The sequence below is a fragment of the Streptococcus sp. A22 genome (genome assembly GCF_043674215.1).
GTDB lineage: Bacteria > Bacillota > Bacilli > Lactobacillales > Streptococcaceae > Streptococcus > Streptococcus suis_V.
In genome coordinates this window covers 1-57,671 of the sequence record NZ_JBIMJQ010000010.1, presented here as the reverse complement: position 1 = coordinate 57,671, position 57,671 = coordinate 1, and the positions used below count along the sequence as shown (strand labels likewise).

56 protein-coding genes, 3 tRNA genes and 1 other annotated feature (1 of these 60 running past the window's edge) are annotated in these 57,671 nt (G+C 41.3%); of the genes, 35 read left to right on the top strand and 24 right to left on the bottom strand.

All coding sequences use genetic code 11. The features are described 5' to 3' along the window. The 4 genes from ACHBHN_RS05885 to ACHBHN_RS05870 all read right to left on the bottom strand — a co-directional run. Positions 1-983 carry the 5' portion of a DHH family phosphoesterase gene (locus ACHBHN_RS05885; RefSeq protein WP_105160727.1) on the bottom strand. 979 nt of this gene lie to the left of the window's left edge, so only the first 983 of its 1,962 coding nucleotides appear in the window; it begins with the start codon at positions 981-983; its stop codon lies off the left edge, out of view. Positions 984-1,071: 88 nt separating this feature from the next. After that, positions 1,072-2,982 (bottom strand): tRNA uridine-5-carboxymethylaminomethyl(34) synthesis enzyme MnmG, encoded by a 1,911-nt coding sequence (mnmG, locus tag ACHBHN_RS05880; RefSeq protein WP_394733784.1) that lies wholly within the window; start codon positions 2,980-2,982, stop codon positions 1,072-1,074. After that, positions 2,979-3,437 carry an NUDIX hydrolase gene (locus ACHBHN_RS05875; protein WP_105122461.1) on the bottom strand — a complete coding sequence of 153 codons (459 nt, stop codon included), beginning with the start codon at positions 3,435-3,437 and terminating at the stop codon, positions 2,979-2,981. Before ACHBHN_RS05875 ends, mnmG begins: the two co-directional genes overlap by 4 nt. 141 nt (positions 3,438-3,578) lie before the next feature. Then, positions 3,579-3,905, bottom strand: coding sequence for a helix-turn-helix domain-containing protein (locus tag ACHBHN_RS05870; RefSeq protein ID WP_105122432.1), 327 nt, complete (start codon positions 3,903-3,905; stop codon positions 3,579-3,581). Between the two features lie 125 nt (positions 3,906-4,030). Between ACHBHN_RS05870 and ACHBHN_RS05865 the strand changes: the two genes are divergently transcribed. Continuing rightward, positions 4,031-4,420 (top strand): nuclear transport factor 2 family protein, encoded by a 390-nt coding sequence (locus tag ACHBHN_RS05865; protein WP_172059394.1) that lies wholly within the window; start codon positions 4,031-4,033, stop codon positions 4,418-4,420. Between the two features lie 42 nt (positions 4,421-4,462). Here ACHBHN_RS05865 and mnmA read toward each other — a convergent pair whose 3' ends face one another. Then, positions 4,463-5,587, bottom strand: a complete 1,125-nt coding sequence (gene mnmA, locus ACHBHN_RS05860; RefSeq protein ID WP_394733308.1) for a tRNA 2-thiouridine(34) synthase MnmA — start codon at positions 5,585-5,587, stop codon at positions 4,463-4,465. A gap of 216 nt (positions 5,588-5,803) precedes the next feature. Here mnmA and sdaAB point away from each other — a divergent pair, with 216 nt between their 5' ends. Both sdaAB and sdaAA read left to right on the top strand, forming a co-directional pair. Continuing rightward, positions 5,804-6,478, top strand: coding sequence for an L-serine ammonia-lyase, iron-sulfur-dependent subunit beta (sdaAB, locus tag ACHBHN_RS05855; RefSeq protein WP_105122434.1), 675 nt, complete (start codon positions 5,804-5,806; stop codon positions 6,476-6,478). 12 nt (positions 6,479-6,490) lie between these two features. After that, positions 6,491-7,363, top strand: coding sequence for an L-serine ammonia-lyase, iron-sulfur-dependent, subunit alpha (gene sdaAA, locus ACHBHN_RS05850; RefSeq protein ID WP_394733307.1), 873 nt, complete (start codon positions 6,491-6,493; stop codon positions 7,361-7,363). Between the two features lie 39 nt (positions 7,364-7,402). On the opposite strand, the gene ACHBHN_RS05845 is transcribed toward sdaAA, so the two are convergent. From ACHBHN_RS05845 to yfmF, 11 genes are all read right to left on the bottom strand, one after another. Then, the gene (locus ACHBHN_RS05845) at positions 7,403-8,014 is read right to left on the bottom strand and encodes a DUF3642 domain-containing protein (protein WP_105111323.1); all 612 of its coding nucleotides are present in this window, start codon (positions 8,012-8,014) and stop codon (positions 7,403-7,405) included. A gap of 114 nt (positions 8,015-8,128) precedes the next feature. Next, positions 8,129-8,797: a response regulator transcription factor gene (locus ACHBHN_RS05840; RefSeq protein ID WP_105111324.1), complete on the bottom strand. Its 669-nt coding sequence runs from the start codon at positions 8,795-8,797 to the stop codon at positions 8,129-8,131. Further along, positions 8,790-10,175, bottom strand: coding sequence for a HAMP domain-containing sensor histidine kinase (locus tag ACHBHN_RS05835; protein WP_105122436.1), 1,386 nt, complete (start codon positions 10,173-10,175; stop codon positions 8,790-8,792). The genes ACHBHN_RS05840 and ACHBHN_RS05835 overlap by 8 nt, the downstream gene beginning before the upstream one ends. Positions 10,176-10,290: 115 nt before the next feature. Beyond that, positions 10,291-10,986 carry a peptidoglycan-binding protein LysM gene (locus ACHBHN_RS05830; protein ID WP_238140701.1) on the bottom strand — a complete coding sequence of 232 codons (696 nt, stop codon included), beginning with the start codon at positions 10,984-10,986 and terminating at the stop codon, positions 10,291-10,293. A 130-nt stretch (positions 10,987-11,116) separates the two neighbouring features. Then, positions 11,117-11,914, bottom strand: coding sequence for an energy-coupling factor transporter transmembrane protein EcfT (locus ACHBHN_RS05825; protein ID WP_105111326.1), 798 nt, complete (start codon positions 11,912-11,914; stop codon positions 11,117-11,119). Then, positions 11,907-12,749 carry an energy-coupling factor transporter ATPase gene (locus ACHBHN_RS05820; RefSeq protein ID WP_105122437.1) on the bottom strand — a complete coding sequence of 281 codons (843 nt, stop codon included), beginning with the start codon at positions 12,747-12,749 and terminating at the stop codon, positions 11,907-11,909. The genes ACHBHN_RS05825 and ACHBHN_RS05820 overlap by 8 nt, the downstream gene beginning before the upstream one ends. Further along, on the bottom strand, positions 12,725-13,561 hold the full coding sequence (locus ACHBHN_RS05815) for an energy-coupling factor transporter ATPase (RefSeq protein ID WP_394733783.1): 837 nt from the start codon (positions 13,559-13,561) through the stop codon (positions 12,725-12,727). The genes ACHBHN_RS05820 and ACHBHN_RS05815 overlap by 25 nt, the downstream gene beginning before the upstream one ends. After that, complete coding sequence (gene pgsA / locus ACHBHN_RS05810; protein ID WP_105122462.1) at positions 13,558-14,097, bottom strand: CDP-diacylglycerol--glycerol-3-phosphate 3-phosphatidyltransferase; 540 nt, start codon at positions 14,095-14,097, stop codon at positions 13,558-13,560. The genes ACHBHN_RS05815 and pgsA overlap by 4 nt, the downstream gene beginning before the upstream one ends. 10 nt (positions 14,098-14,107) lie before the next feature. Then, positions 14,108-14,938: a helix-turn-helix domain-containing protein gene (locus ACHBHN_RS05805; RefSeq protein ID WP_394733782.1), complete on the bottom strand. Its 831-nt coding sequence runs from the start codon at positions 14,936-14,938 to the stop codon at positions 14,108-14,110. A gap of 105 nt (positions 14,939-15,043) precedes the next feature. Then, complete coding sequence (gene yfmH / locus ACHBHN_RS05800; protein ID WP_394733781.1) at positions 15,044-16,324, bottom strand: EF-P 5-aminopentanol modification-associated protein YfmH; 1,281 nt, start codon at positions 16,322-16,324, stop codon at positions 15,044-15,046. Beyond that, positions 16,321-17,574, bottom strand: coding sequence for an EF-P 5-aminopentanol modification-associated protein YfmF (gene yfmF, locus ACHBHN_RS05795; RefSeq protein WP_394731819.1), 1,254 nt, complete (start codon positions 17,572-17,574; stop codon positions 16,321-16,323). The genes yfmH and yfmF overlap by 4 nt, the downstream gene beginning before the upstream one ends. A 74-nt stretch (positions 17,575-17,648) precedes the next feature. Here yfmF and yaaA point away from each other — a divergent pair, with 74 nt between their 5' ends. Continuing rightward, entirely contained in the window at positions 17,649-18,032 is a 384-nt protein-coding gene (gene yaaA, locus ACHBHN_RS05790) for a S4 domain-containing protein YaaA (protein ID WP_105160711.1), read from the top strand. Between the two features lies 1 nt (position 18,033). Next, positions 18,034-19,128, top strand: a complete 1,095-nt coding sequence (gene recF / locus ACHBHN_RS05785; protein WP_105160710.1) for a DNA replication/repair protein RecF — start codon at positions 18,034-18,036, stop codon at positions 19,126-19,128. Between the two features lie 43 nt (positions 19,129-19,171). On the opposite strand, the gene guaB is transcribed toward recF, so the two are convergent. Both guaB and trpS read right to left on the bottom strand, forming a co-directional pair. Beyond that, a complete protein-coding gene (gene guaB / locus ACHBHN_RS05780) occupies positions 19,172-20,653 on the bottom strand; it encodes an IMP dehydrogenase (RefSeq protein WP_105111334.1) in 1,482 nt (493 codons plus the stop codon). 220 nt (positions 20,654-20,873) lie between these two features. Next, positions 20,874-21,899: a tryptophan--tRNA ligase gene (gene trpS, locus ACHBHN_RS05775; RefSeq protein WP_105160709.1), complete on the bottom strand. Its 1,026-nt coding sequence runs from the start codon at positions 21,897-21,899 to the stop codon at positions 20,874-20,876. Between the two features lie 74 nt (positions 21,900-21,973). After that, positions 21,974-22,184 (bottom strand) — a binding site (T-box leader). A gap of 108 nt (positions 22,185-22,292) precedes the next feature. Between trpS and ACHBHN_RS05770 the strand changes: the two genes are divergently transcribed. From ACHBHN_RS05770 to ACHBHN_RS05760, 3 genes are all read left to right on the top strand, one after another. After that, a complete protein-coding gene (locus tag ACHBHN_RS05770) occupies positions 22,293-23,165 on the top strand; it encodes a YitT family protein (protein ID WP_105111361.1) in 873 nt (290 codons plus the stop codon). 65 nt (positions 23,166-23,230) lie between these two features. Next, a complete protein-coding gene (locus ACHBHN_RS05765; RefSeq protein ID WP_105111336.1) occupies positions 23,231-24,853 on the top strand; it encodes an ATP-binding cassette domain-containing protein in 1,623 nt (540 codons plus the stop codon). Positions 24,854-24,891: 38 nt separating this feature from the next. Then, complete coding sequence (locus ACHBHN_RS05760; RefSeq protein ID WP_105160708.1) at positions 24,892-27,462, top strand: YfhO family protein; 2,571 nt, start codon at positions 24,892-24,894, stop codon at positions 27,460-27,462. A 392-nt stretch (positions 27,463-27,854) separates the two neighbouring features. Here the strand turns inward: ACHBHN_RS05760 and ACHBHN_RS05755 are convergent, their stop codons facing one another. Beyond that, a complete protein-coding gene (locus ACHBHN_RS05755; RefSeq protein WP_394733780.1) occupies positions 27,855-30,296 on the bottom strand; it encodes an SEC10/PgrA surface exclusion domain-containing protein in 2,442 nt (813 codons plus the stop codon). Between the two features lie 149 nt (positions 30,297-30,445). On the opposite strand from ACHBHN_RS05755, the gene ACHBHN_RS05750 reads away from it, so the two are divergent. After that, a complete protein-coding gene (locus ACHBHN_RS05750) occupies positions 30,446-30,778 on the top strand; it encodes a helix-turn-helix domain-containing protein (RefSeq protein WP_024378806.1) in 333 nt (110 codons plus the stop codon). 56 nt (positions 30,779-30,834) lie between these two features. Here the strand turns inward: ACHBHN_RS05750 and ACHBHN_RS05745 are convergent, their stop codons facing one another. Next, positions 30,835-31,542, bottom strand: coding sequence for a hypothetical protein (locus ACHBHN_RS05745; RefSeq protein ID WP_394733779.1), 708 nt, complete (start codon positions 31,540-31,542; stop codon positions 30,835-30,837). A 227-nt stretch (positions 31,543-31,769) separates the two neighbouring features. On the opposite strand from ACHBHN_RS05745, the gene ACHBHN_RS05740 reads away from it, so the two are divergent. From ACHBHN_RS05740 to ACHBHN_RS05715, 6 genes are all read left to right on the top strand, one after another. Then, positions 31,770-32,057: a hypothetical protein gene (locus ACHBHN_RS05740; protein WP_394733778.1), complete on the top strand. Its 288-nt coding sequence runs from the start codon at positions 31,770-31,772 to the stop codon at positions 32,055-32,057. 49 nt (positions 32,058-32,106) lie between these two features. Continuing rightward, complete coding sequence (locus ACHBHN_RS05735; RefSeq protein WP_394733777.1) at positions 32,107-32,601, top strand: hypothetical protein; 495 nt, start codon at positions 32,107-32,109, stop codon at positions 32,599-32,601. Next, positions 32,598-33,365: a type IV secretory system conjugative DNA transfer family protein gene (locus tag ACHBHN_RS05730; protein WP_394733776.1), complete on the top strand. Its 768-nt coding sequence runs from the start codon at positions 32,598-32,600 to the stop codon at positions 33,363-33,365. Before ACHBHN_RS05735 ends, ACHBHN_RS05730 begins: the two co-directional genes overlap by 4 nt. 93 nt (positions 33,366-33,458) lie before the next feature. Next, the gene (locus tag ACHBHN_RS05725) at positions 33,459-34,697 is read left to right on the top strand and encodes a replication initiation factor domain-containing protein (protein ID WP_394733775.1); all 1,239 of its coding nucleotides are present in this window, start codon (positions 33,459-33,461) and stop codon (positions 34,695-34,697) included. A 57-nt stretch (positions 34,698-34,754) separates the two neighbouring features. After that, positions 34,755-35,093, top strand: coding sequence for a DUF771 domain-containing protein (locus ACHBHN_RS05720; protein ID WP_044775403.1), 339 nt, complete (start codon positions 34,755-34,757; stop codon positions 35,091-35,093). Positions 35,094-35,155: 62 nt separating this feature from the next. Further along, complete coding sequence (locus tag ACHBHN_RS05715) at positions 35,156-36,277, top strand: site-specific integrase (RefSeq protein ID WP_024378343.1); 1,122 nt, start codon at positions 35,156-35,158, stop codon at positions 36,275-36,277. A gap of 172 nt (positions 36,278-36,449) precedes the next feature. Here the strand turns inward: ACHBHN_RS05715 and ACHBHN_RS05710 are convergent. Both ACHBHN_RS05710 and ACHBHN_RS05705 read right to left on the bottom strand, forming a co-directional pair. Beyond that, a tRNA-Asn gene (locus ACHBHN_RS05710) sits at positions 36,450-36,522 on the bottom strand. A gap of 5 nt (positions 36,523-36,527) precedes the next feature. Next, positions 36,528-36,599: transfer RNA gene (locus ACHBHN_RS05705), tRNA-Glu, on the bottom strand. A 124-nt stretch (positions 36,600-36,723) separates the two neighbouring features. Between ACHBHN_RS05705 and ACHBHN_RS05700 the strand changes: the two genes are divergently transcribed. Continuing rightward, a tRNA-Arg gene (locus tag ACHBHN_RS05700) sits at positions 36,724-36,797 on the top strand. Here ACHBHN_RS05700 and ACHBHN_RS05695 read toward each other — a convergent pair. Both ACHBHN_RS05695 and rlmH read right to left on the bottom strand, forming a co-directional pair. Beyond that, entirely contained in the window at positions 36,795-37,472 is a 678-nt protein-coding gene (locus ACHBHN_RS05695) for a YoaK family protein (protein WP_105160707.1), read from the bottom strand. The two genes, ACHBHN_RS05700 and ACHBHN_RS05695, sit on opposite strands and share 3 nt — an antisense overlap. A gap of 28 nt (positions 37,473-37,500) precedes the next feature. After that, positions 37,501-37,980 carry a 23S rRNA (pseudouridine(1915)-N(3))-methyltransferase RlmH gene (gene rlmH, locus ACHBHN_RS05690; RefSeq protein WP_105111339.1) on the bottom strand — a complete coding sequence of 160 codons (480 nt, stop codon included), beginning with the start codon at positions 37,978-37,980 and terminating at the stop codon, positions 37,501-37,503. A gap of 191 nt (positions 37,981-38,171) precedes the next feature. On the opposite strand from rlmH, the gene ACHBHN_RS05685 reads away from it, so the two are divergent. From ACHBHN_RS05685 to ACHBHN_RS05595, 19 genes are all read left to right on the top strand, one after another. Continuing rightward, positions 38,172-39,356: a trypsin-like peptidase domain-containing protein gene (locus ACHBHN_RS05685; protein WP_105160706.1), complete on the top strand. Its 1,185-nt coding sequence runs from the start codon at positions 38,172-38,174 to the stop codon at positions 39,354-39,356. Positions 39,357-39,423: 67 nt separating this feature from the next. Next, entirely contained in the window at positions 39,424-40,194 is a 771-nt protein-coding gene (locus tag ACHBHN_RS05680) for a ParB/RepB/Spo0J family partition protein (protein WP_105111341.1), read from the top strand. Positions 40,195-40,384: 190 nt separating this feature from the next. Then, positions 40,385-41,800 carry a chromosomal replication initiator protein DnaA gene (gene dnaA / locus ACHBHN_RS05675; RefSeq protein WP_105111342.1) on the top strand — a complete coding sequence of 472 codons (1,416 nt, stop codon included), beginning with the start codon at positions 40,385-40,387 and terminating at the stop codon, positions 41,798-41,800. Positions 41,801-41,941: 141 nt separating this feature from the next. Beyond that, on the top strand, positions 41,942-43,078 hold the full coding sequence (gene dnaN / locus ACHBHN_RS05670; RefSeq protein ID WP_394731817.1) for a DNA polymerase III subunit beta: 1,137 nt from the start codon (positions 41,942-41,944) through the stop codon (positions 43,076-43,078). Between the two features lie 51 nt (positions 43,079-43,129). Further along, positions 43,130-44,008 (top strand): diacylglycerol/lipid kinase family protein, encoded by an 879-nt coding sequence (locus ACHBHN_RS05665; RefSeq protein WP_394731816.1) that lies wholly within the window; start codon positions 43,130-43,132, stop codon positions 44,006-44,008. 9 nt (positions 44,009-44,017) lie between these two features. After that, a complete protein-coding gene (locus tag ACHBHN_RS05660) occupies positions 44,018-44,221 on the top strand; it encodes a DUF951 domain-containing protein (protein WP_105111345.1) in 204 nt (67 codons plus the stop codon). Positions 44,222-44,450: 229 nt separating this feature from the next. After that, positions 44,451-45,566: a redox-regulated ATPase YchF gene (ychF, locus tag ACHBHN_RS05655; protein WP_105111346.1), complete on the top strand. Its 1,116-nt coding sequence runs from the start codon at positions 44,451-44,453 to the stop codon at positions 45,564-45,566. A gap of 162 nt (positions 45,567-45,728) precedes the next feature. Beyond that, positions 45,729-46,298 (top strand): aminoacyl-tRNA hydrolase, encoded by a 570-nt coding sequence (gene pth / locus ACHBHN_RS05650; protein ID WP_105160704.1) that lies wholly within the window; start codon positions 45,729-45,731, stop codon positions 46,296-46,298. Further along, positions 46,298-49,789, top strand: coding sequence for a transcription-repair coupling factor (mfd, locus tag ACHBHN_RS05645; protein WP_105160703.1), 3,492 nt, complete (start codon positions 46,298-46,300; stop codon positions 49,787-49,789). Before pth ends, mfd begins: the two co-directional genes overlap by 1 nt. 184 nt (positions 49,790-49,973) lie before the next feature. Further along, a complete protein-coding gene (locus tag ACHBHN_RS05640; protein ID WP_105111349.1) occupies positions 49,974-50,246 on the top strand; it encodes an RNA-binding S4 domain-containing protein in 273 nt (90 codons plus the stop codon). Then, positions 50,233-50,604, top strand: a complete 372-nt coding sequence (locus ACHBHN_RS05635; protein WP_105111350.1) for a septum formation initiator family protein — start codon at positions 50,233-50,235, stop codon at positions 50,602-50,604. The genes ACHBHN_RS05640 and ACHBHN_RS05635 overlap by 14 nt, the downstream gene beginning before the upstream one ends. Then, positions 50,601-50,729 (top strand): SP_0009 family protein, encoded by a 129-nt coding sequence (locus tag ACHBHN_RS05630; RefSeq protein WP_254610581.1) that lies wholly within the window; start codon positions 50,601-50,603, stop codon positions 50,727-50,729. Before ACHBHN_RS05635 ends, ACHBHN_RS05630 begins: the two co-directional genes overlap by 4 nt. Before the next feature lie 12 nt (positions 50,730-50,741). Further along, positions 50,742-52,022, top strand: a complete 1,281-nt coding sequence (locus ACHBHN_RS05625; protein WP_394733774.1) for a serine hydrolase — start codon at positions 50,742-50,744, stop codon at positions 52,020-52,022. Beyond that, on the top strand, positions 52,022-53,290 hold the full coding sequence (tilS, locus tag ACHBHN_RS05620) for a tRNA lysidine(34) synthetase TilS (RefSeq protein WP_394733773.1): 1,269 nt from the start codon (positions 52,022-52,024) through the stop codon (positions 53,288-53,290). The genes ACHBHN_RS05625 and tilS overlap by 1 nt, the downstream gene beginning before the upstream one ends. A 6-nt stretch (positions 53,291-53,296) precedes the next feature. Then, a complete protein-coding gene (gene hpt, locus ACHBHN_RS05615; RefSeq protein WP_394733772.1) occupies positions 53,297-53,839 on the top strand; it encodes a hypoxanthine phosphoribosyltransferase in 543 nt (180 codons plus the stop codon). A 21-nt stretch (positions 53,840-53,860) separates the two neighbouring features. After that, positions 53,861-55,825, top strand: coding sequence for an ATP-dependent zinc metalloprotease FtsH (ftsH, locus tag ACHBHN_RS05610; protein ID WP_172010097.1), 1,965 nt, complete (start codon positions 53,861-53,863; stop codon positions 55,823-55,825). Positions 55,826-55,998: 173 nt separating this feature from the next. Then, on the top strand, positions 55,999-56,973 hold the full coding sequence (locus ACHBHN_RS05605; RefSeq protein WP_394733771.1) for an Rpn family recombination-promoting nuclease/putative transposase: 975 nt from the start codon (positions 55,999-56,001) through the stop codon (positions 56,971-56,973). Between the two features lie 10 nt (positions 56,974-56,983). After that, a complete protein-coding gene (locus tag ACHBHN_RS05600; RefSeq protein WP_394733770.1) occupies positions 56,984-57,223 on the top strand; it encodes a hypothetical protein in 240 nt (79 codons plus the stop codon). 10 nt (positions 57,224-57,233) lie between these two features. Continuing rightward, complete coding sequence (locus ACHBHN_RS05595) at positions 57,234-57,449, top strand: hypothetical protein (protein WP_394733769.1); 216 nt, start codon at positions 57,234-57,236, stop codon at positions 57,447-57,449. The last annotated feature ends 222 nt before the right edge of the window (positions 57,450-57,671 follow it).

The window sequence follows — 57,671 nt, the reverse complement described above, 5'->3', positions numbered from 1 at the left end:
GTCATCATGGCACGAGTACGGGTACGAGTACGTTTGACAGATGATGCTGAGCCACCACCAAAAAAGAGCGGTTGTTTACGGTCGTCATTCTCTTTGACAACAGCCTGGTCACCACCACGGACCTCTGCCATGTTCAGATTTTGCAGGGCAACTTGACCAATTTGATGATGGTTGGTTGTCCCGTAAGCCAACCCCATACTAAGCGTTAGGCTTAATTCTAACTTTTTAGCCTCTTCACGAAACTTGTCAATGACCGAAAATTTATCTTCAATCAAACTTTCCAAAACACCGTAGTCCGTGAAAAAATAAAAACGATCCATAGAACCACGGCGGTAGTAAATGCCATAACCATTACAAAAATCGGACACAAACTGAGCCAAGAAAGAATTGACCTGGCTAATCTGAGAATCCGTTATTGTATCCTCCAGCTCATCATAGTTATCCACCGAAATGATCCCGATAACTGGTCGACTGCCAATCAAACTATTGGTTGCAGAATATTCATTGGAGGCATCAAAAAAGTAAAATAAGCCCTGTTCAAAATCAACATTGACCGCATAGCGTTTTCCAGAAAAATTAGCATAAACCCTATCTTCATCTAGACCGACATCAATAATTTCACGTAGCTTTTTCTGGTCAAATTCACCATTTTCCTGAGCGAAAATCAACTCCGCAAAAGGATTAAACCACTCGACTTGATTGGTCTCTGCTTGAACCTTAATCACACCGATCGGCATCTGATCCAAAAGCTTCATGAGACCAGAATTTGCCTGACTATTTAAATATTCAATCTGCTCCAGTTCGCTAAATTCATAGGAATGTTTCTGATAAATAAAGAGCACAACTAAGACAATTAAGCTCAGTAAAAGCGCAAAAATTGTGAGGACGCTTGTCGGAAAAATGCGGTGAATAACAGCCACTAGTCCAAACAAAATCAGTCCAATCATGACAAAATGAATTGTCGAAAATCGAAATTTTTTCATCACTAACCTCTGACTGCCATTCTACCATAAATTACCGAAAAATTCTAGCTATGACCCTGAAATCCAAAGGAAAAAGCAGTCACAAGGACTACTTCTTATCCCTATTTTTGGCAATGGAACGGCTACGCCCTTCCAAATAGACCATGAGAATAGAGATATCTGCTGGATTGACACCAGATATCCGACTAGCCTGGCCAATAGTTTCTGGTGAAATCAGCTTAAATTTCTGACGAGCCTCGGTCGCAATGGAGTCAATGTCATCCCAGTCGATGTCGGCTGGAATGCGTTTCTCTTCCATCCGTTTCATCTTCTCTACTTGGTCCAAGGCCTTGGCAATGTAACCTTCATACTTGACCTCTGTTTCAATCAATTCAATGGTCTTGGCATCCAACTCCTCTGCCGCAGGGCCGATAAAGGCTACCGCATCTGCGTAAGTCACATCTGGACGACGCATGAATTCCTTGGCAGTCAAAGCGTCTGTCAAGGGCTTGAAGCCCATAGCAACGACTTTTTCATTGGTTTCCTTGATTGGCTTGAGTTTAATAGACTCCAAGCGTTTCATTTCATTGTCAAACTGGTTTTTATGGATTTGGAAAACCTGCCAGCGTTCATCATCCACCAAGCCCACCTGACGACCAATCTCCGTCAGTCGCATATCGGCATTGTCATGACGCAAAATCAAGCGGTATTCTGCCCGACTGGTCAAGAGGCGGTAAGGTTCCACCGTTCCCTTGGTCACCAAGTCGTCAATCATGACACCTATGTAGCCGTCACTTCGTTTCAAAATCAGCTCTGGCTTGCCCTGTACCTTGAGGGCGGCGTTGATACCAGCTACAATTCCCTGACCAGCTGCTTCTTCATAACCTGATGTTCCGTTTGTCTGACCTGCTGTAAAGAGCCCTGAAATCTTCTTGGTTTCCAGCGTCGCCCGCAACTGATGAGGCATAACCATATCGTACTCAATGGCGTAACCCGTCCGCATCATCTGGGCATTTTCCAAGCCTTTAATAGAGTGAATCAAGTCCTGCTGCACATCTTCCGGCAGACTGGTTGACAGCCCTTGAACATAAATTTCATCGGTGTTGCGGCCTTCTGGCTCTAGGAAAAGCTGGTGGCGTTCCTTGTCGGCAAAACGGACAATCTTGTCCTCGATTGATGGACAATAACGGGGACCAATCCCCTTGACAATCCCTGAAAACATGGGTGCTCGGTGAAGATTGCTGTTGATAATCTTATGGCTGGTCGCGTTGGTATAGGTCAACCAGCAAGGAATTTGATCCTGTAAATAATCCTCGTCCTTGGACAAGAATGAAAAATGATTTGGCTTTTCATCGCCTGGTTGAATTTCCGTTACTTCGTAGTTAATAGTACGAGCGTTAACACGCGGTGGCGTTCCTGTCTTGAAACGCCCAATTTCAAGTCCCAATTCTTTCAGATTATCCGCCAACGTGATAGAAGCAAGGCTGTTGTTAGGTCCTGATGAATATTTGAGGTCACCGATGATAATCTCACCACGCAGGGCTGTACCAGTTGTCACTACGACTGCCTTAGCTGAGAATTTCTGGTTGGTAGCCGTGCGGACACCAATCACCTTGCCCTCTTCCACCAAAATCTCATCAATCATGGTTTGACGCAGGGTCAGATTTTCCTGACGCTCCACCGTCCGCTTCATCTCTGCTGCATACTCTGCCTTATCTGCCTGAGCCCGCAAGGCACGAACAGCTGGCCCCTTACCCATATTGAGCATTTTCATCTGGATATAGGTCTTGTCGATGTTGCGGCCCATTTCGCCACCCAAGGCATCAATTTCTCGGACCACGATTCCCTTGGCAGAGCCACCGATGGAGGGATTACAAGGCATAAAGGCCACCATATCCAAGTTAATAGTTGCAAGCAGGGTCTTACAACCCATACGACTGGCTGCCAGGCCCGCTTCTACACCCGCATGCCCCGCACCAATCACGATGACATCGTAGTTTTCTGCAAATGTGTGTGTCATGTTATTTTCTCCTTCTTCATGATATGTCTAACTTGTCCATCCCAGCTTGGCAATTCCTCTGCCAGAAAAGCTGGTACGACATCTAGGTTGACAAGCTTGTCAACGTCTATCCATTCACAAGCTTGTTTCAAGTTATCTTCAATCATCTTCTCAGGCATTTCTCCAACAGGCTCCACAATAAAATGAAGCTCGATATTGTGAAAGTCTATACCTTCATGTGTAAACTGATTTTCAACAACAAAAGCCAGTTGATTGACACGACTGTCAACCCCTAATTCTTCTTTAACTTCTCGAACAGCCGCATCTTGTGCAGTTTCGTTGACTGCAATCGCACCGCCAATGGTATAATAACGCCCCTTAGAGTCCTTCGTGAGAAATATTTTCCCGTCTTTTATAAGCAATGCAGTGGCACGAACACCGAAAATTTGGTTGTCAACTTTGGTTCTGAAATCCATCTTATCTCCCCAATCGCAAAAAATAGCCAAAACTCTCGAAAATTGCAGGACAAAAAAGCCTACAATTCCCATGAGCTTTGACCATCATGATAATTGTTACTCTTATTTTAGCAAAAGATTTGTAGAATTTCAAATCTGGTGTTACGTTAACGTTTCAATATATTCTAAGCCCCAAGCCTCAACAGCATCCAGCACCGAACGAAATTTTTCACCAATTTCTGTCAAGCTGTACTCTACACGAGGTGGGACTTCTGCATAGACCGTGCGACTAATAATGCGATCCTCCTCCAATTGTCTAAGGTGCCTTGTTAACATGGTTTGGGTAATCCCTGGAATTAGTCGCTGTAATTCATTGAAGCGTTTCGTTCCTGTACTGAGTTGGTAGATAATCACCAATCCCCACTTACCAGTCAAGACTTTTTGTGTTGTTGCAAAAGGGCAAATACCATTTTCACTAACTTTTTTCAAAAAAATTCTCCTTTATTTATCACAATAGTATCACTTTTGATACCAACAAATGCAAAAGTACCTACTTGTATAATTGATTACTTCCACTATAATTGTACTATATCAAAAAAATTGGAGGACATCAAATGTCAACAAACTTGGAAATTTTTAATGCTTATAACAATGCTCTCATAGCTGGTGATTTTGCAGCTCTTTTTGAAACTATGGCAGATGACATTATCTGGCATCAACCCGGAAATCATTCAACATCTGGTGCTAAAATTGGTAAAGAAGTACTCGGAGCACATCTAGCAACTTTCGCCGAAAAAACAAATGGAACTTTCAAAGTAGTGACAAACTGGGTGTCAGATAATGATACTCTTGTTGCCGCTAACGTAACATTCCTCGGTACTCGAACAGATGGTAAAGAACTAAACATGAATGGTATTGATCTTTTCCGTATGGAAGAGGGCAAAATCAAGGAAGTTTGGCTCTTCTCAGCCGACCAAAAAGTCGAAGATGCTTTCTGGGGATAAGATAAAAAGCTCAGCATGAGGGTGCTAAGCTTTTATTTTTGATTAAATATATTGACAAGCCTTTCCATCTTTATAGGCCATGTCAATCATACCGCCGCCCAAGCATTCTTGTCCATCGTAGAAAACAACGGCTTGTCCTGGTGTGATTGCTCGTTGTGGCTCTGCAAAGATGACTTCTGCCTTGTCGCCTTTCACCTTGACAGTTACTTGACTGTCTGGTTGACGGTAGCGGAACTTAGCTGTACACTCAAGTGTGAATTCTTCAGGCATTTCTCGTGTAAAGCGGACTTGACTAGCCTGTAAAGAAGTTGACATCAAGGACTCATGATAGAAGCCTTGTCCGACATAGAGGATGTTTTGGGACAGATCTTTTCCGACAACAAACCAGGGCGCATTATCCCCACCTATTTGTCCTCCGATACCAAGCCCGCCCCGCTGACCAATAGTATAATACATGAGACCAGTATGCTCTCCCATGTCACGACCATCAACGGTCATCATCCGACCGGGCTGGGCTGGCAAATACTGCCCTAAAAATTCTTTGAAGTTCTTTTCACCGATAAAGCAGATGCCTGTCGAGTCCTTCTTTTTAGCGGTCGCCAAGCCTGCTCGCTCTGCTATTTCCCTCACCTGAGGCTTTTGTAAATGGCCGAGCGGAAACATGGTTTTCTGCAACTGTTCCTGTGATAGTTGGCTAAGGAAATAGGTCTGGTCCTTGCCATTGTCTGCTCCACGTAGCATATGGACGGTGCCGTCCTCGTCGCGTGACACCTGAGCATAATGCCCTGTCGCCACATAGTCCGCACCCAAGTTCATAGCGTAATCCAAGAAAGCCTTGAACTTGATTTCCTTGTTACACATGACATCTGGATTGGGTGTGCGGCCTGCTCGATACTCTGCTAGGAAGTACTCAAATACGCGATCCCAATACTCTTTTTCAAAGTTGACAGAGTAATACGGAATACCGATTTGGTCTGCCACTGCAGCCACATCCTTGTAATCTTCTGTTGCTGTACAGAAGCCATTTTCATCCGTGTCATCCCAGTTTTTCATGAAGATGCCGATCACATCATAGCCCTGCTCCTTGAGCAAGAGAGCCGTAACCGATGAATCTACACCGCCACTCATACCGACAACAACACGGGTTTTCGAATTGTCTATTGACATCATCTTCTCCCATCTTTTCGTTGAAATCACGATTTGAAGGTCGTATTCCAAAAATTTTTTCAAAAAACGATTTGAAGGTCGATTTTGAACAACTTGTATTATACCACACAAAAGGGAGAAGAAACAGGAATTTGGTATTGAAACCCCATTCATCTAGGCATTCTATCCAAATCAAAAATTTGATATAATAGTATTAAGAAAAACGTGAGGATAATTATGACAAATTTAAAATTTCAATCGGTCTTTGATATTATCGGGCCTGTTATGATTGGACCTTCTTCCAGCCATACAGCTGGGGCAGTCCGCATTGGGAAAATTGTGTCTTCCATCTTTGGTGATGAGCCAACCGAGGTCGAATTCCAACTTTACAACTCTTTTGCCAAGACCTATCGTGGGCACGGTACGGATGTGGCCTTGGTAGCAGGCATTTTAGGCATGGATACAGACGATCCTCGTATCCCAGACTCTCTGGATATTGCTCGGGAGCGTGGTATTAAGGTTTACTGGCGTGTCAACAAGAATGACAGCAACACGCCTCATCCCAATACCACACGAATCATCATAAAAAACGAGAAGAAATCTATCTCAGCCACAGGCGTTTCAATTGGTGGAGGCAATATACAAGTAACGGAGCTCAACGGCTTTTCTGTCAACCTGAATATGAACACTCCGACAATTATCATCGTTCACCAAGATGTTCCAGGTATGATTGCCAAGGTAACTGACATCTTATCAAAATACAATATCAATATTGCTCAAATGAACGTGACACGTGAACAAGCTGGCGAAAAAGCTATTATGATTATCGAAGTGGATGCTCGCCAATGTGAAAATTCTATTGCAGAAATTGAAAAAATTCCCCATCTGCACAATGTTACCTTCTTCAACTAGAAAGAGAAAGACATGTTTTATACTATCGAAGAATTAGTTCAGCAAGCCGAACAGTTTTCTGGCAATGTAGCTGAACTCATGATTGCGACTGAAATTGAATTGACAGGGCGTAGCCGAGAAGAAATCTTGACAATCATGTCAAGAAACTTGACAGTCATGAAAGCGTCGGTTGTTGACGGATTAACAGAAAGCAAGTCCGTTTCTGGATTGACAGGTGGTGACGCTGCCAAGTTGGACGCTTATATGAAAAAGGGCAAGACGCTGTCTGATTCCTCTATCCTATCGGCAGCAAGAAATGCTATGGCTGTCAATGAGTTGAACGCCAAAATGGGCTTGGTCTGTGCCACCCCAACTGCTGGCTCTGCTGGTTGCTTGCCTGCCGTTCTTGGTGTTGCTATTGACAAGTTAAGCTTGACAGAAGAGCAACAACTTGACTTCCTCTTTACAGCTGGAGCCTTCGGTCTAGTTATCGCCAACAACGCCTCCATCTCTGGAGCAGAAGGAGGCTGTCAGGCAGAAGTTGGCTCTGCCTCTGCTATGTCAGCAGCGGCATTAACCCTTGCTGCTGGAGGAAGTCCCTACCAGGCTAGTCAAGCTATCTGCTTTGTCATTAAAAATATGCTGGGACTGATTTGTGACCCAGTCGCAGGTCTGGTAGAAGTCCCATGTGTCAAACGAAATGCAATGGGAGCAAGCTATGCCATGGTGGCTGCTGATATGGCACTGGCAGGAATTGAATCAAAAATTCCTGTGGATGAGGTTATCAATGCCATGTACCAAGTGGGTTCTGCCCTACCAACCGCCTTCCGTGAAACTGCCGAAGGAGGCCTAGCTGCCACACCAACTGGTCGCCGACTAGCACAAGAAATCTTCGGCGAAAATTGACAACCTTGTCAAGACAAAAGGACCTCTACGGTCCTTTTCTTATTGTTTTGTGAATGTCAAGCTATCCTGTTGGTTAAAGAGTTCCTTGTCAAGTTCTGTCAAAGTTAAATTATTTCCTTCCAAAGTATAGCTTTCAGCCTCGCCATCTACATAGGCCAGCTTCTTATCCAAGTCAAAGATAATTTGTTCCAAATCCTGCTCACCATCAGTATCCAATTCAACAAGAGTTGCCTGATTGCCCTTTACAGTCAGGGTATACTGGTCATTTCCAGCGGTTGCTGTATAGGTGCCATCCAGTTCAGACTTGTCAACTAAGTTTACACCGTAGGCATTTGCCAAGGCTTCCAGGCTCGTTGCAGGAGCTGTCTGGCTAGTATTGGTAGCTGTATTTGTAGAAGAAGGGATAGTGACAATCTTATCATCTAAATCTTGTTCCAATCCTAATTGACGCTCGACTTTATCCTCTGCTATCTCCAATTGATTGTCAAACACTTCAGCCGCAATCATACCAGCACCACTCAAAACTGCCAATCCTAGAGCCAGAAAAACTAGCTGCTTGGTAGTCATGCCCATAATTTTTGACTTAGCTTTCTGCCAAAAACCTTGTTTAGCAACTGCATCGTGTTCAATAATTTCGTGTTTGTTTTCCATTCTTATGACCTCATTTCATTTATCCAGCTCATTGGCTGATAAGATAAGTATAGCTGACAAGTATGAACATGAGGATGAAAATTTCTAAACAAATTCTAAACGAATCTAAATAAATTATCCATTGAGTCGGTAGCCAGCTCCCCATACAGTCTCAATCAGGTCTGAACCCAACTTATCCCGCAGGCGATTGATGTGAACCGTCACCGTAGCACTATCTCCAACATAGTCAAATCCCCAAATTTTCTCAAACAACTGGTCTTTTGAAAAGACACGATTGGGATGTTTTGCCAGATAAACAAGCAACTCAAACTCACGGTTGGGTAGCTTGATTTCCTGACCAGCCTTGATAACCTTCCAATTTTCCTGATAAATGGTCAAGTCGCCAAGGACAATCTCTGCTTGCTCTGAGGGTTTGGCCAAGCGCTGATAACGGGCCAAATGAGCCTTGACACGCGCCACCAACTCCATCGGATCAAAGGGTTTGCTGATATAATCGTCCGCACCTAAGCCCAGGCCACGCACCACATCAATTGTCTCCTGCTTAGAAGTCACCATTAAAATAGGAAAATCAACCTGCTCCCGAATGGCTCTGCAAATGTCGTAGCCCGTTTTATTAGGTAACATCACATCCAACAGCAATAAAGAATAATCTTCTTTTTGAATTTCTTCCTCAACTAGTCCACCGTCATGGACCAGATCCACCTCATAGCCCTGCATTTCCAGATAATCTCTTTCCAGGTAGGCAATCTCCAAGTCATCTTCTGCAATTAAAATTCTAGTCATTCTCTTTCTCCAAAGGCAGTAAAATAGTAAAAACTAGTCCGTCACAGTTATCAACCCTGATACTGCCGCCTAGTCTCTCGATAATATCTTTGACAATGGCTAGGCCAAGTCCATGGCCGTCCGCCCCCTGTCTGGCCTGGTCCTCCCTGTAAAATGCTTCAAACAATCTGTCTTTTGCCTGCTCCGAGACACCACGACCATTGTCAGCAAATAGCAATTCAAGTTTTTCTCCCTTTACACGACTTGTCAAGGTGATGACAAGATTATCAACTTTTGCATATTTCCGAGCATTTTCTAACAGATTATCCAAGACTCGCTTAAACTGCACAATATCTACTTTCACAGGAGTTTGAGGAACCAAATCTACTATAAATTGTACCTGACCATCTGTAAACTCGACTTGCTTTTCTGTCAAATAAGTTGTCAAGATTTCCTGTAAATCTACAATTTGGAAATCAAAGGGCATCTGGTCAGTATCCAAATTTGAGAAGAGAAGAAGTTTTTCCAACAGCTGCTCCATTGCCAGGGATTTTTGATAAATGGTCTGCAAATAACGTTCTCTCATTTCATCCGTATTGGCAACCCCGTCCAAAACTCCCTTGGCATAGCCCTTGATAGAAGTCAACGGCGTCCGCAAATCATGGGAAATATCTGCTACCATTTGGGTACGGTTCTTCTCGTACAGTGTGGTCTGTTGCTCTGCTATTGCCAAAGACTCCTGCATATTATTAAAACCCTTTGTAAGTGCTTCGAACTCACGGTCACCCTGGTAATCTATCTGCTCTTGATAATTACCACGGCTGATGCGTTCAACTGCTGCATGGAGCTGATTGAGCGGTCGCAGGATAACCGCAAGCATTCTACGTGTAAAGAGGAAGTTGACAAGGGTGACAAGCACCATCCCTATCCCACCAACTAAGAGTAGCTGGCTGAGAAAGGACTGAAATTCTGAAAAACCTGATTGACTATCACTATCCTCAAAAAGTGCATAGAGTTGGTAATACTTCCCTTCCTGGACAAGGAGACGGCTGATGACCACTTCCCCATCTACATAGGAAACATGGGCTGTCTTGGATACCGTCACACCTGCCAAATCTTCAATATCTTCCTCAATATTAGAATAAAGGACCTGGCCGGCCTCCTCTACATGGAGCTGGGCCCCATTCATAGCCAACTGACTAGCAAGACTAGCAAAATCAGTCCCTGTAAACTGCTCTATACTCGACTGACTAGTAGCTGTCCGTTGGCTAGTTGACTGCATATTAGCCCTGTTTTGGTAAATGCTATTGGCCACATAAATGCTGACTCCCAGGATAGCCAACATGGAGATAATCAACATGACCATATTTAATCGGAAAATTCGTTTTTGCAGGTTCATTTCTTCTCTCTTTTCTATCGAAACTCTATTATAAGCGATAGTGTCAATTTCTGTAAAGTTGAAGAACTTACAGACAAGAAAAAAAGCCTAGCAAGCTAGACTTTCAACATTCCTATTAATACCAACCATTGGCAATCCAGGACTGATAGGCATTTTCCCATGAACCGTAACGTTGCAATACATAGTTGTCTGCTACACGCTCCTGGTTTTCAGGTGAAAAATCACCATTTAGGTAAGAACTTGTGAGCTGGTAACGACCATAGTAGATACCATTTTGAGCTGTATAGCTGCCACCAGACTCTTTTTGAGCAATAAATTCTTTGGCAGCTGCTTCACCGACACCTACAGTAACAACTGGCTGGGCTGCTTGAACCTGAGCTACAGGTTGGGCTTGGACAGCTTCAGTAGCAACTTGTTGCACCTGTACTTGTTGATATTCAGGTTGAGCAACTTGAACAACGGGCTGTTGTACTTCTGGGGTTGTCTCAGGGCTAGCTACTTGACTTGTTTCTGTAGCTGGAGCAACTTCTTCCGCTTTGGAAGCTTCAGTCGTCGTACTTTCCTCAGTACTCTCTGGCTTCTTTTCTTCTTTTTTTACATCAGAAACCTTTTTCTCTTCCTTGGATTCATATGTTTTCTTTATCGTATCCTCTTTGGCTGCAACAGCTGAAGAATTGGTAGATTGGTCAACAAAATCAGCAATGCTAAATTCAGAATGGTAGGTATCAGCGATAGCAACGCCAGCTGTAAGTGCTACGAGGGCGGTCGCTACTCCGATAATTACATTTTTCAATTTTTTTGTAAATGTCATAAAATATATAGTTTCCTTTCATATGACTGAAACTATCTTACAACTTGATTATTACTTTTGTTTTATAATTCCATTACAAATATTACAGCATTGTTTTTTTTAAACTAAAAAACACGATTGTTCGCGTTTTTTAAGGGGTTTTCAAAAAATATAAGAGCAATCCCAAACAAATCATAGTCAGAATTGCTAGGCTATCTGCCAACTTCCAATCCAGTACCCGATACTTGGTCCGGCCATCGCCCCCCTGATAACCTCGAGCCTCCATAGCTGTCGCCAGGGCATCTGCTCGCTTAAAACTAGATGCAAAAAGCGGTATCAAAATAGGGATAACAGACTTAACCTTTTGAATGATATTTCCTTCATTGAAGTCAACACCCCGCGCCCGCTGAGCATTCATAATCCGAGTCGTGTCGTCCATCAAGGTCGGCACAAAACGCAAACTCATGGACAACATAAGCCCAATTTCATGAACTGGCACCTTGATTTTCTTGAGAGGAGCAAGCCCCGCCTCAATACCATCTGCCAAACTAAGTGGTGTCGTTGTCAGAGTTAGGAGAGTTGAAAAGAAGATAATCAGGACAAAGCGCACAAAAATCACTGCCGCCTGTTGCAAACCTTCCACCGACAATTTGAAAATCCAGAATTCCCACAAAACCCTTGTTCCTGGTGTAAAGAAAATCTGGAAGAAAGTGGTAAACAGGATAATCCCAATCATGGGCTTGACACCATTGATGAAAAAGGACAAGCGAATGCGAGAGAGCAAAATCAAACCAAGAACAAAGGCAATCAACAGCGCATTGGTTACCAGATTATTGGCCCAGAAAATAATTAACAGAAAGGCAAACATGGCCAAGAGCTTACTTCGAGGGTCTAGACGATGCAACAGCGAGTCACCAGGAATGTAGCGACCTAAAATTAACTTATCCATGCGTCACCATCCTTGTAAATTCCTCAATCGTAATAGGCAAGCGCTCAAAAACAAAGCCCCTGCGCTCCAGATTGGCAGCAAACTTGGTGATTTTGGGAACACCCAGCTGAATCGATTCCAAAAAATCAACCTCTTGGAAAACATCAATCGGCTTGCCAGAACGAACCAGCTTGCCCTTTTCCATGATGTAGACAAAATCAGCATAATTAGCCACGTCATCCATCAGATGCGTCACCAAGACAATGGTCATCCCATTCGCATGGAGTTTCTTGAAAATATCCATCAGCTCTTGACGACCAGCCGGATCCAAACCAGCAGTCGGCTCATCCAGAACTAAAACAGACGGTTCCATAGCCAGGATGCCCGCAATGGCTACACGGCGCATCTGACCTCCAGACAAATCAAAGGGACTGCGGTCATAGACTTCCTCTGAAATACCAACCAGAGCCAGTTTTTCACGCGCAATCTTCTCAGCCTCTTCCTTAGAAACACCAAAATTCTGCGGACCGAATGCCACATCCTGCAAGACAGTCTCATCAAAGACCTGGCTTTCTGGAAACTGAAAGACCAAGCCGACTTTCTTACGCACCTGCTTGATATCCTTACTTTGAGATGTGCCCGTGATAACCACATCATCGATGACCACACTGCCTTCTGTCGGTACATTAAGACCATTCAGAAGCTGTAAAATCGTCGACTTCCCGGATCCAGTATGACCAATCAATGCCGTATAGGACCCGTCCACAATCTCCAAATCAACACCAAAAAGCGCCCGCCCCTCAAAAGGAGTGCCGGCCTGATAGGTATAGCTTACTTCTTGGAGATGAATTCCCATACAGTTTCCTCTAATTCTTCCTCTGTAAAATAGCGGAGCGGAACAGCTAGTCCAGCCTGACGCAAGGACTGGGCCAAGTCTGCCGTAAAGGGCTGGGCCAAGTCCAAATCAGCCAAATCGTCCCGCATAAACAAGTCAGCTGGTGTCGAAATCGACTCTACTTGACCATTTTTCATAACAATAACCCGATCGCTAAGCGCTACCTCATCCAGGTCATGGGTAATGGAGATAACCGTCATGCCATGCTGATCCTTAATATCTTTAACAATCTGAATCAAATCCAGGCGCCCCTCTGGATCCAGCATGGAGGTCGCCTCGTCCAAAATAATAATCTTTGGACGCAAGGCAACCACACCAGCAATGGCAACACGTTGTTTCTGACCGCCAGATAGACGAGCTGGTTCTCTAATCTTGAAATCAGCCATTCCAACCAATTCAAGCGTCTCCTGGACGCGCTGACGCATTTCAGCCAAGGGGATGCCTTGGTTTTCCAAACCAAAGGCCACATCGTCCTCAACCGTTGCCCCGACGAATTGATTATCTGGATTTTGGAAAACCATACCAATCAAGCGACGCTTGTCCCAAACATTGTCAACAGTCAGCTTATCTCCATCGATAAAAATATCTCCAGACTTAGCCTCCAAAAGACCATCAATCAGACGAACCGTCGTTGACTTTCCTGAACCATTGTGGCCGATAATGGACAACCATTCCCCCTGTTTCACGTGAAACGTCACGTCGTTTAAGGTATAATTTTCAGCTTCTTCTTCGTATTTATACTTGAGATGCTTTACTTGGATAATATCTGTCATTTGAATGTATCTTTAAATAAATAAGACGCACCCTTGAAATAATCATAGCCTGAGTAGAGGGTGAAAAAGAGTGCGATATAGAGCGTGATTTGACCGAGCAAATTCCAGTGCAATAGGAGAAAAATAATGGCAAACATCTGTGAGAAGGTCTTGATTTTACCTGGCATAGCCGCAGCTAGTACAGTACCACCATTTTCTACCAACAATAGGCGAAGGCCTGTCACGGCCAACTCACGACAGATGATAATAGCCACCACCCAGGCAGGGGCAAAACCAAGCTCCACCAGCATGATGAAAGCCGTCATAACTAAAATCTTATCAGCCATGGGATCGGCAAATTTTCCGAAGTTGGTCACAACCTGCCATTTGCGGGCCAGATAGCCATCCAAATAGTCTGTCACACTAGCCAAGGCAAAAATAATCGCAGCCAAATAATGGCTCAGTGCATCTTTCCAGACGGTCAAGAGTAGGATAAAAATCGGAATCACCAGTATCCGTCCTACCGTCAAGGCGTTGGGTATGTTTTCTTTTTTCATTTTTTTCATATTATTCAACCGTTAAATAGATAACTCCAGGATCAGCTGTGATGGCTGACGTATCCAAACTATTGCCAGCAATTTTGATAGAGACACCCTCTGTCACACCTAAAACCAGATTAGCGGCGTTTATGCCTTCTGGAATAGTCGCCGTGACTGTATTGGTTTCTGGAGATAGAACAAATCCACCCGCAATTTCTGAATCAGATAGACTGACCCAGCTAGTAGCATCTGTCACGGAAAGTTCCACCTCAACTGGACCCGCGTGTTCAGAAAGGACGACCGTCAACTCTGAGCCACCACCCGAGGTCGTTAAAGTCCCTGAAGCCAACTCCTCTTGACTAGATGAACTAGAGGATTCATCTGTACTTGTAGAAGATGTATCAATTGCTTCCTCTGTCGATTCTGGGGAACTCTCTGAAACCACCTGGATAGTCGACGGAGCCAACTCTTTTCGTTCTTGATTCTGAACTCTATTCAATACGACATAGGTCAACAAGATAAAGATAGAGGTCGCAGCTAGTAGCAGGTAAACCAATGGTAAAATCGACGGTTTCTTCTTTCTAACCTTATAGCTTCGTTTTAATTCTGAAGCATGCTCTTCTTCCTGCCCATCCTCATGATAGATGACCAAACTATTTGTCATAAAAGCATCTACCAGGACATCACCATCTAGGTCTAGTACTTCCGCATATTTTTGCAAGAAAGAACGCGTATAGGATGGGTCTGGTATGACATCAAAGTTATTAAATTCTAAGGCCTGTAAGTACTTAGCTTGAATCCCCGTCAATCGCTGAATTTCTACAAAATTCCAACCGCGACTCTCTCGGGCAGACCGCAATACCTCTCCTATACTTTTCTGGATCATAGTTTCCTCTCACTTACAATAATTTTCAATATAATATTTTAACAAAAAACTCATGAAATTTCGATGATAAGTTGCTAATTATTTCGGAAAAATCATATAATCTGTCATATCACAGTTCTCAATAAAGGCTTGACCCACTTCCAAGACATCCTGCAGACCGATAGATTCTATCAACTGAGGAAGGTCGAAAATACTTGCCCCCTCCAAACTATTGGCTACAAAATGGGTGGCCGTAAATTCCAAAGAATTGAGACTACGGATAAAATCCCCGTACATTTCCTTCTTCAGCAGGGCCAAGTGTTCCTCCGAAACATCCGGATCCTTGGCGAAACGGCTGACAGCCTTGCGCAAGCTGGCTGATAAACTGATTGGTTCCTTGGTATCCGCTGAAAAAATGACATGATGATAGTCTGGTGTTACCTCAACCTGGAAATGGAAGGACGAATCAATTTTCCCCTGATCATACAAGGTCTGGTAACGCTGTGATGTCCAACCAAAAAGCATGGCAAACAAAAGTTGCAGGCTGATTCGATAGGATGGTAAGTGAGCGAGAGAAATGGAATCGTTGCCTCTCAGACCTAATGCCAATTTAGGGCTGGCCACTTCAAAATACTCAGTCCGATTTTTCAAAATATCCAACTTTTTAACCGGCAAATGCTCAATCGGCTCAATCTCTGTATCATTCTGGGCAAGCTGGAAAGTTTTTACATGTTTCCAGACCTTCTTAACATCAAAATTCCCAATGACAAACAGGCTCATTTTTGAAGGATGATAAAAAGTCTCAAAATTTTCATATAAATCCTCAGCAGTGATAGCCTTGATAGATTCAATCGTGCCAGCGATATCGTGAGCCAGGGCTGTTTCTGGATAAAGGGACGACAATATACCTGTATAGAGACGGTAGTCCGCATCATCCTGATACATCTCAATCTCTTGACCAATAATCCCCTGCTCCTTGGACACATTTTCAGCCGTAAAATGTGGCTCACGGACAAACTGCTGGAGCAAGGCCAGACATTCCAAAACATTTTCCGTTGTTGAAAAGAGGTAGCTAGTCTGCCTCAAGCTAGTATAGGCATTGGCACTAGCCCCCAAATCCGCAAACAAATTCATCACATCATCTTCATCAGCAGTCTCAAATAATTTATGCTCCAGAAAATGAGCAATCCCTTCAGGATAGGAATATTCCTGTCCCTTCTTTTTAAAATGAGTATGAAGGGCACCAAATTCTGTGGTCAAGATACCATAGGTTTCCTTAAAATCTGTTTTGGGAAGAAAGGTAACTGTCAACCCATTGTCAACTGTCGCATAGTAGAGTACTTCCTTCATGTAGGGGTACTTTTTTCTTCTAATTCTCATTCTTTAATGCCCTCCATGAAGTAAACAGCCTGTAAACGCACCAGCTGACCAACTCGTAAAATGTCCTCTCTAGATACCTTGTTTACAGCCTCAATCCACTCTCCCCATGTCACATTCCTTTGACCCATGGTGACCTGATTGTAAACTTGTTCCAGTAGATTATTTTGCCTATCCTGGGCCAGAGTTGCAGAATGAACCAGCATATTTTTTGTCAAATTTAGGTCATCCTCTGTAAACTTCCCTTGCTTAAGAGCCATAACTTGCTGTCTAATCAACTTGATAGCCTTGAGTTTATCTTGTCTGTTGATACCGGCATAAATCTTCAACATTCCTGAAAAGATTGAAATCTGACTGCCAATCGTATAGGCCAAACTTTCTTTTTCCCGCACATTCATAAATAATTTTGAATGGGAAAAAGCACCCAGTAAACCATTGAAAACCAATAAGGCTGGATAGTTTACATCATTGTAAACCACCTGTAAATGGTAAGCTAGTTCTAAAATCGATTGACGAGCCTCTTTTCGCTCAACTCTCTCCCTAGTAACCTTAGAATAAGCTTGCTGGTATTCTAATTCCAACTTGGGGTTACGGTATTTAAAACTGAAAGATGAAAACTTTTCTTGCACCAAAGCCTGGTCTACCTGACCGAGAACGAAAATATCAATCTTATCCAAGCGCAGCATGTTACTATAGGTTTTGAAGGCCGTCTCCGCCGTTACCTGCTCAACCAAATCAATCCGTCCAACACGGGGAATTTGAACTGCCTCATCCTCATAATAAAGTTTACTCATCTCAACATCCGCATGATAAAAATTGTCCTCCACCTCAGTTTCTAAAAAACTAATTAGATTATTTTTCTCAACTGCAAAGACATCTTCCTTAAAGGCACTGCCGTTCTTCAAAGGTTTGAAGAGACAGGCCTCAAGAAAATCAATAATCTCACCGGTAATATCCTCTTGTTCAGGCAAATAGTGAGGGTTGATGTAGGAAATCGTCAAATCCACAAAATGAACTCGTCCTCTCTTTGATACAGAAGTTGAAAAATGAGCTCCGTAGAGTTCTGCCAAACGCATCCGCAAGCGTTGGGCGCTAGGATAATCTTGATTGCCCATTTCTAGCAAATTCGCCACCAATACACGTCCTGCAACCGTCTGTTCACTCATCTCCGCCGCAAACCGCACACGAATTCGATTGGTCGTGAATTTATCTGATTCAATAAAATGAAGCTCAACACCTTCTTGTAATTTCATCCTTTGCCTCTTTCAAAACATTGTACCTTCCATTATACCAAATTGTGTTATAATATTCTGTAACGAGGTGACTTATGGAATTTAAATTATTCGACGACTACATTACCCTGCAAGCTCTGCTCAAAACAACTGGAATTGTGCATTCCGGCGGGGCTATCAAGGGCTTTTTAGAAGAGAATACCATCCTGTTTAATGGAGAGGATGAAAAAAGACGAGGTAAGAAAATCCGTGTCGGTGACAAAATCAGTCTACCGGACCACGGCATTGACATCACCCTTGTGGCTCCAAGTCAGGAAGAAATTCTACAGCACCAAGAAGATCAAGCTGAAAAAGCTCGTGTTGCTGCTATAGTAAAAAAACTCAACCAAGAAAACAAAAAGCAGAAGAAACAAGCTCCTCCTGTCAAGAAATCTGTAAAGAAGGTTGACAGGAAACCTGTCCGTTTCCCAGGTACCTAAGATGTGGCTAGAAAAATTACAACTACGCCACTTTCGCAATTATGACCAATTAGATATTGAGTTCCATAAAGGGCTCAATGTCTTTTTGGGACAGAATGCACAGGGTAAGACCAATATTTTAGAGTCTATTTATTTTTTAGCTTTGACACGCAGTCACCGCACTCGTTCAGATAAGGATTTACTCCAATTTGAAGAAAAAGAGGTATCCATTCAAGGTTTACTCCACCGGACTAGCGGTAAACTTCCACTTGACATCAACTTGACAGAAAAGGGGCGGGTGACCAAGGTTAATCACCTCAAACAAGCCAAATTGTCCAACTATATCGGGCACTTGAACGTTGTTCTTTTTGCACCGGAAGATTTACAGCTCATCAAAGGAGCACCTGCCCTCCGCCGAAAATTTATTGACGTTGAGTTGGGGCAAATAAAACCCGTCTACCTATCAGACTTGTCCAACTACAATCACGTTCTCAAACAGCGAAATACCTATCTAAAATCAACCGAAAAAGTTGACATGGATTTTCTCAGCGTACTAGACTATCAACTAGCTGATTACGGTAGTCGTGTTATCCAGCATCGGATTGATTTCCTCAAAAAATTAGAGGAATTTGGTAGCCGAAAAATAGCCGAAATTTCTGGTCAAAAAGAAGAACTTCGGATTGACTACCTATCATCTGTTTCGTTGACAGACTCTGTCAACCTTGTTGACGATTTCTTGACAGATTTAGAAAAAAGTCGGAAACGAGATTTGTTCAAAAAAAATACTGGAGTGGGACCTCACAGAGACGATATTGCTTTCTTCATCAATGGTATGAATGCCCATTATGGTAGCCAAGGTCAACATCGTAGCCTCGTTCTCTCTCTTAAACTGGCTGAGATTGAGCTCATGAAAGAAATTACGCGAGAATATCCGATTTTACTGCTCGACGATGTGATGAGTGAATTGGACAATAGCCGTCAAGTCAAATTACTGGAAACCATCACAGATAAAATTCAAACCTTTATCACGACAACTTCCCTAGACCATCTCCATCAACTCCCAGAAAGTCTAAAAATATTCCATATTTCCAAGGGAACTGTAAAAGAAGACCTGTAAATATCGTTTACAAGTCTTTCTTTTTTATTTACAGTTTTGTCAATTATTGTACGGAATAGTTTGGTGCTTCGTTTGTAATTTGAACGTCGTGTGGGTGACTTTCTTTCAAACCAGCGCCTGACATTTCAATAAATTGAGCATTTTCACGTAATTCTGTTAGGTTGCCTGCTCCGACATACCCCATACCTGAGCGGAGACCACCGACCATTTGGAAAATCATATCTGCAACAGAACCTTTATAAGCGACACGACCTTCAATACCTTCTGGAACCAGCTTGTTTGCCTCATTGACAGAAGCTTGGAAATAGCGATCCTTAGAACCTTGTTTCATGGCTGCGATAGAGCCCATACCGCGGTAGGTCTTGAATTTACGTCCTTGGAAGATTTCTGTTTCCCCCGGTGCTTCATCTGTTCCTGCAAACATTGACCCCAACATAACCGCATGACCACCAGCAGCCAAGGCCTTAACAATATCACCTGAATACTTGATACCACCGTCCGCAATGATGGTCTTACCATACTCACGCGCAACGCCAGCAGCATCGTAAATAGCAGTAACCTGTGGTACACCAACACCCGCAATAACACGAGTGGTACAGATAGAACCAGGTCCAATACCCACCTTGACAACATCCACACCAGCCTCGTAAAGGGCACGAGCTCCCTCAGCTGTAGCAATATTACCTGCAATCAAAGTACGGTCTGGGAAGTGGGCACGAATTTCCGCAATCTTACGGAGAACACCAGCAGAATGCCCATGAGCTGTGTCAATAACAATGGCATCTGCACCAGCTTCAAAGAGAGCCTCCGCACGTTCAAAAGTATCAGAAGTGACACCGACCGCACCAGCTACCAAGAGACGACCAAATTCATCCTTGGCAGCATTTGGAAATTCAATCACTTTTTCAATGTCTTTAATCGTAATCAAGCCTGACAAACGACCATTTTCATCCACCAAAGGCAATTTTTCAATACGGTGTTGGTGGAGAATCGCCTCAGCAGTTTCCAAATCCGTTCCAACAGGAGCTGTTACCAAACCATCGCTGGTCATATTGCTAGAAATCGGCTGTGAGTAATCGGTGATAAAACGCATATCACGGTTGGTAATAATACCCACCAGTTTGCGATTTTCCAGGGTTTCAACAATCGGCACACCTGAAATACGGTAAGTCGCCATCAATTTTTCAGCCTCTGCAATTGTATGCTCTGGTGTTAAGAAGAATGGGTCAATAATAACCCCATTTTCAGAACGTTTTACCTTACGCACTTCATCTGCCTGCTCTGCAATGGACATATTCTTGTGAATGACACCCAGACCACCTGCACGCGCCATAGCAATCGCCATTTTGCTGTCAGTTACAGTATCCATAGCTGCTGAAATGATAGGAAGATTGAGGGTCAAATTCGGAGCTAACTGTGTCTTTAAGTCAATATCGTGTGGCAAGACATGGCTCTCAGCCGGAATGAGCAAGACATCATCAAATGTAAAGCCTTTTTTCAAAAATTTAGTTTCCCAATTTGACATGGATGGTTTCCTCTTTTCTCTTTTGTTTGAAATTTATTTTATCTATGATAACATTTTAAGAATATTTGTCAATCATTATTCGTCTTAATATCATTAAACATAAAAATCCAGAAAATTCTTTCCTAAAATATAAAACATTTACGAACGTTTTGGTTTTAAAAAATCACAATTAAAAATAAAAAAGCAACGTTTTTCAACATCACTTCTTCATTCGTTAGTCCTATTTAAAATAGTTGATTCCCATAGCATCCTTGACTTGGTCCAGAGTAGTTGCTGCTACTTGACGAGCTTTTTGACTGCCTGCCTCTAACATAGCATAGACCTGTCCCATATCTTTGGCAAACTCGATGCGACGCTCACGGATTGGCCCCAACTCACGTTCTAAGATATCCAAAAGATAGCGTTTGGTTTTGACATCTCCCAGACCACCGCGCTGGTAATGCTCCTTCATGGCCTCAATCTCAGCCTGATCTTCCTCACGACCAAAAACATCCAAATAATGGAAAACCATATTTCCTTCAATCTGACCCGGATCCTCGACACGGATATGGTTCGGGTCGGTATACATGGACATGACTTTCTTTTTCAAAGTGTCCATGTCATCTGCCAGATAAATCCCATTGCCAAGTGATTTAGACATCTTGGCATTGCCATCCAACCCCGGCAAACGACCTGCAGCCTCGTTTTCAGGGTAAATCCCTTCTGGTTCCACCAAAACATCCGTCTGATAAGCGTGATTAAAACTACGAACCAGCTCACGGGTCTGCTCAATCATGGGCTTTTGATCGGTTCCAACTGGTACAAAGTTTGCCTTGAAAGCTGTAATATCTGCAGCCTGAGAAACCGGGTAGACCAAGAAACCTGCTGGAATGCCTTCACCAAAGCCCTTCTGGGCAATTTCTGTCTTGACAGTCGGATTGCGTTCCAGACGAGCAACTGACACAAGGTTCATATAGTACATGGTCAATTCAGCCAATTCTGGAATCTGACTTTGGATGAAAATGGTTGTCTTAGCTGGATCGAGACCTGCCGCTAAGTAGTCCAAGGCTACGTTACCAACCGACTCAATAATCTTCTGCGGTTCTTTAGCATGGTCTGTCAAAGCCTGCTGGTCTGCCAAAAATACAAATAATTCATGATTGCCTGCATTCTGTAAGAGCACACGATTTTTCAAGGAACCTACATAATGACCAATATGTAATTTTCCGGTCGGTCGATCGCCTGTTAAAATAATTGGTTTTGTCATAACTTCTCCTTTTACACTTATTTACAACACTGTAAACTTATTGTGAACAAAAATAAAAGCCCAGCACAAGTCTGTGCAAGGGCGTCAAGGACACGGTACCACCTTAGCTTATGAACAGTAAAGCCATTCATTTCTCTTTGCACATAAGGCCTGCTAGCCAAATCCTTATTTGTTCAGATTTCTATTTACCATCAGCCCATTCATAAAGAAGAATTACTTGTTTACACCGACCACAAGCTCTCTAAAAACCGTTCCTTTACTACTCTTCTGATTGATTATCATTATAACTGCTAACTAAGAGAAAGTCAAGCTGAGAAAGCCTTGACGATTGGCTTAAAATTCTGCATAATAGAACGTGCGTGTATATTAGAATATAGTATTAAAGGAGAAATCATGAAAGACAAGTTAAAAGATATTTCATTTGTGACGGCGGGTAGCATCATTATGGCTATTGGCTTCAATAGTTTTTTTCTGGAAAGTAATATTGTATCTGGAGGAATTGGTGGCCTGGCCATTGCCCTAAACACATTATTCGGTTGGGACCCAGCTACCTTTGTACTATTCTGCAATATTCCTCTCCTGGTAATGTGTTTCTATTTCCTTGGGAAATCTGTCTTTGTAAAAACTGTTTACGGTGCCATCCTCTATCCATTCTGCATGAAATTAACAGCTGGTTTGCCAAATTTGACCGATAATCCTTTACTTGCTGCAATTTTTGGCGGTATTGTTCTAGGTTTTGGTCTCGGACTTGTCTTTCTCGGTAATTCATCAACGGGAGGAACAGGCATCCTCATCCAATTTATCCATAAGTATTCTCCCCTATCACTCAGTCAAACCATGGTTATTATTGATGGTATTATCGTTGGCCTTGGCTTTATCGCCTTCGATCCTGATACTGTCATGTACTCCATCCTTGCCTTGATGACCATCAGCTATGTGATCAACCGTATGATGACGGGTACAAACTCTTCTCGAAACCTTTTTATTATTTCCCAAAAATACAAGGAAATCAAATCCTATATCACAACCGAAGTGGACCGTGGAGTAACAGAATTGCCCGTAATTGGTGGCTATACTGGGTCTGAAAAACGTATGTTAATGACAACTGTTTCTATCCCAGAAGTACAAAAATTGGAAAATCATATACTCCAAATTGACGAAACAGCCTTTATTATTATCTTACCAGCTAGCCAAGTTCGTGGTCGCGGCTTCAGCTTACAAAAAGATCATAAATCCTATGACGAAGATATTTTGATCCCAGGATGATTATAATTGAAGTTTAGACTGCTTTCTAGTACAATAAATCTAATAGACAGAAAATAGGAGAAACTATGCTTACAGTATCAGACGTGTCGCTCCGCTTTAGCGACCGCAAATTATTCGACGATGTCAACATCAAGTTTACAGCTGGAAATACCTACGGTTTGATTGGTGCCAACGGTGCCGGTAAATCAACTTTCCTGAAGATTTTAGCAGGAGATATTGAGCCAACAACTGGCCACATTTCACTCGGTCCAGACGAGCGTTTGTCCGTCCTCCGTCAGAATCACTTTGACTACGAAGATGAGCGCGTGATTGACGTGGTTATCATGGGAAATGAGCAGCTATATAGCATTATGAAGGAAAAAGATGCTATTTACATGAAGGAAGATTTTTCTGATGAAGACGGTGTCCGTGCTGCCGAGTTGGAGGGCGAATTTGCCGAGCTTGGTGGCTGGGAAGCTGAAGCTGAGGCTTCACAATTGCTCCAAAACCTGAACATTGCTGAAGACCGCCACTACCAAAACATGAGCGAATTAACCAACGGTGAAAAGGTTAAGGTGCTTTTGGCCAAGGCCCTCTTTGGTAAGCCAGACGTCCTTCTGCTGGACGAGCCGACCAACGGTTTGGACATCCAGTCTATCAACTGGTTAGAAGATTTCTTGATTGATTTTGAAAATACCGTCATCGTCGTATCCCACGATCGCCACTTCCTCAACAAAGTGTGTACCCACATGGCGGACTTAGATTTCGGTAAAATCAAAATTTTTGTCGGTAACTACGACTTCTGGAAACAATCATCTGAATTGGCAGCCCGTTTACAGGCTGACCGCAATGCTAAGGCGGAAGAAAAAATCAAGGAATTGCAAGAATTCGTTGCCCGTTTCTCTGCCAACGCTTCAAAATCCAAACAGGCAACCTCTCGTAAAAAAATGCTGGATAAAATCGAGTTGGAAGAAATCATTCCATCCAGCCGTAAGTACCCATTTATCAACTTCAAGGCCGAGCGTGAGATTGGTAACGACCTGCTGACAGTTGAAAATCTCAAGGTTGTTATCGATGGAGAGACGATTTTGGACAATATCAGCTTTATCCTCCGTCCAGGTGATAAGGCCGCTATCATCGGTCAAAACGACATCCAGACAACTGCCCTTATGCGTGCCCTGGCTGGCGACATCGACTATGAAGGAACCATCAAATGGGGTGTAACCACTTCACAATCTTACCTGCCAAAAGACAATACAAAAGACTTCGCAACTGGCGAATCTATCTTGGAATGGCTCCGTCAGTTCGCTGAAAAAGGTGAAGACGACGATACATTCTTGCGTGGATTCCTTGGTCGTATGCTTTTCTCAGGCGACGAAGTCAAGAAGTCTGTCAACGTCTTGTCAGGGGGAGAAAAAGTCCGTGTCATGCTATCTAAGCTCATGCTGCTCAAGTCAAACGTCCTCTTGCTGGATGACCCAACCAACCACTTGGACTTGGAATCCATCTCTAGCCTTAACGATGGCGTGAAAGACTTCAAAGAGTCCGTTATCTTTGCCAGTCACGACCATGAATTCATTCAAACCATTGCCAACCACATCGTTGTCATCTCGAAAAACGGGGTCATTGACCGTATCGATGAGACCTATGATGAGTTCCTTGAAAATGCTGAAGTACAGGCAAAAGTTCAAGAACTCTGGAAAGCATAATCAAAAAAGGCGATTTTATCGCCTTTTCTTATAAATTTATGAAATCAATTTTTAAACATAAGTCCATTTTTTATCTATTAGCCTTTTTTCTTCCCTTTACAATAATGGTCATTATCTTGTCAACCCAAGGTATTTGGTGGGGAAGTGATACAACCATTTTGGCCAGCGATGGGTTCCATCAATATGTCATCTTTCATCAAACTTTACGGAATGCTTTACACGGTAATAGTTCAATCTTTTATACCTTTACAAGTGGGTTAGGCTTGAATTTCTACGCCCTATCGTCTTACTACCTGGGCTCTTTTCTATCGCCTTTAGTATATTTCTTTGACTTGCAGTCCATGCCAGACTATATTTATCTGTCAACTATTGTAAAGTTTGGCTTGATAGGCTTGTCAACCTATACTAGCCTGAGAGGCATTTATAAAAACATCAAAACTGAATGGAGCTTACTTCTCTCTACCAGCCTTGCTCTCATGAGTTTCTCAACTAGTCAGTTAGAAATTTCCAGTTGGCTGGACGTTTTTATTCTGGTTCCTATTATTTTACTGAGTTTACACAGAATGCTGACTGGTAAAGGTCGGATTATCTACTATATCAGTCTAGCCTGTCTTTTCATTCAAAACTACTACTTTGGTTACATGACTGCCATCTTTTTATTGATTTGGACACTTGCTCAGCTAACAAAATTCGATAAAAAAATTATTCGATTTATAGACTTTACAGTGGTGTCAATTATGTCAACATTGACTGCTATGGTCATGTTACTGCCAACCTATCTAGACCTAAAGACTCACGGAGAGACATTTACAAAGATTGTCAACTTAAAAACTGAGGACTCCTGGTATCTAGACTTTTTTGCTAAGAGCCTAGTTGGAAGTTTTGACACCACAAAATTTGGATCTATTCCGATGATTTTTGTTGGACTAACTCCGCTAATTTTAGCCTTGCTCTACTTTACTGTCAAAGAAATAAAATGGCAGACAAAATTAGCAAATGGACTGCTAGTAACCTTTATCATTGCAAGTTTTTATCTACAACCACTCAATCTATTCTGGCAGGGAATGCACGCGCCAAATATGTTTCTCTACCGCTACGCCTGGGTACTATCTATTGTCATTATTTATCTAGCAGCAGAAACCAGCACCTATTTGACCAACATTAAAATATGGCAAATTTGCCTTCCCTTTACAATTCTGTCAACCGGTTTTATCCTCACATATATTTTTAAAAATCACTACTATTTCTTGGACACTGTAAACTTTTTACTAAGTTTTGAATTTCTCTTTGCCTATCTTGTTCTATTTGTCAGCCTTCATTATTTCAAGTTTGATATCAAGTGGATACCTCTTTCTTTCTTACTGTTTACCTTATTAGAACTTGGTCTCCACACTCATTACCAGGTTCAGGGAATTTCAGATGAGTGGCATTTCCCTAGTCGGTCGAATTACGAAGAAAAGTTGACAGATATTGACAATCTTGTAAAAGAGACTAAGAGTGACAATGAATACTTCTATCGAATGGAACGCTTGTTACCTCAAACCGGTAATGATAGCATGAAGTTCAATTATAATGGTATTTCTCAATTTTCATCCATTCGCAATCGCGCTTCTAGTTCTACTTTAGATAAACTGGGTTTCCGTTCAGACGGTACCAATCTAAATCTGCGTTACCAGAACAACACCTTGATTGCGGATAGCCTATTTGGCATAACCTACAATCTGGCAAGCACAAATCCCAATAAATATGGATTTGATTTTCAGAAGAGTACCGATAGTATCAGTCTCTATAAGAATAACTACAGTCAGGGATTAGCACTTTTGACCAATTCTGTTTACAAAGATATCAAGTTTACAAATATGTCCTTGGATAATCAATCTGCCTTTCTAAATGAACTGACAGGACTGGATTACAAGTATTTTTATCAGATTAAGGACGTTCAATCATTCAATGGTGTTGACCTTGGGGGCCGCATAACTGTAAATAAACCTGTCAATCAGATCGATGCAACTATTACTTATAAACTAAATGTTCCAGCCAATAGCCAGGTCTATCTCAATTTACCAAATATTAGCTTCTCAAACGACTCTGTCAAAAGAGTTGTCATAACTGTCAACAACCTGTCAAATGAGTTCACACTTGACAACAGCTTTTCCTTCTTCAATATTGGTTATTTCTTAGAGGATACTGAACTTTCCTTCTCTATTCATTTTCCAGAAAACGAACAAGTTAGCTTTGATAAACCGCAATTTTTTCGGTTAGACCTTGGCCAATATTCTGAGGCTATGGAAATACTAGCCAGTAAGCAAGTTGTATCCACCGTAAAGTCGAACAAGGTAGAAGTAGAATTTTCAAGTCAAAATCCTGCTAGTCTGCTCCTAACCCTTCCTTATGATAAGGGATGGACTGCAAGCATCGATGGTAAAAAAGTACCAATATTAAAAGCACAAAATGGTTTTATGAAACTGGACGTAGAGCCTGGTCAACGACAGGCCGTCTTGACATTTATTCCACATGGATTTTACTTGGGATTAGGAATTTCCACGACAGCTATCTGTTTCTTTATTTTCTATAATTATTTGTTCAATAGACATAAGAACCGAGGTTAAACCTCGGTTTTTGTAGTGCAAAAAAACCTTGATTTCTCAAGGTTTCCTAGTCTTTATTTACTCCGCCAACAGATAATTGTACGTTAAAATAAGTTAAAATAGATAACAAAAATAGCGATAATCAAGGGTTTGTCACTTATCTATGGAGTAATGAAAAGAAGGAATTTGACCAAATTTTGACCACATGAAATTTTATAAAATATTTATGTATTTCCTAAATTATGCAGAATTTTTATAAAAATACAGTCTGACCAAGTTTTGACAAAGAAGCATTTCGGAGTAACTATAGTAGTTTTTACATCTATATATTTCCCTAATCATAGGTAAAAAATTTCCAGTTTTAAAAATCAAAAATATCTTCCTACTAATTAAAAGTAAGAAGATATTTCTTTTTAACGATATTTCTTTCTACTCTTCACCAAAGCACCTAAACCAAGAATACCTAGTCCAAGATAGCTCAAGTTAGTCTTTGTATCACCTGTATTAGGTAATATTTTGACACTATCTTCAGTAGATTGTTTCAATTCTGAAGAATGATTAACTACTTTAGGAGTTACCTCAACCCCACCCTTAGTTTCAAAGGTAGGCGCATAGTCAACCGTAACCGCAGGAGTTTTACCCTCAGTAGTTGGAACTTCAGTGCTTGGAACTTCTTCAACAGGAACTTCTTCAGCAGGAACCTCTTCAGGAGTAAGACCAAGAGACGAAATGTCAAGAGTTGGCAACTCATGGTAAGCAGGCTCACCTTTGGCAGTGATAACTGGGATACCGTCCTCACCCTTGATGACATCAATTGTCACTGGCTTCTCGGGAGTCTCAACTGGTGTCTCAGGAGTTTCAACTGGAGTCTCAGGAGTTTCAACTGGAGTTTCAGGAGTAACTGGGGTCTCAGGAGTTTCTGGAGTAACTGGCACCTCAGGAGTAACTGGAACAGTTGGCTTAACCAAAGAGTTCATATAGAGCTTGTAAGCATCGACAGCCTGAGTGTGCTTATTCAAAGCATCCTTCAAAGCAGTCTTAGCAGTATTCAACTTAGACTTAGCAGAGTTTACGTTGTTAAGTGCAACTGGAATATCCGCTGTTTGACGAGTTACCTCTGCATTGGCATCGTTCAAAGCCTTCAACTTTTCATCACGAACAGTCTTAGCTGTTGTAAGAGCTGTGTCGGCAGATGCACGATTGAATACAGCCGTTGTAAGGTTAGATTTAGCCTGTTTCAGAGCTTCGTTCGCCAACGGAGTTTGAAGTGGTACAGCAAGTGCAGATTTCAAGTCAGCCTCTGCTTTCGTCAGGATACCCTGAGCGGTAGTTAGAGCAGTTTGGGCTGTGTCAGCATTGACCTTAGCGCCTGATGCCTTCATTTGAGCAGTAGCCAAGCGAGTTTGGGCTTCTGTCAAGGCTTGCTTGAGTTCTTGTGGGTTTACTGGATTTTCAATGAGACCCTCTTTGACAAGCTCAGAAATTTTACCGTTTGTGTACTCATGCAGAATACTTGAACCAAGCTCTACAGTGTTACCGTAGATACCTAAGTACTGAACTCCGACAGGAAAGGCTGAATGAACGTCATACAAACCTGCTGTTGAAATCGCATGTCCAAAGGCTTGCCAATCACGTGCGTCATCCAACATCATAATTTCAAGGGTTTCCGCCATACGTAGTTTTAAGTCAGCCAATGTGTAATCACGCTCATCGAAGAGTGTATAGTCAGGGTCTCCATTCTCTGCAAGGGTTTGATTAAACGCAGTTCTTGCATCTCTAATAGCTTGTCGGTTGTGACCCATACCAACAGGGTGATTACGGCTGAGATACCCGTCGGAAACCATCTTAGCCAAGTCCATCATACCTTGAGATACCAAGACTTTTGTGTCAACTCCGAGCTGGTCACGAATGTCATTGACAATCAACTGAGCATACTGCGTCAACTCAGTCCAATCCGCCATTGTCATCTCATTCAAGCCGTTACCACCTTGCTTGATGATAACACGTTGGTTTGACTCAACAGCGTCAAGAGCTTCTTTCAATTTGTCCATTGTGTTGTTAGCACGACTTTCAGCAAGTAGACGCTTGCTTTCAGCTTCAAGCTCTGTCCAAATGCGCTCACGCTCGGCAGTATTACCCTCACGAGAAGCCACATGGAAGTCTTTCAGCAATTGACCGTATGTGTCAGACAATTTAACAGAGAAGAGCGAATCAACCTCAGCTTGAGCTTTATCTACCTCCGCTTGAGCCTGATTTACTGCATCCTCGGCAATAGCCAAGGCATCGTTTGCTGTTTTCACATCAGCTTCAGCCTGTGCGACATCCAACTTAGCAGTATCAACCGCTGTTTGAGCCACATCAATCGCCTCTTGACGTTGAACATCCGCTTCCTCAGCAGGTTGGATACCCTCTTGAGCCGTAGACACCTCATTTTGAGCCGTTGTCACAGCTTCTTCTGCTGTCTTCAACTCAGAAGTCTTAGTCACCACATCAGCTTGAGCCGTAGTGTACTCCTCACGAGCCTGCTGTGCAATCTCATCCGCCACACGCTTCTCTTCTTGCTCAGTCGCCAACTGCTCTTGAGCTGTTGTCACAACCTCTTCTGCTTGAGTGACAGCCGTTTGAGCTTCCTCTACTTGATTAGCAGTTGCTTCAACCGCTTGCTCTAAAGCCGTTTGAGTAGATACCCCGTCAGCAACCGCCTCAGTAGCGCCCTCACCAGCGGTTGCAGTGACAACCTCTTCAGCCTTGGCAGATACCCCTGCCAACAAACCAAAGGTCAATACACCGACTGCACCAAAACCTTTCAATTTACGAATTGAACCTTGAGAATTTAAATTTTTGCTCTTTTTCATAAAACCTCCATCTGTATTAAATTAATCTTTTAAGGTTATTATACCGCTTTCTTTAGCTTTTAACAACTAAAACATATAATTAAAAACCTTTTAAGAAGTTTCTTCTTTACTATAAACCTTGTAAGATAATTATTAACGAGGTATTCAAGATGGAAAATGCGAGTTTGAGACAATATATTGGTAAGAGAATACGCCATTTACGACTAGAAAAAGGTTGGACACAAGACGAATTAGAAGAAAAAGCCGACCTTGGAATGAATTACGCTTACAAGATCGAACAATTAGCCACAAATATTAAAATTGATACGTTTGAAAGAATTTTAGAGGCACTTGAAACAGATATTGAACACTTTTTTGATATCAGCATCAAGGAAAATAGCCCTGAACTCTCACAATTATTAGACTCACTATCAGAACTGCCAAAAGACAAACAGGAAAAAAGTATAAAAGCTTTTCAAAGTTTATTGGAACAGATGAAGTAATATAGTAAAAAGCATGATACACAATAATTATTGTTAGTACCATGCTTTTTTATTTATCAAAAATAATAAAATAAAGCTAAGTCATAGTATTTTTTTAGCTCAGCCTGTAGTCTGGTGTACTCCTCTTCTAGTTCATTATATTTGATTTTCTTACTTCTAAATTTCTTATACAGATTTAGCCTGATTATCATTAGTTCACCTTCATGAGCGTTTCTAAAATCACCAATACTTAAAAATTTACATATATGTGAAAAGTCTTCAATATTGGTCAGTTCATGCAGAGATACTCCAATAATTTCCTTACTCCAATGGACATTTATTCCCTTTTTTTCTGGAATGACATACCATAATACTTTAACAAGCTGTTCTTCAAGTCTATCTTTTCTTAAACTTGAATCAGTGTAATCAATCCAATGTTTTTTTGCATCAAGGTCAGTCTGTAGTAAATCTTTTACTTTCTTTATCGCAGAGCTTAATTGGGTATTATATCCTTTTGTGAAAAAATATGTTCTAAATATCTCCGCTGCATCATCTATCTTTTCTTGACTCTCTAGAAATGATTTAAAAGTAATAGTTGCACCTTCTTTTTGTAAATACTGTTTATACAGTTTATAACATTTCCTAAAAATAATTTTTTCAGAATAACTCAACTCATCACTTTCTTTATCCTCCTTTGAAAATACTTTATCTAATTTTCGAAGCTCTTTATTTTCCAAATATCTAAGGTACAGTTTATTAATCTCAATTGCTGAAATTTTTTCCATAAAATTAATCCCTCTCTCTAAAAAATGTCACGATTTTTCCTTAACTACTCGAATTATATCATTTCAACTAAACCTAAACAAGGTCAACTAAGGCTGAAAAATAGTTGCTGATAAATATTAGGTTGTTTCAGTTATAATTAAAACCGAAAGGAGGAAATGAATTCAAAGAAGTTCCATCACTTCTAAATTTAAAGAAAAAAATTTGATGGTAGAGAGGAGAAATATTCATGGAATTTGAAGCTGTAAAAATACGTGGTATGTTGATGGGCGTAGCTTCAGCAACAGACTTTGAAACCAAAGCTGTTCTTGGGGTACAACTAGATATTGGATATCGCGCTGAGAGTGGTCGATTTATGACGAACAATATCAAAATCATGGGTGCAAATCAGGCTGATTTTACAACTTTTCTCGATGAAGTTGTTGAAATTCAACTCGAAAATGTGACAATCACTAGCTACCTACAATCAAATCGTGCGATGTTGTCGATTAAAGCTCAAAAAGCTACAATTTTATAGTTTTTCATGGGGAGGTACTCCCTCCCACTAATTTTTTTGGAGGTCCAAAATGGATTTAAAATTTGTTCTTATATCTTTTTTCTTATTAATCATCTTAAGCTTGCTAAAATACTTTGATTCGAAAGAACAAAAGCAACTTGCTCAAAGATTAGAACTCAATGAACAGTTAATTCTTGACGACATTGAGAACACCTCTAATAAAGTAGGTAAAGAACTAGGAAATACTATCACATTTTCTCGTTATGGTTACTTTTTGGTTTCAAGCACTCCAACAGACTCAGCAATGAGGTATCGATTTCCTTTGTTGATAAAGGATGAACTTGACGAAGAGGAATTACTCTATCTCGTTAAAAACTTAGTAATCGAATTAGACAAAAAGATTAAACAAAATTTCCATTTTTATTCACAAACACAAGATGTATCTGTTTATTTTATGTTTAATAATCAGATTACAAAACGTGAACAATTAAATTATCTAGATTTAGATATCTTCTTTTATCACAACCAAGAAGAGTTTAATCAACTCAAAGGGGACATGCCATGAGACTATTATTGGATCATTTACTATATAAAAAGTCTTCTCAATTTTTAAGGGAAGTGCCGTTTGACACTTCCCAACCACACCTTTTATGTATTGGTGCCAGTGGTAGTGGAAAGACAATCTGTGCAATTGCTTTACTCGCTAAAGAGATATATGAGTATTATCAGCAGACCAAAGAAGCTCCATTTTTGCTCGTAGCTGACTATAAAGCTGATAAAGACTTTGAATTTTTAGATGAGTTACCTACCTTCTTTCGATTTGATGAAGTAGACAAGTCTATTGAATTGGCATTAATTATCCTAGAACAACGACAATCCAAACGGGATAGCTCTAAGAGAAAAGTCATCCTCTTTATTGATGAGTGGGGTTCATACCTATCCAGTAAGGATAATAAGCAAAAGAATGAAGTCATCGCCAAGCTATCTAGGTTAATGATGCTTGGACGGTCATTCAATATTCAAGTTTTCATCTGCAACCAGCGTGGTGATGCTGAATATTTTGGGAAAATTAGAGATAATTTTTCATCCATGCTAGTATTAGGAACCCTTTCAAAAGAGACAATCCAAATGTTCTTCTCAGAAGAGAAAGATTTGATTGCCTCCTCGAATCCAAGGGGAGTAGGCTATCTTAAAGTCAGTGGGAAAAAGACTGTAAAAGTTATTGTCCCACATATTTCCCCTGATAAACTAGAAATCTGTCGAAGATGGATTCATTTTGCGGTGACATCTTCATCGCCAGTTTCATCGCTCTTTACCAGCCCAGACTAGCAGATAGGCTGGGCTGGTAAAGAGCCTATCAATAAGCACTCAATCTGGGTACTGTAATAACCCAGATTCCACTTAATTCAAAAAGGAGAAAATATGTATAACTTAATCGATTTACAAAATTTCGATAAACAGTCTCTACACGTTAATATTGATGAGATTACAATTGTTATCCAGCCAACCGCTGAAACCATCGGAGAGTATCCAAGTCATTGGCAACAAATTGCTCAAGAATTAACAGAAATAATTGCTGATAAATTATCACTTCCTCAGCTTTGTGGAATGATGCAACTTGAGAAAATGGCTCCAAAGGGATATACAACTGCATATGGTTTTGAAAATATGCCCTATTTCTTTAGAATTGCGTTCCATGACCACTACATCAACATGGGGATTATTGTTAAGTTTTCCGCATCAGCACTCAGTTTCTACCGACAAATCTTTCAGGAGTTCTATAATGAACCGATTGAAGTTTACGATATTCTTCAACGCCTCAACGAACCCTATTGGGATATGCATCTTAGTCGAATAGACTTTTGTGCAGATTACTTTGATTTTCCTTTGTCAGTAAACGACATTTATCAAAATTTAAAAAAGAATAAATTTACAATTGTCACTAGCAAGGGGAAAAAGAGGCATTCAAAAACATCTGCTATCGAAATAAATCGAGAAGCTAAAACTATAACAATCGGTTCAAGAGGAAAGGGGACAAATAGTTTTCTAAAAATTTATGATAAAAAAGCTGAGCAATTAGAAAATAATGGTCGTTATGCTCAAGTCGCTCAGAATGTTGAAAGCTGGATACGTTTCGAGGTGACCTATAAAAAAGAGTATGCTAGACAGCTTACTAAACTAATCTTAGAGTTACCCTCCAGAGATTCACTACAGCAATTTATTGCAAACAAGATTGTTGAAAAATATTGTCTTGTAGACATTGAATCTAATAGAATTACTGAATATAGTCAATCGCTGTTAGATTTTTCTTCTTACTCACTTCCACTCACATTGCTAAGCCCTAGAAATAATGAACTTATTCAGACCGTTCACTATATGCTAAAAGGTAGTGGCTTCTTTCCCTTATTAAGAAAAGTAGAAGAAATATGGGGAGTAAATGCAGTGACCATTTTAATCAAACGATTATTATTTGAGTATGAGTTCAACTATGTGCCAAATCCTGACTTAAATATTTGGCTCAAGAAAAATCTCCTAGAACTTCAGGTACTTGATTTTGAAGAATACTTAGAAAGTATTATTGAGATTTTCTATAAAAAGAACGCCTCTTCTTCTAAAGTAACCGCCAAGAAACCAAGAAGAAAAGACGCCAACAAGTTGTAGAGATAAGGCTAGGCTTATCCCTAGTCATTATCTCATATTAAGAAAGGAATTTCCATAATGAGAATAAATGAAATAAACCTTGAATTTTCAGAAATCACAGTAAAACTTCCTGAAGGATATGCTATCCATTCAGAGGCTGAATATCAAGAACTACAAAAAAAGGCATCGATTGGTCACTATATGACACTGAATGAAGTTCTAGAGATGCTCTCTGTATCTCGTCCATGGCTACTTGAAAATGTCCTATATAAGCCAACCATTCGAAAACAAATTGACATTGACCAAAACCCAAATGGATTTGTAAAATATCCTCAGAATCGAGGAGGGCGTTATTACTTTCTAGCTAGCAAAACACGTGATTTTTTTGAACGGAATTTTCTAGAAATTTTCAAATAATTATGCTATGATAACCAAGACAACCCTTGGTTATCTGCTTTTTATGAAAGTGAGGTAACAACATGGCATCTTATAGACAAAGAGGTAAGAAAAAATTATGGGACTATAGAATCTTTGATGATAAAGGAAAAGTAATAGCTTCAAATTCTGGATTTAGAACTAAAAAAGAAGCTGAACTTGAAGCAATTGAAATTGAACTTAGACTTCTAAAAGGGGCTAACATTGATAGACAAATTAGTTTACATGAACTTTGGAAAAAATGGTATGAGCTACATATCGTGCCTTTAAATAAAAAACAAGCGACACTCAACAAACACATAAAACGTGGCAAACTAATTGAAGAGTTTTTCGGAAATATGCCTTTAGTAAATATAAAGGCTAGTCGCTATCAACTCTTTATCAATCAATTTGCAAAGACAAATGGTCGTGATAATGTTGCTCGTTTAAATTCTGAAGTTAGAAAAGTGTTGGAATTTGCTAAACAAGACCGACTTGATTTCCATGACTTTACAATAGGTGTAAAGATAACTGGATTAGAACCAGCAAAATCAAAAGAAGATAAGTATATTCATAGTAAAGCAGATTATAAAAAATTAGTTAACTATCTTTACAACAATGTAAACTATACTGACAACTTAGTTTACTATCTTCTTTACATACAGTTAAAGACTGGTATGAGATTTGGAGAGGTGTTAGGCTTAACTTGGGATTGCATACTTTGGAAAAGCAAAGAGATTGTAACTTATAGGCGATATGATTCAGCGAAAAATGAGTTTACAGACCCTAAAACAAAAACATCTGTACGAAATATTCCTATTGATGATACTGTAATAGAGGTACTTGATAAATTGCTAAAAGAGCAAGATACAATTGATTTCGATAATCCAAATAATCTTCTATTTGTTAATCCAATTTATGGTGTACCTTCAAATAAAACTGTCAATACTTGTCTCAGTGAACTGCTTCATCAATTAAATATAACTCCAAAAGTCCTAACAGCTACTGGTATTCGTCATACCTATATCAGTATTTTACTGGCTGAAGGAATTGATATTTGGACACTTTCGAAAATCGTAGGTCACAAAGATACAAAGCAAATTATAGAAACTTACTCTCATCTTATTAAGGAAAAAGAGGAAGAAGAAACTGAAAAAATTAGAAAAATCATGTCAGCAAACACTTGACCGTTTTTTGACCAAATTTCCCTATTGTATGATTATTCATGTCGCTTTTTCACGATTTTTTCATTCTTATCCAATATGCAGTAAAAACTGAGACAGTTCTAAATTCATTGACCAACTTTTGACCAAAACAAGAAAAAACCTTGATTTCTCAAGGTTTCCTAGTCTTTATTTACTCCGCCAACAGGGCTCGAACCTGTGACATCATGATTAACAGTCATGCGCTCTACCAACTGAGCTATGGCGGATGATATAGTCCGTACGGGATTCGAACCCGTGTTACCGCCGTGAAAAGGCGGTGTCTTAACCCCTTGACCAACGGACCATTATCAGTACGCTAACTAGTATAATACATGACCTTATTTTTGTCAACATTTTTTCAGATTTTTTTCACTTTCCGGCAACTTGACAGCTACCTATCTTTCATGTAAAATAGAAGAGTTGAAAGAGGTTCCATAGCTCAGCTGGATAGAGCATTCGCCTTCTAAGCGAACGGTCGCAGGTTCGAATCCTGCTGGAATCATCTCCGACCTGCTCTGGCGGGTCTTTTTTCTTTCCATAATTCCCAATTTATATACAAAACAAAGGGGAGGACACCTATGAGGGCATATTCTCCAAAGGATTGGGAAAACAGAGTAGATAGACAAACTCCAAGCATGAACCCTAAAATAATAATGTAGATATTTCGACCAGTTTCCTGCAAGTGTGCGTTCTTTTCCATCAATCCCTTAAACCAAATATAGGCTGCGTTTTTGACATTTCCAGTCATCATCACATTGGCATAATGGACACCCTTAAGACTTCTAAAAGTCTCTACTTGGATGGAAGCTGTAAAGGCCAATAAGCCCATAGTAAAAAATGAATTGACAAAGGGCGTCAGAACGATTGTCAATACAATCAAGCATAAAATGATTAAACTGCTTCCAAAATGCCAAGGATAGCGGTGTTTCAAAAAATATTTTTTGGCTAAATAAGTAAAAAATTGCCCCAGTGTAAAGAATACAATTGGGACTAAAAAGTGAATTGTACTCTTGATGCTGCCCTGGGCTAAATGACTAGCTAACAAAACGACATTACCAGACTGGACACCTGCAAACCGGCCACCCTGGGTCAAATAAGAAAAGGCATTCAAATAGCCGCTGACAAAGGTCAGACAGGTAGCCACTCTTAGCCCCTCATACACACGATACTCTCTCATTCTCTCATCTTCCTTGTTTCACGTGAAACTATTTGTGATAGGGACTTCCCTGTTGGATCATAAAGGCCCTGTATATTTGTTCCATCAAAACCAACTTCATCAATTGATGGGGCAGCGTCAATTTTCCAAAACTCATCAACAAATTCGCCCTTTTTTTAACCGAATCTGCCAATCCAAGGCTGCCTCCAATTACAAAGGAAATTTCTGAAAATCCTTTTATTGTAATATCTTCTAATTTTTTGCTAAATTCTTCTGAAGGAAATTGATTGCCCTCAATGGCCAAAGCGATGACAAAGTCGCGCTCGTTGATTTTAGATAAAATCCGCTCCGCTTCCTTGGCCAATATTTGCTCGTTCTCAGCCTGACTAGCCTTGTCGGGTGTTTTTTCATCTGCTAATTCAAGCAGCTCCAATTTGGTAAACCGACTGAGCCGCTTGCTATACTCAGCAATGCCATCTTTTAAATATTTCTCTTTTAGTTTTCCAACTGTAATCACTTTTATTTTCATATTTCTATTGTAACATATCCACAAACTATCTAACAGATGAAATGGATAATAAGGCAAGGAAATAGGGAGTATATACACAGAAGAAAAAAGTTATCCACAGCTTGTGGATTGATTTTTGAAAATTTTAAGTTATAATTAAGAAAGGTAGTGTAATCTTTAGAAAATGGATTAAATCTGAAAGGGAAAAAGTCATGAAAAAGTATTTGAAATTTATCATTCTATTCGCCTTTGGGTTTCTAGGAGGAATCAGTGGCTATCTGGTTGCGTCCTCTTTCCAAAATCCCGCAGCTCCACAGCAAGCGGGGTCTGGTGAAACCACCATCAGCAAAGTTCAGTATCAAAATGAGAATTCAACAACCAAGGCTGTGGAAAAAGTACAGGATGCCGTAGTATCTGTCATCAATTACCAGCAGCCTACACCAAATAGCCTCAGCTCTATTTTTGGTACTATTGAAAGCTCCGATGAGCTGGCCGTGGCAGGAGAGGGATCTGGTGTTATATATAAAAAAGATGGCAAGGATGCCTACATTGTCACCAACAATCACGTTATTGCTAATGCTGAAAAAATTGACATTCTCTTAGCATCTGGTGAGAAAGTTAGTGGACAGCTAGTGGGAGCAGACACCTATTCAGATATAGCCGTTATCAAGATCGATGCTGAGAAAGCCCACTCTGTCGCTGAATTTGCCAATTCAGACAGCATTAAGGTCGGAGAAACAGCCATCGCTATCGGTAGTCCTTTAGGTAGTGTTTACGCCAATACCGTCACCCAGGGCATTATTTCCAGCCTTAGCCGGACTGTCACTTCTCAAACAGAGGACGGACAAACCATCTCCACCAATGCAATCCAAACAGATACAGCCATTAACCCAGGTAATTCTGGTGGCCCCCTCATCAATATTCAGGGTCAGGTTATCGGAATCAATTCAAGTAAGATAACTTCCAGTTCTCTGGCCAATAATGGTGGTGTCTCTATAGAAGGTATGGGATTTGCGATTCCTTCAAATGACGCTGTTTCTATTATCAATCAATTGGAAACAAATGGTAAGGTAGTTCGTCCAGCCTTGGGCGTTCACATGGTCGACTTGACCGATCTGTCAACCAGTCAATTAGAAAAAGCAGGTCTGGCAAATACAGATTTAACCTCAGGTGTAGTAGTTGTTTCAACCGAGTCAGGCCTACCAGCTGATGGCAAATTAAAAACCTACGATGTCATTACTGAGATCAATAGTAAGAAAATTGAGAGCAAGAGCGATTTACAGAGTGCCCTTTACAAACAAAAAATTAACGACACGATTACAGTCACCTATTACCGTCAAGGCAAAGAAGAGAAGGTTGACATAAAGTTGACACACTCTACGGACGCCCTTTCTTAATAGTTGGAACAAAAACCTTACTTTACAGCATTGTAAAGTAAGTTTTTTTTTGCTAGAATGTCACTGTATGGAAGAATTAAAAAAGATAGCGATTAAGGATATTCAAACAAATCCTTTTCAGCCACGAAAACATTTTGACCAAGAAAAATTATTGGAACTAGCCCAGTCTATCCGAGAAAATGGAATTATCCAACCGATTATCGTCCGAAAATCCTCTCTCATAGGCTATGAATTATTGGCTGGAGAACGACGTTTACGAGCCAGTCAATTAGCCGGTCTAAAAGAAATTCCAGCCCTTGTAAAGGAATTATCCGATGACCAGCTCATGTTGCAGGCTATTATCGAAAACCTCCAACGGTCGGACTTGAATCCCATTGAAGAAGCAGCATCTTATCAAAAATTGATTGAAAAGGGGCTGACCCACGATGAAATTGCTCAAATTATGGGCAAATCCCGCCCTTATATTTCCAATCTTCTGCGTTTGCTGAGCCTCAGTAACAGGACCATTACTGCCATTGAAACCGGAGAAATCAGCCAGGGGCATGCCCGTCTCTTAATCGGTCTTCCTGAATCGAAACAAGTCTACTGGATAGAGCGTATCCAACAGGAGCAATTAAGTGTTCGTTGGCTGGAAAATGCTTTGAAAAAGAAGAAAAAACAAGCCCCACCGAAAACAAATCTCTTTTTGAAGGAGCAAGAAACTGAATTACAGAAACTCCTAGGAACCATGGTCACGATTAGACAGCAGAAATCTGGTCAGGGGAAGATTAGCCTATCCTTTGATTCCAACGAAGAATTCGAAAGAATTATCAACACCTTAAAAAAATTGTGTGACTAATAAAAATAATCCCCCTACTTATAAACAGGAATAAATAGTGGAAAAAGCCGATTTTATCGTGATAAATTTACTTATTCACATCTTGTGGATAAGTGATATAAACAGTGTGGAAAAATATTTATTCTTGTGGAAAACTTTTTCCTTTTATGGTAAACTTAGAATAAGCACTTTTTAGGAAGGGAGGCTTCAAATGGACAAGGAACAAGAATTTTGGAATCGATTTATTGAACTAGCCCAGTCCAGTCTTTCCAATTCTGTCTACGAGCTACTGGTTGAAGAAGCGCGCCTGATTGAATTGCAGGATGGCGTTGCAACAATTTTTCTCGCTGGAACTAGCGACAGTATACTGGCCAGTAAGAAAAAATTGTGGAAACAAAATATTGAAGAACTGATACTGATTGCTGGTTTAGAAGTGTTGGGTGAGCAAATTTCCGTCACCTACCATACCTATCAATCTGTATCAGAACCAAAATCTGACAAGGCCTATAAAGCTGATAAGGTCGTTACAACACCAGCAGAAGCAGATACTCCAGCTCCGATAGGCAAGCCCAGCAAATCCAGTTTTCTTCCGATTCAATCAGGCATCCAGCCCCAATACACCTTTGATAACTTTGTCCAAGGTGGTAGTAATATGATGGCCAAATCTGCTGCTCTAGCTGTAGCTCATTCACCTGGACAGCTCTACAATCCTCTCTTTATCTGGGGAGGACCTGGTCTTGGGAAAACTCACTTGCTCAACGGAATTGGTAACCAAGTCCTGGGAGACAATCCACACGCGCGTGTTCAATATGTCACATCTGAATCCTTCCTTAACGAATTTGTCAACTATCTCACCAAAAAAGAACTGGACATGGAAGAATTTAAGGAGCACTATAGAAATCTTGACCTGTTGCTCATTGATGACATCCAGCTCTTAAAGGGGAAGGCTTCAACACAGGAAGAATTCTTCCACACCTTTGATGCTCTCTTGAGCCAAGGAAAACAGATTGTCCTAACCAGCGATCGAAATCCAGATAGCCTGGATAATTTGGAAGACCGCCTGGTATCCCGCTTTAGTTGGGGAGCTACCTGCCAGATTTACCCACCAGATATCGAAACGCGCGAGGCCATCCTCAGAACCAAGTGTGCCACCTATCCATTTGAATTTCCAAATGATACCCTGACCTATCTGGCAGGCCAAATCCAGTCCAATGTCAGAAATTTAGAAGGTATTCTCAAAGATATCAGCCTCCTGGCTGGAATGAGAAATTTGACCACTATCACCGTCGACATTGCAGCTGAGGCCATCCGAGGACGCAATCAGGCAGCACCAAAAAATTCTGTTATCCCAATTGAAACCATCCAGACTGAGGTCGGAAAATTCTACGGCGTTAGCCTCAAGGAAATAAAGGGAAGCAAGAGATTGCAAAATATTGTCCTAGCCCGTCAGGTAGCCATGTATCTAGCAAGGGAAATGACGGACAACTCCCTTCCAAAAATTGGCAAGGCCTTCGGTAATCGAGACCACACAACTGTCATGCATGCCTATAAAAAGATAAGGGACATGCTCAAGAATAACGAAAGCTTCCTGATTGAAATTACAAATATCAAAAACAAGATCATGTAATCCCATACTTGTGCGCAGTTTTCCACAAGTTGTAAACAAGCCTTTTTTCCTATTCTGATGCGCTTGCTTACACTTTTCCACAGAATACACAGGCTCTACTACTATTACTAACCCTTATTATATATAAATAAAGGAGAATCCATGATTCAATTTTCCATTAACAAAACTGTTTTCCTACAAGCATTAAATATTACCAAACGTGCTATCAGTACCAAGAATGCTATTCCTATTTTATCTACTGTTAAAATTGCTGTTAATACGGAAGGTATTAGCCTGATTGGTTCTAATGGTCAAATTTCTATCGAACACTTTATTTCTGTTCAAGATGAAAATGCTGGTCTTTTGATTAGCTCAACCGGAGCTATCCTTCTGGAAGCAGCTTTCTTTATCAACGTAGTTTCTAGCATGCCAGATTTAGTTCTTGATTTTAATGAAATCGAACAAAAGCAGATTGTCTTGACTAGTGGTAAATCTGAAATTACCCTCAAAGGAAAAGAAGCTGAGCAATACCCACGCTTGCAAGAAGTGCCAACTTCAAAACCTCTGGTATTGGAAACAAAAGTCCTTAAGCAAACCATCAACGAAACAGCCTTTGCGGCCTCAACTCAGGAAAGTCGTCCAATCCTAACTGGTGTGCACTTTGTGCTAACAGATAATAAACAGCTCAAAACAGTGGCGACCGACTCCCACCGTCTCAGCCAGCGTAAATTGGTCTTGGAGACTCCAGGAGATGATTTCAATGTGGTCATCCCAAGCCGCTCTCTCCGCGAATTTACGGCCGTATTTACCGATGAAATTGAAAAGGTAGAGGTTTTCTTCTCCAACAACCAAATCCTCTTCAGAAGCGAGTATATTAGTTTCTATACCCGTCTTTTGGAAGGGACCTATCCAGATACCGACCGTCTCATTCCAAAAGAATTTAAGACGACAGCTGTTTTTGATACCTCCCACCTCCGTCAGTCTATGGAGCGTGCTCGTCTCTTGTCCAATGCTACTCAGAATGGAACGGTGAAACTGGAAATTACCAAGAGTATTGTCTCAGCCCATGTCAATTCTCCAGAAGTAGGCCGCGTCAATGAAGAAATCGATACCTTGGACGTTTCAGGTGAGGATCTGGTGATCAGCTTCAACCCAACTTATCTGATTGAAGCCCTCAAAGCGACCAACAGTGAGCAGGTGAAGGTGAGCTTTATTTCCAACGTTCGTCCATTTACTCTGGTGCCAAACAGTGAGGATGACAATTTTATCCAATTGGTAACCCCTGTTCGTACCAACTAATAACAGTAAAAGCGGCCATTGAGCCGTTTTTATGTTATACTAAAATTACCTATGATTGTACACATTTTAGCAAATCCAAATGCTGGCAGTCATTCTGCAGAGAGTATAATAGACCAGCTTAAAAAAACTTATCCACAAGTAGACTTTAAGACCTATCTGACCCAGGGAAAGCATGATGAGAAAGTTCAGATTCAAAAGGTTTTAGAAGGCTATGGAGACGGGGATAGACTGCTCATTTTAGGTGGAGACGGTACGCTATCTAAAAGCCTGACGGATTGGCCAAGCCAACTACCTTTTGCTTATTATCCGACAGGTTCGGGCAATGATTTCGCCAAATCAATGAAAATCAGAGAGATAGATACTGTCCTAACTGCCCTCTTGACAGAAAAAACGCAGTCTATTTGTGTTTTGAAGACGTCCTTTGGGATTATTGTCAATAGTATGGATGCTGGTTTTGCTGCCCAGGTGATTGCACGCTCAGAATCCTCTAAGCTCAAAAACTGGCTTAAGCGCGTGAAAGTTGGCAAATTGACCTATCTGATAATGGCTATCAGAAGTCTTTTAGATGCGCAGTCCTTGACAGTGGACGCGGTCATTGATGGCCAGGAACAACAGTTGAAGAATCTCTTTTTCCTGTCTCTTGCCAACAATACCTACTTTGGCGGTGGTATCATGATTTGGCCGGAAGCCTCTGCTCATGAGCAGAAAATCGATCTGGTTTATATTGAAAACAGCCCAATTCATAGACGGGTGCTGGCCTTGCTCGATTTGGTCCTTAAGCGTCATAAGAAATCCAAATATATCAAACATCTCCAGTGCCAAACTATTTCTATCAAAACTAGTCAGCAAATCCTATTTCAAACGGATGGTGAGATGCTGGCGGGGACAGAGTTTGTATTGACTTGTCAAGAAAGAAAAATCTATCTATAAGGAGTTACCATGTATCAATTAGGAACATTCGTCGAAATGAAAAAGCCTCATGCCTGTGTCATCAAATCGACTGGCAAAAAAGCCAATAAGTGGGAAGTCATTCGTTTAGGTGCAGATATTAAAATCCGTTGCAGCAACTGTGACCATGTGGTTATGATGAGCCGGCATGATTTTGAGCGGAAAATGAAGAAAGTTCTTGAAAGCGAGTCCTAGTTGACAGTTTGCAACTGCTGGTTGCGACAAGTTCCTAAGAATTGCTAGGCAATCAATCCATGGATAATTATAATTTTGTCATCAGTTTTATCATGATAAATAATGTAGTCATATTTTCATTGTATTTTCATAAATAAAATTTTCTAATTTCGTTCCGTCATATCGCCTTTTTCCTCTACTTTCTGCTATAATAGTCATGATTGAATTTTTAATTGGAGAGTAAAAAAACATGGCTTTAACAGCAGGTATCGTCGGTTTGCCAAACGTTGGTAAATCAACCTTATTTAACGCAATTACCAAAGCAGGAGCAGAGGCTGCCAACTACCCTTTCGCGACCATTGATCCAAACGTGGGAATGGTAGAGGTGCCAGATGAGCGCTTGACCAAGTTGACAGAGTTGATTACACCAAAGAAAACCGTGCCGACCACCTTTGAATTTACAGACATTGCCGGTATCGTAAAAGGTGCCTCAAAAGGGGAAGGTTTGGGAAATAAATTCTTGGCCAATATCCGCGAGGTGGATGCCATTGTTCACGTGGTTCGTGCCTTTGACGATGAAAATGTCATGCGGGAGCAGGGGCGTGAAGATGCCTTCGTTGATCCGCTTGCTGATATTGATACGATTAACCTAGAATTGATTTTGGCTGACTTGGAGAGTATCAACAAACGCTATGCGCGTGTGGAGAAGATGGCTCGTACCCAGAAAGACAAGGATTCTGTGGCAGAATTTGCCGTTCTCGAAAAAATCAAGCCCGTCTTGGAAGATGGTAAATCAGCTCGTACAGTAGCTTTTACAGACGAAGAGCAAAAAATTGTCAAGCAGCTTTTCCTCTTGACCACCAAGCCAGTCCTTTATGTAGCTAACGTTGATGAGGACAAGGTCGCTGACCCAGACGGCATCGAGTATGTTCAACAAATCCGCGATTTCGCAGCGACAGAAAATGCAGAAGTGGTAGTCATTTCAGCGCGTGCCGAAGAAGAAATTTCGGAACTCGACGACGAGGACAAGGCAGAATTCTTGGAGGCAATCGGTTTGACTGAGTCTGGTGTTGACAAACTGACTCGTGCAGCTTATCATTTACTTGGTCTTGGTACTTACTTTACAGCAGGTGAAAAAGAAGTCCGTGCTTGGACCTTCAAGCGAGGTATCAAGGCGCCTCAAGCGGCCGGTATCATCCACTCAGACTTCGAAAAAGGATTTATCCGCGCCGTAACCATGTCCTATGATGATTTGATGCACTATGGCTCTGAGAAGGCTGTTAAAGAGGCTGGACGCCTTCGTGAAGAAGGTAAGGAGTACGTGGTCCAGGATGGGGACATCATGGAGTTCCGCTTTAATGTCTGATGCCTAATATTCGCTTATTCGTTGTTATCTCGTCTTGCCGTACTATCAGTACTGCCTGTGACTTTGATGACTAGACTAAGCAAATGTTTAGCAATCAAAAAACAACTATAAAAATAGTAGGTTGGAAAGACTTCCAACCCTTTTGGTGTTTAAGGAGAAAAAATGACACGATTGATAATAGGTCTAGGCAATCCCGGTGACCGCTATTTTGAAACCAAGCACAATGTCGGCTTTATGCTGATTGATAAGATTGCAGCGCGTGAAAATGTGGCTTTTACGCACGATAAGATTTTCCAAGCGGACCTTGCAACGACCTTTATTGACGGAGAGAAGATTTTTCTGGTCAAGCCGACGACCTTTATGAATGAATCGGGTAAGGCAGTGCATGCGCTGCTGACCTACTACGGACTGGATGAGACTGATATTCTGGTGGCCTATGATGATTTGGACATGGCTGTTGGAAAAATCCGTTTTCGTCAAAAAGGCTCTGCCGGTGGCCACAATGGTATTAAGTCTATCATCAAGTATCTAGGAACAGATCAATTTGACCGCATCAAGATTGGCATCGGTCGTCCCAAAGGCAAGATGAGTGTGGTTCATCATGTTTTATCTGGATTTGATACGGAGGACCGCATTGACATTGACCTAGCTCTTGAAAAACTTGACAAGGCTGTCAACTTCTATTTACAGGAAGATGACTTTGATACCATCATGAGAAAGTTTAACGGCTAATGAACATCCTGGATTTATTACACCAAAATAAGCAAATCAATCAGTGGCAGGCAGGACTGAATAAATCCACTCGCCAACTCATCCTAGGACTATCAGGAACCAGCAAGTCCTTGGTCATGGCAACTGCCTTTGATAGCTTGGCAGAAAAGATTTTAATTGTGACGGCGACCCAAAATGAGGCCGAGCGCTTGGCAACAGATTTGTCAGCTATTATTGGTAGCGACTCTGTTTACAACTTCTTTACAGATGACAGTCCTGTTGCCGAGTTTGTTTTTGCCTCCAAAGAGCGAACCCAGTCTCGAATTGATAGTTTGAATTTCCTACAAGACCAGACTTCATCAGGTATTCTGGTAGCTAGTATGGCTGCCTGCCGTGTTTTGCTACCTAGTCCTTCTGCCTATCAATCTGCTAGATTAGAACTTTCAGTTGGTCAGGAAATGGAAGTTGACACCCTTGTCAATTCACTTGTCAATACAGGTTATAAGAAGGTTTCTCGTGTCTTGACCCAGGGAGAATTTAGCCAGCGAGGAGACATCTTAGATATTTATGATATGCAGGCTGAGCATCCTTATCGTCTGGAGTTTTTCGGTGATGAAATAGACGGCATACGAACTTTTGACATCGATAGCCAGAAGTCTCTGGAAAATTGTGAACAGATTACCGTTTCACCAGCATCAGAAATGGTTGTGACAGAAGAGGACTACCAACGAGCTATTCCTATCATTCAGAAAACGATTGAGCGTTCCAATCAAGAAGAACAGATTTCCTATCTCAAGGAAGTCTTGGCAGACATGCAGTCTTCCTACCGTCATCCGGATCTCAGAAAATTCCTGTCCTTCTTATATGAGGATAGCTGGACTATTTTGGATTACCTTCCAAAAGGTTCACCTATTTTTCTAGATGATTTCCATAAAATTTCTGATAAACAGGCCCAGTTTGAGAAAGAAGTTGCGGATGTCTTGACACAGAATTTACAGAATGGTAAATCAGTGTCAAGTTTGAATTACTTCGCGTCAACCTATGCTGGTTTGAGAAAATACAAGCCAGCCACCTTCTTTTCTAGTTTCCAGAAAGGTCTGGGCAATGTTAAGTTTGACGGACTTTATCAATTTACTCAGTATCCCATGCAGGAATTTTTCCACCAAATTCCGCTTTTAAAAGATGAACTGGCTCGCTATGCCAAATCAAACAATACGGTCATTATCCAGGCTTCTTCTGAAACAAGTTTACAAGCTTTACAGAAATCTTTACAGGAATACGAGATTCATTTACCAGTCCATTCAGCATCACAATTAGTCGCTGGGCAGCAGCAAATCACCGTCGGTCAGCTGTCAGCTGGTTTTCACCTTATGGATGAAAAGCTGGTTGTCATCACTGAAAAGGAAATTTTTAATAAGAAAATCAAGCGCAAAATCCGCAGGACAAACATGTCCAATGCGGAGCGGATTAAGGATTATAGTGAGCTTTCAGTCGGAGATTATGTAGTCCACCATGTTCACGGAATCGGTCAGTATTTAGGGATTGAAACCATTGAAATATCGGGTGTTCATAGGGACTATGTTACTGTGCAATATCAGAATGCTGACCGCATTTCCATTCCAGTAGAGCAGATTGACCTCCTGTCAAAATACCTGGCATCAGACGGCAAGGCACCTAAGGTCAATAAGCTAAACGACGGTCGTTTCCAAAAGACCAAGCAGAAGGTGCAAAAGCAGGTTGAAGACATTGCGGATGATTTGATTAAGCTCTATGCAGAGCGCAGTCAGCTCAAAGGTTTTGCCTTTTCACCTGATGATGCCAGTCAAGAAGAGTTTGACAACTACTTTACACATGTGGAAACCGATGATCAACTTCGCTCGATTGACGAAATCAAAAAGGATATGCAGAAGGATTCGCCCATGGATCGGCTCTTGGTCGGGGATGTTGGATTTGGTAAGACAGAAGTAGCCATGCGGGCAGCCTTTAAGGCGGTCAATGATGGCAAACAGGTTGCAATTTTAGTGCCGACAACGGTCCTAGCCCAGCAACATTTTGCAAATTTCCAAGAGCGCTTTGCTGAGTTTCCTGTTAATGTTGACGTGATGAGCCGATTCAAGACCAAGGCAGAGCAGGAGAAAACGCTGGAGAAGCTCAAAAAAGGCCAGGTGGATATTATCATTGGTACGCATCGCCTACTCTCCAAAGATGTGGTATTTTCCGATTTAGGTTTACTGGTCATTGACGAGGAGCAACGCTTTGGTGTCAAGCACAAGGAACGCCTTAAAGAGCTGAAAAAGAAAATTGATGTCCTGACCTTGACCGCAACTCCTATACCTCGGACCCTGCAAATGTCCATGCTTGGAATTCGTGATTTGTCTGTTATTGAAACACCACCAACTAATCGCTATCCTGTCCAAACCTATGTCATGGAAACCAATCCAACAGTCATTCGCGATGCCATTATCCGTGAATTAGACCGTGACGGACAGGTTTACTATCTTTACAATAAAGTTGACACCATTGAGCAAAAAGTTTCAGAGCTGAAAGAGTTGGTTCCAGAGGCCAGCATCGGTTATGTTCACGGACAAATGTCTGAAATTCAACTGGAAAATACCCTCTATGCCTTTGTGGAAGGGGAGTACGATGTTCTCGTTACGACTACCATTATTGAAACAGGGGTTGATATTCCAAATGCCAATACCCTCTTTATTGAAAATGCCGACCATATGGGACTGTCAACCCTCTATCAACTTCGTGGTCGTGTCGGCCGTTCCAATCGTATCGCCTATGCCTATCTCATGTATCGGCCTGACAAGTCCTTAACAGAAGTGGCTGAAAAACGCCTAGAAGCCATCAAAGGCTTTACAGAACTGGGGTCTGGCTTCAAGATTGCTATGCAGGACCTGTCCATCCGCGGTGCGGGAAATATTCTCGGTGCAGCCCAGTCTGGCTTTATTGACTCAGTCGGCTATGAAATGTACTCTCAGCTTTTGGAACAGGCCATTCTTGAAAGGCAAGGTAAAGCTGGCCAGCGTCAGAAGAGTAATACGGAAATTAATTTGCAGATTGATGCCTATTTGCCGAGTGAATACATTTCAGACCAGCGTCAAAAAATCGAGATTTACAAGCGGATCAAGAACATTGACAGCCGTGTAAACTATCAAGAATTGCAGGAAGAGTTGGTCGATCGCTTCGGAGACTATCCGGATGTTGTAGCTTATTTGCTAGAAATTGGTCTCCTCAAATCTTATCTGGACCAGGTTTTCTGCCATAGTGTCCTTAGAAAGAAACAGCAGATTACAATTTCCTTTGAGCCCATGGCTGGTCAAATTTTCCTGACCCAGGATTATTTCCAGGCCCTATCGGTGACCAATCTCAAGGTCCAAATTGCAGAGAATCGGGGCCGTTTAGAAGTAATTTTTACCCTTCAAAAACAGAAGGATTATGAAATCTTGGAGGAATTGATCCAATTCGCAGAAAAATTGGCCCAAATTAAGTTAAGTAAAGGTTGATTGTGCCGAACTGTTTAATTCATTGAATGCATCAATTCTCATTTTCTTCGCAGGAGTAGTCATTTCAGCACTCATATTTTGGTGAGAGAGTTTCCAAACTCTCTTTTTACATTTTGGTAACAAAGTTATCCTATTCTACCAAAAACTTTAAAAAATGATATAATATTTAGTTGAGGTAATTCAAATGAGACTAGATAAATATTTAAAAGTATCCCGTATTATCAAGCGCCGGACAGTTGCAAAAGAAGTGGCAGACAAGGGCCGTATCAAAATCAACGGAATTTTGGCAAAGTCTTCAACGGATGTCAAAATCAATGATCAAATCGAAATCCAATTTGGAAACAAACTCTTGACAGTCAAGGTCTTGGAAATGAAAGACTCGACCAAGAAAGAAGACGCTCTGAAAATGTACGAAATCGTTAGCGAAAAAAGGATAGAAGCAGATGAAAAAATCTAAGGTTCTCCAAATCAGCAATCGTTTTATTGATGCTGAGAAGGAAAGATTTCACCGCAAAGAGCTAGAAAAACAGCAAAAAAACCGTTTTTTAGCGACGGTCATTGTCTTGGTGATTTTTCTCTTTATGTTGCCAACCTATAATCTAGTGGCTACTCATCAGAAATTGAAGCAAAATGAAGCCAAACTAGTTGAATTGGAAAATCAGTACAAAGACCTTTCTCGTGAGAAGGAACTTCGTGACGCCCTAGTCAAAAAATTGCAGGATGAAGAATATGCTGCAAAATATGTCCGTGCCAAGTATCAGTTTTCAAAAGATGGCGAGTTTATCTACAATATTCCAGGATTGTTGCCCAAATGACAGAAGATTTATTAAAAAATGTTGAGTTATTTTTGTCCTATTCCGATGACAAATTAGAAGAACTCACTGAAAAAAATCAACAGCTAAAAGTGTCCGTTGATCCACAACAAGAAATTTCCAAATAGAAAGAATGGAGAATGAAGGAAAAATTAGTCATACTCCTCTTGCCAATTTTATTTTCTGCAACCATTGTGGACAGCACAGAAGTCCCCTTTGAAATCACGCAAGAAGAGTACGTAACTTTCAATCAAAAAGAATACCAACCCATCTTTCATAGCCTACCTAGCAACCCGATTTCCCTGACAGAACTCCATGTGTTTAAGGATATGGACCTGACCCACTATAGTCACAAGATAGGGCCTGATTCCAGTTTGGAACTAGCAGGTTTAGAGGTAAATAACCACCACCAGCAGGTTTTCACACTATCGGATGGCACCTATGTTTTGGCTAGTCAAGACCAAGTAGCAGATGACAGGATTTTAAACCAGGTAGGTCTTGAGCAGACCTATTGGACCAAGGAAAATACTCGAATTTCAACCAGTCCTGTTTTTACAAAGCAGGATGAAAAAGAAAGTACTCTTCCTCCTTATCAGCCTGTTCAGGTTGACACACTCGTGGAGACACCGAGAGGTCAGTTTGTTCAGATTGTCGGCAAGGGCTGGGCTCTACTTGACCACTTGTCAACCCAAGATAATAGGATGGAAGGAGTTCAAAAACTCCTAGACACAAAATACAACAAAGACAACTACTCTATATATGTCAAGCAAGTGTCAAGTCAGTTAGAAGCAGGTATCAATCAGGATAAGATTCTATATGCAGCCAGTGTTTCTAAGCTTCCTACACTCTATTATGCCCAAAAACAAATTGATTTAGGGCGTTTTAAATTGACAGATAAGGTCAAGTATGTAAAGGAGACAGAGAACTTTGATGGAGCCTATGACCCTGCAGGCAGTGGATCCATCAGCAAGCGAGTTGACAATAAAGAATACCAAGTTGACGACCTGCTCAACCGTATCGCCAAAGAGTCTGACAATGTCGCAAGCAATATTGTCGGCTACTACCTGGCTGACAAGTTTAATCAGCAGTTTTACGATGACATCACCTCCATCACTGGTCAAAAATGGGACATGGTTACACGTGAAACATCTCCAAAAGTAGCTGGACTAATGATGGAAGCTATTTACCATCAAGGTGGGTTCGTACTTGATAGTCTCAAGGAAACCAGATTCGATGACCAGCGCATTCCCAAGGACATTCCGGTTCCGGTGGCCCATAAGATAGGTGACGCCTATGATTTCAGGCACGACGTTGCTCTTGTCTACACAGACTCACCCTTCATCTTGTCCATCTTCACGGACAAGGCAAGCTACGACGACATTTCACAAATTGCCAAGGATATTTACGAGATTTTGAAGTAATGAAAGAAAGATTTATAAAAGTGACACGCCAAGGTCACTTTTTTGATAAACACAGAAAAGTTTTGGTGGCTGTATCCGGTGGACTGGATTCCCTGACACTTTTGCAACTCCTATACGACAGCAGGGAGAAGCTAGATATCGAACTAGGCATAGCACATATCAACCACCAGCAACGACCAGAATCCCAGGAAGAGGAGAGCTATATCAAAGAATTAGCGACTCAACTACGACTTCCTGTTTATATTTCACATTTTCAAGGAGCTTTCTCGGAAAATGCTGCGCGGAAATGGCGCTATGACTTTTTCAAACAAGTCATGGACCAGAAAGGCTATACTGCTCTGGTCACGGGGCATCATGCGGACGACCAGGCTGAGACAGTTTTCATGCGGATTCTCCGTGGCAATCGACTGCGTCACATCTCAGCCATTCAGCCAGTCCAAGACTTCGGACCTGGCCAGCTGATTCGTCCCTTGCTGACCTTTCAAAAATCTGATTTTCCAGCAACAGTTCATTTTGAAGATTCTAGCAATACCAGTCCAGCTTATTTACGAAACCGTATCCGAAATACCTATTTGCCACAATTGAGACAGGAAAATCCTCAGCTGGATAAGAATCTCCTCCAGTTAGCATCCGAAAGCCAACAGTTGGTCCAAGCCCTGCGTGATTTGACCAAAGATGTAGAAATCACCAACCTCCAGCATTTTCAGCAGCAAACACAGGCTGTACAAAGTTTTCTTCTGGAAGAATATTTAGGACAATTTCCAGACCTTCAATTGACAGCTGCTCAGTTTGACCAAGTTCTCCATATTTTACGATCCAAGGCCAATTATCGTCACAGCCTAAAAAACGGCTACCAATTAGAAAAAGATTATCATCAGTTTTGCATCAGCAAAATCCAACCTCAGACGGATGAAGTGCTAGCTCCCCTTGTGATAGAATCAGACGGTATCTTCACTTATGGGGACTACCTATTTTCCCTCAATCAACCACTGGAAGATGCCCAACAAATCCTTTATCTGCAACCAGATAGCCCCATTACCTTACGCAGCAGACAGGCAGGAGACAGCATTTTAATAAATGGTGTTCAGAAGAAACTCCGTCGCTGGTTTATTGACCAAAAAATTCCTCAGCAAGTACGACAAGAAGCCATAGTTGTCCAACAGGCTGAAAAAATTTATGGAATTGCCAATCTGCTTATCACTGATTTGAGTAAATCTGCAAAAAATGGTATAATGAAAGCTATCTTATATATCAAACAGAAAGAGTAAAACATTATGTTGGATAATGATATTAAAAAAGTTCTCGTTTCAGAAGAAGAAATCATTGCGAAAAGCAAAGAGTTAGGTCAAATCTTGGCCCAGGATTATGCAGACAAAAATCCTCTTCTTGTGGGTATTTTGAAAGGATCTATTCCTTTCATGGCTGAATTGATGAAGCATATCGATGCCCACGTAGAGACAGACTACATGGTCGTTTCTAGCTACCACGGTGGTACAGAAAGCAGTGGTACCGTAAAAATCATCAAAGATTTGGACAATAGCGTCGCTGGTCGTCACATTATCTTTGTAGAGGACATTATTGATACTGGCCGTACCCTGAAAGAACTCAAGGAGCTTTTTGCCTTCCGTCAAGCAGCTTCTATCAAAATTGCGACTCTTTTGGATAAACCAGAAGGCCGTGTTGTTGAAATTGAGCCAGACTATACCTGCTTCACTATTCCAAATGAGTTTGTAGTCGGTTTTGGTCTAGATTACAACGAAAATTACCGTAATCTTCCTTATGTTGGAGTACTGAAAGAGGAAGTTTATACAAAATAGAAAAGGTTTCCTACTATTATTATGAACAATCAACCAAATAAAGGATTTATAAAAAATCCTTTTCTCATTATTCTTGTCATTGCGACTCTTTTGACAGCCTTCCAATTTTTTAACGCTGGCAAACAAGTAACAGTGCAAGAAATTCCCTATTCTCAAGTCATTACCGAGCTTAAAAATGATAATGTATCAGAACTAACCTACCAGCCTGATTCAAGCGTTATCGAAATTACAGGTAAGTACAAAAAGGAACAAACAGCCAAAGACGAGCTAGCCTCTTCTATTAAATTGTTCCAAGTTTCAGAGACAATCAAGTACAAAAACTTCAAATCCCTGATTTTACCTTCCGAGACAAATCTATCAGAACTTCAAACCCTGGCCAATGAAAAAGGGATTAAAGTTACGATAAAGCCTGAAAGCTCCAATAGTCTCTGGTTTAGCATTATCCTCAACTTCCTTCCCTTGATTATTTTCGGTGGATTCTTCTTCATGATGATGAATCAAGGAGGCGGAGGTGCCCGAGGCGCTATGAACTTCGGTCGTAACAAGGCCAGAGCCTTTGAAAAGAACAATGTCAAGGTCCGCTTCTCAGACGTAGCAGGTGCGGAAGAAGAAAAGCAAGAGTTGGTCGAAGTTGTTGAGTTTCTGAAAGATCCAAAACGCTTTACCAAACTCGGTGCCCGTATTCCAGCAGGTGTCCTCTTGGAAGGCCCTCCAGGGACTGGTAAAACCCTTCTTGCCAAGGCAGTGGCCGGCGAAGCAGGTGTCCCATTCTTCTCGATTTCTGGTTCAGACTTTGTTGAAATGTTTGTCGGTGTCGGTGCCAGCCGTGTTCGTTCCCTCTTTGAAGACGCTAAAAAAGCAGCTCCAGCCATCATTTTCATCGACGAGATTGATGCTGTCGGTCGCCAACGTGGTGTCGGCATGGGCGGTGGTAACGATGAGCGTGAGCAGACCCTCAACCAACTCCTGATTGAAATGGATGGTTTTGAAGGAAATGAAGGCATTATCGTTATTGCAGCTACAAACCGTAGTGATGTTTTAGACCCAGCTCTTCTTCGTCCAGGTCGTTTTGACCGCAAGGTCTTGGTTGGTCGTCCAGATGTCAAGGGCCGCGAAGCTATTCTCAAGGTGCACGCCAAGAATAAACCGCTGGCTGATGATGTTGATTTGAAATTGGTTGCCCAACAAACACCAGGTTTCGTCGGAGCCGATTTGGAAAATGTCCTCAACGAAGCTGCTCTTGTTGCAGCTCGACGCAATAAAACCGTTATCGACGCTTCGGATATTGACGAGGCGGAAGACCGGGTTATCGCCGGACCTTCTAAGAAAGACCGTCAGATTTCAGCTAAAGAGCGTGAAATCGTTGCCTACCATGAGGCAGGTCATACAATTGTCGGCCTTGTCCTATCAAATGCACGTGAAGTTCACAAGGTTACTATTGTCCCTCGCGGTCGCGCTGGTGGTTATATGATTGCCCTTCCTAAAGAAGATCAAATGCTTCTATCTAAGGAAGACATGAAAGAGCAATTGGCAGGACTCATGGGTGGTCGTGTGGCTGAGGAAATTATCTTCAATACACAGACGACTGGTGCATCCAATGACTTTGAACAAGCAACGCAAATGGCGCGTGCTATGGTTGCTGAATATGGTATGAGTGAAAAAATGGGACCAATGCAGTACGAAGGTAGCCATGCTATGTTCGGTGCCCAAACTACTCAAAAATACATTTCTGAACAAACTGCTTACGAACTGGACACAGAAGTACGTAATCTCCTGACAGAAGCCCATAACAAAGCAGCTGAAATCATCCAGGACAACCGTGAAAAACACCAGTTGATTGCAGAAGCCCTACTCAAATATGAAACATTGGACAGCGTTCAAATCAAATCGCTCTATGAAAAAGGCCAAATGCCTGAAAAAACAGAGCACGATGAAGAAGATGTCCACCCCCTCTCATACGATGAAATCAAAGAAAAAATGAAATAATTCAAGAGAGAAATCGCAAGGTTTCTCTTTTTTTCTCCTTATAAATACGAATAAATAAGATAGAGGACCATGTCCCACATTATCAACCTTGAACTTTTTAATAAAAACTGCTAAAATATAAGTAGAAAATAGTTTGGAATGTTCAAGGAATTCTATACTTAAGGAGAAAACCTATGCGACATACCAGACTCAAACCCACCTACGACACCGTAGCAAAAAAAATCTTCCAAAATAAGGAAGTTACCAAGCACTTTATAGCAGATATATTAGACCTACCTGTCAAATCCGTCGAATTACTAGACGGTCACCAGATTCGCCTACCACAGGACGGACTGCCGAGAGGATTTTATACCGTCACAGATATCTTGGTTGAGCTGGATGACGGCACGCAAGTCATCATTGAAATCCAGATTGTCAAGCAACGGTCCTTTGTGAATCGGCTATGGACCTATATTTGTAGCCAGGTGCATGATAATTTTGAAAATATCCGCAAGGAATTTCAGGAGACACATTTGATCCATGAACGGCTTTATCCGGTCTACGGTATCGCCCTTTTGGAGAAAAATTATTTCCCAGACGATAAGGCCTTTCATATCTTCTCCATTCGAGAAGAAACCACTAATCAAGAACTAACCATCAAGCTAAAGGATAGTCCCAAGGACCACAGCTTGCTCAAAATGGCTTTTCTAGAGTTGGACAAATACCAGCCCGAAACTTTCGATAAAAACCAGCTTAAGAAATGGTTTGAATTTTTTGGGAACCGAGAATTTACAGCTCCTCTAGATAAAATCATCCACCAAGCCGAGCATGCCCTGGACTTCGCCAGCTGGAGTAAGGAGGAACAAGCCATGTTCAATGACGAATTAGACATTCTAGAAGTTAATTATAGTAGAATCTACTGGGCAAGAGAAGAAGGTCGCGAAGAAGGTCGCGAAGAAGGTCGCGAAGAAGGTCGCGAAGAAGGTCGTGAAGAAGGTCGCGAAGAAGGTCGTGAAGAAGGTCGAGAAGAAGGTCAACTTCAAGCCAGCTACTCGATAGCACGCAATTTATTGTCAGCCAACCTATCCCCAGAGCTCATTGCCAAAAGTACGGGTCTTTCCCTGTCCCAAATTCACGAGCTCCAAGGCGAGCTACTAACCAATAGTTGAGGAACAAGCCATGTTCAATGACGAACTAGATATTCTAGAAGTTAATTATAGTAGAATCTACTGGGCAAGAGAAGAAGGTAGAGAAGAAGGTAGAGAAGAAGGCAGAGAAGAAGGTCAACTTCAAGCCAGCTACTCGATAGCACGCAATTTATTGTCAGCCAATCTATCCCCAGAGCTCATTGCCCAAAGTACAGGTCTTTCCCTGTCCCAAATTCATGATCTCCAAGGCGAGCTACTAACCAATAGTTGAGGAACAAGCTATGTTCAATGACGAATTAGACATTCTAGAAGTTAATTATAGTAGAATCTACTGGGCAAGAGAAGAAGGCATAGAGGAAGGTCAACTTCAAGCCAGCTACTCAATAGCGCGCAACATGCTTACTAAGCACATGTCGGACGAGGATATAGCAGAATTGACAGCACTCCCCCTCACAACCATCGCCCAGCTCCGCAGTCAATTAGAAACCGGAGCTTAATCAAGAACAACTATAAAGCCAAAAGATAATTTAAGATAAGATAATAGTCTTTCTTTTTAGTAAGGTAAATCACTCAATATAGTTGTCATAGTTACACCCTATCCATCCATCTATCCATCAATATCAAATAATCACAAATAATTTTCGGCAAATTTCAATTCCGAGTTAGCCACCTATAAGAAATTCTCTCGGTGACTTGTAGCCCAAACATTTTTTGGGATA

Excerpts from the sequence above, each read along its gene's own strand:
- mnmG (WP_394733784.1), bottom strand. The coding sequence starts at position 2,982 with ATGACACACACATTTGCAGAAAACTACGATGTCATCGTGATTGGTGCG.
- ACHBHN_RS05875 (WP_105122461.1), bottom strand. The coding sequence starts at position 3,437 with ATGGATTTCAGAACCAAAGTTGACAACCAAATTTTCGGTGTTCGTGCC.
- ACHBHN_RS05865 (WP_172059394.1), top strand. The coding sequence starts at position 4,031 with ATGTCAACAAACTTGGAAATTTTTAATGCTTATAACAATGCTCTCATA.
- mnmA (WP_394733308.1), bottom strand. The coding sequence starts at position 5,587 with ATGTCAATAGACAATTCGAAAACCCGTGTTGTTGTCGGTATGAGTGGC.
- sdaAB (WP_105122434.1), top strand. The coding sequence starts at position 5,804 with ATGACAAATTTAAAATTTCAATCGGTCTTTGATATTATCGGGCCTGTT.
- sdaAA (WP_394733307.1), top strand. The coding sequence starts at position 6,491 with ATGTTTTATACTATCGAAGAATTAGTTCAGCAAGCCGAACAGTTTTCT.
- ACHBHN_RS05845 (WP_105111323.1), bottom strand. The coding sequence starts at position 8,014 with ATGGAAAACAAACACGAAATTATTGAACACGATGCAGTTGCTAAACAA.
- ACHBHN_RS05840 (WP_105111324.1), bottom strand. The coding sequence starts at position 8,797 with ATGACTAGAATTTTAATTGCAGAAGATGACTTGGAGATTGCCTACCTG.
- ACHBHN_RS05835 (WP_105122436.1), bottom strand. The coding sequence starts at position 10,175 with ATGAACCTGCAAAAACGAATTTTCCGATTAAATATGGTCATGTTGATT.
- ACHBHN_RS05830 (WP_238140701.1), bottom strand. The coding sequence starts at position 10,986 with ATGACATTTACAAAAAAATTGAAAAATGTAATTATCGGAGTAGCGACC.
- ACHBHN_RS05825 (WP_105111326.1), bottom strand. The coding sequence starts at position 11,914 with ATGGATAAGTTAATTTTAGGTCGCTACATTCCTGGTGACTCGCTGTTG.
- ACHBHN_RS05820 (WP_105122437.1), bottom strand. The coding sequence starts at position 12,749 with ATGGGAATTCATCTCCAAGAAGTAAGCTATACCTATCAGGCCGGCACT.
- ACHBHN_RS05815 (WP_394733783.1), bottom strand. The coding sequence starts at position 13,561 with ATGACAGATATTATCCAAGTAAAGCATCTCAAGTATAAATACGAAGAA.
- pgsA (WP_105122462.1), bottom strand. The coding sequence starts at position 14,097 with ATGAAAAAAGAAAACATACCCAACGCCTTGACGGTAGGACGGATACTG.
- yfmH (WP_394733781.1), bottom strand. The coding sequence starts at position 16,324 with ATGAGAATTAGAAGAAAAAAGTACCCCTACATGAAGGAAGTACTCTAC.
- yfmF (WP_394731819.1), bottom strand. The coding sequence starts at position 17,574 with ATGAAATTACAAGAAGGTGTTGAGCTTCATTTTATTGAATCAGATAAA.
- yaaA (WP_105160711.1), top strand. The coding sequence starts at position 17,649 with ATGGAATTTAAATTATTCGACGACTACATTACCCTGCAAGCTCTGCTC.
- recF (WP_105160710.1), top strand. The coding sequence starts at position 18,034 with ATGTGGCTAGAAAAATTACAACTACGCCACTTTCGCAATTATGACCAA.
- guaB (WP_105111334.1), bottom strand. The coding sequence starts at position 20,653 with ATGTCAAATTGGGAAACTAAATTTTTGAAAAAAGGCTTTACATTTGAT.
- trpS (WP_105160709.1), bottom strand. The coding sequence starts at position 21,899 with ATGACAAAACCAATTATTTTAACAGGCGATCGACCGACCGGAAAATTA.
- ACHBHN_RS05770 (WP_105111361.1), top strand. The coding sequence starts at position 22,293 with ATGAAAGACAAGTTAAAAGATATTTCATTTGTGACGGCGGGTAGCATC.
- ACHBHN_RS05765 (WP_105111336.1), top strand. The coding sequence starts at position 23,231 with ATGCTTACAGTATCAGACGTGTCGCTCCGCTTTAGCGACCGCAAATTA.
- ACHBHN_RS05760 (WP_105160708.1), top strand. The coding sequence starts at position 24,892 with ATGAAATCAATTTTTAAACATAAGTCCATTTTTTATCTATTAGCCTTT.
- ACHBHN_RS05755 (WP_394733780.1), bottom strand. The coding sequence starts at position 30,296 with ATGAAAAAGAGCAAAAATTTAAATTCTCAAGGTTCAATTCGTAAATTG.
- ACHBHN_RS05750 (WP_024378806.1), top strand. The coding sequence starts at position 30,446 with ATGGAAAATGCGAGTTTGAGACAATATATTGGTAAGAGAATACGCCAT.
- ACHBHN_RS05745 (WP_394733779.1), bottom strand. The coding sequence starts at position 31,542 with ATGGAAAAAATTTCAGCAATTGAGATTAATAAACTGTACCTTAGATAT.
- ACHBHN_RS05740 (WP_394733778.1), top strand. The coding sequence starts at position 31,770 with ATGGAATTTGAAGCTGTAAAAATACGTGGTATGTTGATGGGCGTAGCT.
- ACHBHN_RS05735 (WP_394733777.1), top strand. The coding sequence starts at position 32,107 with ATGGATTTAAAATTTGTTCTTATATCTTTTTTCTTATTAATCATCTTA.
- ACHBHN_RS05730 (WP_394733776.1), top strand. The coding sequence starts at position 32,598 with ATGAGACTATTATTGGATCATTTACTATATAAAAAGTCTTCTCAATTT.
- ACHBHN_RS05725 (WP_394733775.1), top strand. The coding sequence starts at position 33,459 with ATGTATAACTTAATCGATTTACAAAATTTCGATAAACAGTCTCTACAC.
- ACHBHN_RS05720 (WP_044775403.1), top strand. The coding sequence starts at position 34,755 with ATGAGAATAAATGAAATAAACCTTGAATTTTCAGAAATCACAGTAAAA.
- ACHBHN_RS05715 (WP_024378343.1), top strand. The coding sequence starts at position 35,156 with ATGGCATCTTATAGACAAAGAGGTAAGAAAAAATTATGGGACTATAGA.
- ACHBHN_RS05695 (WP_105160707.1), bottom strand. The coding sequence starts at position 37,472 with ATGAGAGAGTATCGTGTGTATGAGGGGCTAAGAGTGGCTACCTGTCTG.
- rlmH (WP_105111339.1), bottom strand. The coding sequence starts at position 37,980 with ATGAAAATAAAAGTGATTACAGTTGGAAAACTAAAAGAGAAATATTTA.
- ACHBHN_RS05685 (WP_105160706.1), top strand. The coding sequence starts at position 38,172 with ATGAAAAAGTATTTGAAATTTATCATTCTATTCGCCTTTGGGTTTCTA.
- ACHBHN_RS05680 (WP_105111341.1), top strand. The coding sequence starts at position 39,424 with ATGGAAGAATTAAAAAAGATAGCGATTAAGGATATTCAAACAAATCCT.
- dnaA (WP_105111342.1), top strand. The coding sequence starts at position 40,385 with ATGGACAAGGAACAAGAATTTTGGAATCGATTTATTGAACTAGCCCAG.
- dnaN (WP_394731817.1), top strand. The coding sequence starts at position 41,942 with ATGATTCAATTTTCCATTAACAAAACTGTTTTCCTACAAGCATTAAAT.
- ACHBHN_RS05665 (WP_394731816.1), top strand. The coding sequence starts at position 43,130 with ATGATTGTACACATTTTAGCAAATCCAAATGCTGGCAGTCATTCTGCA.
- ACHBHN_RS05660 (WP_105111345.1), top strand. The coding sequence starts at position 44,018 with ATGTATCAATTAGGAACATTCGTCGAAATGAAAAAGCCTCATGCCTGT.
- ychF (WP_105111346.1), top strand. The coding sequence starts at position 44,451 with ATGGCTTTAACAGCAGGTATCGTCGGTTTGCCAAACGTTGGTAAATCA.
- pth (WP_105160704.1), top strand. The coding sequence starts at position 45,729 with ATGACACGATTGATAATAGGTCTAGGCAATCCCGGTGACCGCTATTTT.
- mfd (WP_105160703.1), top strand. The coding sequence starts at position 46,298 with ATGAACATCCTGGATTTATTACACCAAAATAAGCAAATCAATCAGTGG.
- ACHBHN_RS05640 (WP_105111349.1), top strand. The coding sequence starts at position 49,974 with ATGAGACTAGATAAATATTTAAAAGTATCCCGTATTATCAAGCGCCGG.
- ACHBHN_RS05635 (WP_105111350.1), top strand. The coding sequence starts at position 50,233 with ATGAAAAAATCTAAGGTTCTCCAAATCAGCAATCGTTTTATTGATGCT.
- ACHBHN_RS05630 (WP_254610581.1), top strand. The coding sequence starts at position 50,601 with ATGACAGAAGATTTATTAAAAAATGTTGAGTTATTTTTGTCCTATTCC.
- ACHBHN_RS05625 (WP_394733774.1), top strand. The coding sequence starts at position 50,742 with ATGAAGGAAAAATTAGTCATACTCCTCTTGCCAATTTTATTTTCTGCA.
- tilS (WP_394733773.1), top strand. The coding sequence starts at position 52,022 with ATGAAAGAAAGATTTATAAAAGTGACACGCCAAGGTCACTTTTTTGAT.
- hpt (WP_394733772.1), top strand. The coding sequence starts at position 53,297 with ATGTTGGATAATGATATTAAAAAAGTTCTCGTTTCAGAAGAAGAAATC.
- ftsH (WP_172010097.1), top strand. The coding sequence starts at position 53,861 with ATGAACAATCAACCAAATAAAGGATTTATAAAAAATCCTTTTCTCATT.
- ACHBHN_RS05605 (WP_394733771.1), top strand. The coding sequence starts at position 55,999 with ATGCGACATACCAGACTCAAACCCACCTACGACACCGTAGCAAAAAAA.
- ACHBHN_RS05600 (WP_394733770.1), top strand. The coding sequence starts at position 56,984 with ATGTTCAATGACGAACTAGATATTCTAGAAGTTAATTATAGTAGAATC.
- ACHBHN_RS05595 (WP_394733769.1), top strand. The coding sequence starts at position 57,234 with ATGTTCAATGACGAATTAGACATTCTAGAAGTTAATTATAGTAGAATC.